The following is a 52,814-nucleotide window of genomic DNA, read 5'->3' as shown; positions in this document are numbered from 1 at the left end:
GTCGCCGCCCAGCTCGGCGACCGCGACTCCCTGCTGTACTTCATCCGTGCTCTGACCTCGTGCTACCGCATCTCCCCGGAACTCGGATGGGGAACGTTCGAGGTGATCGACCAGCCCGCCGAATCGCTTCTCGTGCACTCGCTCACCGCGGACGTCGGCCGCATGATCGCCCTCCACAACTTCGCCGAGGTGCCGGTGACCACCTCTTTCCGGCTGGCTGAAGAGCCGGAGGGGACCACGCTGGTCGACCTGCTCGAAGCGTCGCGCCTGGAACTCGACCCGAAGGGCGGGGTCGAGTTGGAGGTGCCGGCCTACGGCTACCGCTGGCTCAGGGTCTCGCGACCCGGCGACGGCCGAGTGACCTGAGTCTCGATCGCCCGCGGGCGGGTGGCGCGGTAGATCGCCGCGTCAACCCCCGGCGGCCCGATCGCGTTGCGCGTCGAGTACCGCGGCGGGAAGCTCGGCGGCGAGTTCCCGAGCGAGAAAACCGAGACCCATGCGCTCGGACAGACGGTCTCCCGCTCGGGCGTGAACCCAGGCTCCCCAGACGGCGGCGCGCTCCGGCGCGAGTCCTCGGGCTGCGAGGCCGGTGATCGCGCCGGCGGCCACGTCACCAGAACCCGCGGTTCCGAGTCCGGCTCCGCCGACATCGAGCGTCCACACCGCACCCGAGGGCGAGGCGACGACGGAGTAGCAGTGGATCACGGCGTCGAGTTCCCGTGCGAGCCCCGGCAGGTCGGCGCTGAGATCATCCACGGGCCTGCCGAGCAGCAGCGCAGCCTCATCGAGGTTGGCGTTGACGATCAGGGAGCCGGGCAGCTCGTCGCGCGGTAAGTCTCGGAGCACTCCCACGGCGAAGGCGTCGACCACGAGGCAGGCGACGTCGAGGCCCGCCAAGCGGCGGAGCCACTCGCGCGCATTCTCGGGGTCGTCGAGGCCGGGTCCGACGAGCACGGCATCCGAACTCTCGCAGGAGGCGGTCCAGGCGTCGGTCGCGGCTTCGCCGGCGCGCGGCGATTCATACAACCCGGCTTCGGGAAGGGCGATGCGCACGACATCGGCGACACCCGCATCAGTGGTCACCCCGACCTTCCCCGCGCCGACGCGCAGCGCCGCCTCGCCTGCCAGTACGACGGCCCCGGGTGACAGGCCGGAGCCGCCGATGATCATCGCCGTGCCCCGGGAGTTCTTGGAATCACCCGGCTCGGGGAGTCCCCACTCTCGCAGCAGCTGAGGGGTGACGGTCGTCGGCTCACTCGGGGCGGACATCGGGACTCCCGGGGTGCACGGTGATCTCGGCACCCAGCTGCTCGAGGTGGCGCACGTCCGAGAAGTCGAGGAGGTGCCACTGCTGACCGTCGAACCGCAGCCGCGTGACGGACGCGTTGAGGACCGTGTTCGTGGACGCGAACTGCATGAGACGCCTCTCATCCATCCCGGTCAGCACCGCCATCAGCAGCATGACGACGGCATCGTGCGCGACCACCAATCCCACACGAGCATCCGCATCGAGGGCATCGTGCAGGAACGATCGCAGACGCAGGGCCACATCCGCCCACGACTCACCACCGGGTGGCCGGTGGTAGTACTTGCCCAGGCGTGCCCGCCGGTCGGCCTCTTCGGGATGCCGCGCCGCGACGCCCCATCGTGTCAGCAGGTCGAGGATGCCGAGTTCCCGGTCGCGCAGTCGCTCGTCGGTGAGCACCCGCTCGATGACCGGGGAGTTCTCCATGCTGAGCGCGAATGTCTGCTGGGCGCGCACATACGGCGAGACCCAGGCGACCTGCGGTGCGACGGCACCTCCATGCAGCACGGCTGACAGCGCTCTCGCCTGTTCTGCGCCAGTCTCGGACAGCGGCACATCGGCGTCCCGTGTCGCGAGCGTGATCATCTCGGCGCCTTCTGCCTCCGCCGCGGTCGCGGCGACGTTGCCCACGCTCTCCCCGTGCCTGACGAGCCACAGCTCCTGCACGTCACAGCTCCCATTCGTCGAACGGGAGCTCCCACGGTCTCTGGTCCGGCTCCACGTGCTCGGCCTTCTCGACCGAGATCACCACCCGAGTGGTCGAGCGGATCAGCACGTTGACGCTCTGCCCCACCGCCGACAGGGTGACGAAAGTAGGCGACGAGGATGCGGCCGCTTCGATCTCGGACATGATCTGGTCCACCGGCTGATCGTCCTGCAGCGCGAACCCTCTGCCGTCGATCTCAATGTGAGTCCCCACGGTTCTCCCCTTCCGGTCGTGGGCGACGTTAGGCGAGACGGCCGAGTGCGCAGAGGGCCTTGCGCCGGAGGCCCGCAATGGTTAGCGGTCGCCGCACTCTCTACGATGGGGTGATGCAGGTTGTGGACACTCTCGCTCTGGTCGGTGAGGTGCTTTCCTGGGTGGGGCTCGGCGTCGGTCTTCCTCTGCTCCTGCTGGGTCTCCTCATCCGCACGGTCGAGGGGGCGTGGCTGCCCATCGAGATCGCGGTCATCGAGCGCGACGGTTCGCTGATCGGACGCTGGTTCGCGGGTGGCGACTTCCACGAGAGACCGCTGAAAGGCCACGAGACAGCCACTGCCGAGGACGGCTGGGCCGACGGAGTGGTCAGCGCGAACAACCCCGCCCATGCACGGGTGGGCGAACCGCCTCACACGCGGCGCGTCATCATGACTCTCGGGATCGTGTTCGCCGGCGTCGGGTTCGTGGGCCTCGTGGTGTCGCTGCTTCCGCTGCTGCTGTCTTAGCTCGATAGTGTGACGCTCATGCAGGACTCCGCCGACATCCCCGCATCCACACCGATGGACGACTGGTTCGACGCATTGAGTCGTCCGACGGGCTCTCCCGGAGGAGGTGCCGCGTCTGGTGTGATGCTGGCGATCGCCGCCTCGCTGATGAGCATGGTCGGCGGGTACTCCGATGGCGACGCGCGAGCGTCGGAGTGCGTCGACCGGCTCGCGCGCACGCGGGCGGAGGCGCTCCAGGCCGTCGAGGCGGATGGCATCGTGTCAGCGAGTTTCGGTGCGGCCCTGGCGCTGGCGACCGACGACCCCTCCCGCGATGAGCGCGTGCGTGACGCCGCCGTCGAGGCGGCCCGGTCGGCGGCGCGGGTCGGGCTGATCGGTGTGGGGATGCTGCAGGAGGTGCGCGTGCTCGTCGAGGCGGGCAACCCCCACATCGTGGTCGATCTCGCGGTGGCGACGGAGGCGCTGCTCGCCGGACTGTCAGGGGCGTCTCTGAACGTGCGCGCGAACCTGCAGATCGCACGTCGTCACGGATCGCCGACAGCGGAGGTCGCTGACCTCGAAGCCGTGATCGACCGCGTGACGGTCGCCAGGCGAGAGGTCGGTCAGATCATCGACGAGCTCTCCTCGCGGATCGACTGACGTCGCGTCAGTCAATCCGGGAGAGCTTCTCCAGCCCTACGCCCGAAACCGGGCGGCTCCGGCCTGTGCGGAGGCAGGCAGATTGTCCTTCGCAAGAGATCGGGCGTCGGTGAGGGCGCTCATCCAGGTCTGGGTCGACGCCACAGCGGCGAAGTTCGAGTGCAGCACGGCCATCAAGGTCTCATGCACGGTTCGTGCGTCGACCTCGCCCGCGCCGTTCGAGATGCTGATGGCGCCGGTGGCGTCCGAGAGGACCTCGACGGCGATGCCGTGCGTCTCAGCCTCAGCTGCAGACGCGATGACGCAGTTGTTGGTCATGTAGCCGACGAGCGTGACGGTGTCGACGCCACGAGTGTGCAGGTGCTCTGCCAGGCCGGTGTCGGCGAAGACCGATCCGAAGCGCTTCGTCACCGAAGTCCAATCGCTCGAGCGGCGGGACTCGATATCCGGATGCAACGCGAATCCGCTGGTGGTGGGATTGAAGATGGGCGCCTGATCTCCCGCCGTGTGCTGCACGACGATGACGGGAATCCCTGCTGAAGTCGCCGCATCGACCGCCGCGGTGATCTGCCCCAACGACGTGCGGACCGGCGGATGCTGGACCTTCAACGGTCCGTCGAAGTACTCCTGCTGGACGTCGATGAGTACCAGGGCGCGATTCGGAGAGGTCAAGGGTGCTCCTTCTGTGGGGGGTGAGGGTCGTGTCCTCAGTCTCGGGGTCTCCCGCCACTCTCACCATTGGCACGAGTGCATCTATACGATGGATTCAGGCCAACGAGGGGAGCGTCGTGAAGATAGCGATCTATGCGTTCGATGGCGTAACCCTGTTCCACCTGTCCGTGCCGCAGATGGTCTTCGATGAGGTGGCTCGACAGAATCTGGGCGACTGGAAGGCAGTTCTCTTCTCCGACCGTGCCGGCGCGGTGCAGACCGCCGAGGGCTACGAGATCGGTGGCGTGAGCGGACTCTCTGCCAGTGCGGATGCCGATCTCATCGTCCTGCCGTCTTGGACAGAGGGCGGCAGGGAGCTCGGTCCCGGTCTGCGCCAGGCGCTCGGGCGTGCCCACGCCCGAGGTGCGGTCATCGCCGGTCTCTGTCTGGGGGCCATCGCGGTGGCAGATCTCGGGTTGCTCCGGGGCCGAAGCGCCGCGACGCACTGGAACGCGGTCGAGGCGCTGGAGCGCAGGCATCCCGATGTCGTTGTCGATTCGACGGTGCTCTACATCGATCATGGCGATGTGCTGACCTCCGCGGGCACGGCGTCCGGACTCGACGCGTGCCTTCATGTCGTGCGATCGCGGCTGGGCGCGGAGGCCGCCAACCAGGTCGCGCGCAGCCTGGTCGTCGCACCGCACCGCGAGGGTGGACAAGCGCAGTACATTCAGCGCCCTGTTCCCCGCCAAGCCGCGCATGACGGGGTGGGAGCGGCAGCGGACTGGGCGCTGCAGAACCTGGGGGAGGACCTCGGTGTCGATCGGCTCGCGCGGGCAGCGCACATGAGTCGTCGTTCCTTCGTGCGTTCGTTTCGCGATTCGATGGGATCGACCCCCGCAGCATGGGTCAGATCCCGCCGCCTCGACGAGGCTCGTCGTCTGCTCGAGACGACGAGCCTTTCAGTCGATCAGGTCGCTGCGGCATGCGGCTTCGGCACTCCCGTCACGCTCCGCCAGAATTTCCGCGCTGCGTTCGGAAGCACTCCCTCGAGTTATCGACGGAGATTCGATGCCCGACCCTGAGCACGCTCAGGCGGGCTGGCCCCAGAATGCGTCCTCGCTCGCGGCATCCTCCGAGAAGAGGTGCACCTCGACGATCTTCCCGTCACGAACCGTGAGGAGGTCGACGCCGTCCATGTCCATCGAGCGGTCGGAGCGGCGGCCGGAGAACCGGACGGGGAGGGCGACCATGTCGCCGTTCGACATGGCGGGCCCTGTGACGGCGAGCACGAAGGTGCCCTCGGACCTCTCCATCATTCCGCCGAGCAGCGCGCCGACGCTGTCGATTCCGGAATGGAGTCCTGAGAACCGGTGCGACCCCGGCTGGTGCCAGACCACGTCGGGATCGAACTGCGCCATGACGGTGGGGATGTCGCCGCGCTCCAGCGCGTCGAAGTACGTTGCGGCAACGGTGGCGGGGCTGAGTTCGGTCATGATCTCTCCTGTGATTCGATGATGTGCCCCCATGGTTACATTCGGTAACCTGTTACCTCAACGTAACCAAAGAAGAGGTGCTGATGAGCGATCCGGTGTGGAACGTCATGCTTCCCACGTGTCCGTCCCGCACCTCGCTGGCACGTGTGGCGAACAAGTGGACTGCGATGATCGTCATCACCCTCAGCGACGGACCGGCGCGTTTCGGAGCGATCAGGGAGCGGGTCGGGGGCATCAGTGGAAAGGTGCTCTCGGAGACGCTTCGCGACCTGGAGCGCGACGGGCTGGTCACGCGCACCGCCTATGACGAGATGCCCCCCAGGGTCGAGTACGACCTCACACTGCTGGGGCGCACGCTTCGTGAGCCGTTAACCGCCCTCGGCCGCTGGGCGGAGGGTCATATCGAAGAGGTCCTCGTGGCGCGCGAGGAATACGACCGTCGATAGCCGTCGCCGTGGGGTTCGACCGCCCCGCCTTCGATGAAGCTGTCTATCCAGCCTCGCATCGGCCACTCGCCCCAGCGCTCGGCGAACAGGGCGCCGTTGCGCAGGATGTCGTCGAGGTGGCGCCACGGCGGAGAACCGGCCGGATGCCACTGGTGGTAGGCATGCGCGCCGCCGACCCATTGCACTCGCATGCCGAGCGACCGAGCCCGTCGGCCGAGGTCCGTGTCTTCGGCGCCGTACCCCTCGTACGCCTCGTCGAAGCCTTCGAGACGTGTCCACGCCTCCGCGGTCACCGCGAACGACAGCGACCAGAACAGGTCGAACTCGTCGTCCGTCGCCGCCACGATGCTCCCTTCGGCGGGCAGGGGGCGAGCCGGATGCGGTCGGGTCAGGGCGCTGAGTTCGAGCATCGTGGAGGGGCGCTGCACGCTGTGCAGGTAGGTCACCGGTCCGCAGAGCAGGTCGTGCGGGTGCGCCCGCGCGGCGCTGACGTATCTCTCGAGCAGGTCCGGCCCTGGCAGGCAGTCCACATCGAGGAACACCAGCAGGTCGGCACCGTGAGCGAGCGCGAGAGCGGCCGCGGCGTTGCGCGCCGCACCCACGCGCATGCCGTCGCGGCCGGGCGGCACATGGACGAAGAGGGGTGACGACCCTGCGGGGGGTGCGTCGATGTCGAGGCACGCCTCGACGCGCACGACGTCGATCCCCGGCGTGCGCACCTCGTCGAGGAATCGGCGCTGGCGCTGCAGATGGTCGAGACGGTTCACCGATGCCGGAGTGATGACGGCGACGCGGATGGTCATCGGGCCAGCTCCTCGATCGCGGCCGCTGCGCGGGCGGCGGCGCCAGACACCTGCCACGCATCCCAGCGAGGTTCGGCGTCGGCCGCGCGTCGGATGCCGTCGAACACGTCGGCAGGCGACGGGTCGGCCGAGACGATCTGGGCCAGGCCGCGCGCGCTGAGCGTCCGGGCCATGTCCTTCTGTTCGTCGAAGGGTCGCTCCTGGGCGATGACGACCGCTCGCGCATCTGCTGCCGCGAGGTCGGCGATGCTGTTCTGACCCGCGGCGCTCACGACGACGGTGGCGCGGCACAGCTGCGGCCACACGTCGTCGACGCGATCGTCTTCGCTCGTTCCCGCGTTCTCGACTGCCCAGCCGGCTTCGGTGAGCAGCTCGATCGTCTGCGCGAGTGTCAGCGGGTCGAGAGCGTGGCCGAGGAACAGCACGCGACGCACGTCGTCGTCTGCGGTGGGGTGGGCTCTGTCGTCATAGCGCGAGATCGCGCCCACCGCTCGCACGCGATCCTCGCGACCGACGAGGGCTTTCGCGGGGATCGTGCCCGGAGCCCAGGGAGCCAGGATGCGGTCCGCGAGGTCGTATCCGAGACGGTGCGGCGCGTCGGTGCGATCGCCGGGCTGTGCGACGGCGATCGTCGGCACCCCCAGCAGACGAACGAGGGTGGTGACCTCGACGCTGACGTCGACGACGAACACGGAGGTCGGGTGGATGGCCACCCAGTCGGCGATGGCGGCGAGACGAGCCTGGTGCCCGGGGTGCCCCAGCGGCGCCCAGTGCAGGGTGCCTCGGGCGGTGACATCGCCGAGCTCCCGCGCCTCGCGGCGCACTCCGTCGGCACCGGTGACCGCGTCGGAGTCGGAGGGCAGCTGCACCCAGATCGTCCTCGGGGCCAACGACTCGGGTTCGGGAAGGCTCGAGAACACGGTCACGTCGTCTGCGAGGTGCGGGCGGATCGCCTGCATCCGGGTCACGTGGCCCCACCCGTGATGATGCACGTACCAGCCGATCATGCCCCGACCGCCTCTACGAGATCGTGGGCCGGCACCGCACTCTGAGCGGCGACCGAGAGAACCCGCTCGATCTCGCGATGCCTGTGGTCGAGCGAGTGGCGGGCGGAGGCGGCGTCGCGCACGACCTGACGAGACAATCCGAGCCGCGACTGCTCGACGAGCGCCGTCGCGGCGTGGGCGAGGGCGTCGGTGTCGGCGGAGGGCACGATGGCGGTGCCGGGGATGCCGGCCAGCACCTCGCTGGTCCCACCGGAGTCGAATGCGGCGACGGGCGTGCCGGTCATGAGCGCTTCGGCCATCACCAGCCCGAAGGGCTCTGACCATACCGGGGTCACGAGAGCGACCGATGCAGCCCCGACGAGGGCCGAGAGCTCGGGCTGTCGCAGTGCGCCGACATAGTCGATGCCGCCCCCGAGGAGCGGTCGGACCTCCCGGTCGAAGTACGCGGCGTCGCCCACGCGCCCCGCGAGCTTCAGGCGCGCGCCCGCGCGTCGGGCGGCGATGATGGCGAGGTGTGGCGCCTTCTCGGGCACGATCCGTCCGAACCACACCCAGTCGCCTCGACCCATCCCCAGGCTCCACTGCGCCGCATCGACGCCGTTGGTGAAGACGAACGCCTCCACGCCCTCAGCCGACCACGCGCGCGCGGTGTACTGGCTGACCGCGAGGAACCTGTGCGGCGACGAGACGGTGAGCGCGTTCGAGGCGATCACCATGTCGGCGAGGGGCGGTGTGTGCAGTGTCGTGACGACCGGCACGCCGATGTCACGGCTCCAGAGGATCGGATCCCCGTGGAGGCTGTGGTTGTCGACGACATCGACGCTCGTCGCGGGGGAGTCGAGCCGATCCCGCACCCGCGCGAAGGCGTCGGTCATGAGACGGCGGTGCCCCTCGGGGAAGTCGGTGTCGGACGCATCCCGTGTCTGATGCCACCGAGGGCTCGGCAGATGCAGGGCGGTATCGTCACCGAGGAAGTCCGACCCTTCCGCGGCGCAGAGCTGCACGTCGTGACCGCGGCTGCGCAGCCAGCGCACGCGGTTCCACACCACGGCCTCGAGGCCGCCGGCGTGCGGCTGGCGAAGGGCGTGACGCTCGGGGGCGACGACCAGCACCCGCAACCGCTCGCGGACGATCACGCGCGTGCCCCCGTCGAGATCTCGGCGCATGCGGTGGCGTAGAGCGCGGCGTGCGCGTCGCGCACGGCCTCCCGTTCGACCACTCTCTCGGATCGTCGTCGATCGACCACCGCCGCTCGGGGCGATGAGGCGCGTGCGTCGGAGGCTCGCGCCACCGCCTCTACCAGCGTCTGCGGGTCGTCGAGATCGATGAGGAAGAAATCGTCCGGATGCTGCGACCCGATGTGCCCGATGTTCGTCCCGGCCACGGGGACCCCCAGGTCGTAGCAGAGCTCGACCCACCCCGAGTGCGTGCCGTGCAGGTAGGGCAGCACGAAGAGGTCGAGTCCGCCGATCCAGGCATCGATGCCCGCGTCGCTCAGCCGCGGAGTGCGGCGCACGCGCACCGCAGAGTGCTCGTCAGCGGCCGCGGTCACGAGGCCGGCGGCCGCGTCATCCCGGACGCGCTCATGCATCAGCACCTCGAACTCGACGGTTCGTCCGGTCTGCGCGAGCAGCGCGGCAGCGTCGACGGCCGCGCGGACCACGCGCTCTGCCGCGATGTTGGGACGCAGGTCTCGCAGGTGGATTCCGATCCTCAGGGTCTCGTCGACCGCGCGCTCTGCCACCGCGGCGCTGTCGAGCAGCGTGGGGTGAGCCAGCACCCGACTGCTGCGGTGCCAGCGCCGTTCGATCTCCTCCGCGGCCGTGGAGGTGAGCGTGATGAGGTGATCGGCCGACGGGATGATCACGTCGAGCAGGTCGCGATACGGCCGCTGATCGACCAGCTGCGGGTTCTCCAGGTCGTGCACGGTGTAGACGACCGGGCGGCCGAGCCGATGCGCGGTCTCGAGAGCCCCGCGCAGTTCGTCTGGGGAGAACGACTCGAGGCCGAAGTGCACGTGCAGCACGTCGAAGTCCGCGCCGTGTGATTCGAGCCACTGCGAGGTGAGCGCCACCGGCGGCCACCACACGTCGGCGGGCGCGCCCGGAACCGCGGGGTCGGGCAGCACACGCACACGGTGAGTGTCGGTGATGGCACGCACATAGGGGTGGGCGGCCGGAATCGAGGCGACGCGAATGAGGGCGGGTTCGGTGACGATGTGGTTCTCCGTTGGCGGGCTGAGCACCCGACGTGCGTGTATCGCGATGACGGAGGACCGTGGAGCAATGGGGACGCAAGACTGATGAGATCGAGGGGGTACGTTCGAATCATGAGCCATGATCCCGAACTACGCACGGCCGTTGCGCCGGCTGGCTCCCTGGTGCTAGCGCGTCGCCAACACTACTCGGAGTTCTACGGGCTGGCCCCGCTTCCCGAGAGATTCGGCGTCGTGCTCGGCAATTGCCAGGCCGAATCGCTGCGCATGGTGATCGATGCTCCTGAGCATCGCTTCGTGCGCGTTCCCGCCGTGCACGAGATGACCGCCGCCGATGCCGCGCGGCTGCACGAGATCGTGCGCACGGCCGACACCGTCGTGAGCCAGCCCATCCGCGACGACTATCGCGATCTGCCGTTGGGCACGCGCCAGATCGCCGCGGCGACGGACGCCCGGGTGCTGACCGTGCCCCCGGTGCGCTTCGCAGGCCTGCACCCCTTCCAGGCCGCGATCCGCGTGCCCGGAGTCGAGGGCGACCCGCCTGTCGTGGCCTATCACGACATCCGCACGCTCGCCGCCGCCGCCAGCATCCCGGTCGTCGCCGCGCTGGCACCCGACCAGGTGCGCGGCGTGGGGCGGTCCTCGATCGACACGCTGCGCGTACGCGAGCAGACAGCGGATGTGCCGGTCTCCGACCTGTTCGACTCGGTCACGGCCGATCACGCGCGCACCGTCAATCACCCGGGTGACGCGGTGTGGATGCCGCTGGGGGCTCGGCTGCTCGAGTCGCTCGGCCACTCGGGCGGGCCGACCGACCCCGGCCGGCCGCTCCTGAATTCGGTGCGGGCGCCGCTGCACCCCGAGGTCATCGAGGCCTGGGCGCTGCCCGACGAACCGCGCGCGCACTGGATCGTCGACGGCGCACCGATCGACGACGCCGAGGTGCGGGCCGCCCACCTCGAGTGGTACGCCGCCCATCCCGAGTTCGTCGACGCCGCCCTGACTCGTCTCTCTGCACTGCTCGACGTGTGGCGGGCTCGGTGAACGCCGCCCCGCTGCTGCTCGTGCACCCGGGCAGCCACGGCGTCGCGATGTACGGGCGGGAGATGGCCTCGGCCGTGCGGGCGCTCGACCCGTCGATCCTGACGATCGACGCAGCGGATCTGGATGCGGCATCGACCGATGACGCGCTGCACGTGCACTTCACCGATCGGCTGTGGGGTGATTCTCCCGAGCAGGCGTCGCTGGCGTTCGGCGCGCTCGCCGCTCGTCGCGCGGTCAGCGTCACGCTGCACGATGTGCCCCAGGCGTCGGACGGCGAGAGGAATCTGCCCCGCCGGCGAGCGGCGTACGCGGCGGTGGCCGCGGCGGCGCGAGGGGTGGCGGTCAACAGCGAGCACGAGCACGCGCTGCTGCGCGAGGAGCGAGTGTGGACCGGCCCCGCGGTGAGCATCCCGCTTCCGGTCGCGCTCGATGCCGACGTGCAGCGGATGCCGTCTGACGGATCCGTCGGTGTGCTCGGCTACTTCTACCCGGGCAAGGGGCATGATGAGGCGGCCCGCGCGGCGGCGCGTGCGGGCATCGGCAGGATGACGGTCCTCGGACGCGCCTCGGAGGGCCACACGGCCGAACTCGACGACTTCGTCCGCCGAGCCGGTGCCCTCGGGGTCGAGGTCGAGGTGACGGGCTGGCTCGACGACGCGGAGATCGCGAGACGGGGCCGCGCCGTGGCGGTGCCGGTCATCGCACATCGACATGTGTCGGCATCCGGCTCCCTGGCGTCCTGGATCGGCTGGGGCCGGCGGCCCGTCGCGGTGCGCAACCGCTACATGGACGAGATGGCGACGCTGCGCCCCGGAACGCTGCAGACGGTCGACGAAGCCGATCTCGCGGTCGCGGTGCGGCGGGCCTTCGAGCACCGGGAATCGACCTGGCACGGCCTGACGGCGCTGCCGATGTCGTGGCCGGAGGCCGCAGAGGCATACGTGCGCTGGTGGCGAGGGCTGGCGCGGTGACTCAGCGTCCGTGGGTCGTCGGAAACAGGTGGGACGCGCTCGACGGCGTGAACCCCGAGACCCTGCCGACGGTGTCGGTGATCGTCGCCCACTACGAGCAGCCGGCTGAGCTCGCCCGGACGCTGTTCGCCCTGTCGATGCAGGATTATCCTCCCGAGCTTCTCGAGATCGTCGTCACCGACGACGGCTCCGCCGGCGACGTCCGCGTGCCGGACGGGGTGATCCTCGTGCGGCAGGAGGACCGGGGCTTCCGCCTGGCGGCCGCACGCAATCTCGGTGTGCGGGCGAGCAGCGGCGAGGTGCTCTGCTTCCTCGATGCCGACACGGTCCCTGAGCCCGGGTACGTGCGTGCTCTCACCCGTCTGCCGGCGTTGCTTCCCGAGGCTGTCACCGTAGGGCGTCGTCGGCACGCGGATTTCTCGGGCATCGCCGGTGAGGTGCCCGTGCTCGAGGCGGTGACCGGTCGCGACCTCCCCGAGCCGGCGTGGCTCGCGCAGGAGTACGCCCGGAGCCGTGATCTGCTCGACGCCGACGATCGGTCGTACCGGTTCGTCATCGGCGCGGTGATCGCGTGCTCGCGGCGCATGTTCGACGAGACCGGCGGTTTCGACGAGTCCTTCTCGACATACGGCGGGGAGGACTGGGAGTGGGCGCATCGGATGTGGCAGGCGGGCGCGGTGCTGGCTCACGTGCCGGCAGCCGTCGCGTGGCACGACGGACCCGAGTGGGCTGAGCGCAGCGGTTCGGGGCTCGAACGTGCGAACGCGCAGTCCATGAGACTCGTCTCGTCGATCTCGGTGAGCGGTTCAGCCCCGCGAGGTCTGCTGTCGGACGTGCCCGACCTCGTGATCAGACTGCGCGGAACGCACACCGCGGAAGCGCTGTTCATCGCGGTGGATTCGATGCTCGCCGCGTTCCCCCTGGCGCGGGTAGTGGTCGATTCGGCGATCACTCCGTTCGGGGGAGATCCGCGCGTCGTGGTCGGCGGCGACGGGGTCGACGCGCGGGTGGTCTGGGAACTCGATCGACCCGTCGTGATCCTCGACGCCGCCTGGATCGCAGAGCGCGTCGCGGGTCTCGGCGTCGGCGCCGTCGGCGCCGTCGATCTCCTCGATGCCGAGGGCTCGTCGCTGGGAGTGCTGCGCTCGCGGCGAGCGATGCGCCGAGCCGTGCGGTGGGGCACGACGGAGACCTTCGAGTCCCGCCGGGCCGCCGCGGACGGCGTCTTCCTGCTGCGCACGGATCCGCGGGTGGAGGCGTGGGTCGGCGGATGGGGCACGCGCGATCAGTTCTGCTGAGCGTACAGTTCTCGTATGGGGAAACTTGAGTACAACAGCTCCCGGCCCGCGATCGAGATCGAGGACGCGACCTTGGCGCACGTCAAGATCGTGATCGGCACGAAGCTGCGCCGCAACGAGAGCTTCATGATGACCTGGCTGTCGAAGCCCGAGGGCGCAGCGGGTCGTCTGACCATCTGGGTGCACCCCGCCATTCCGCTCGTGTTCGAGTTCGATCTTCCGACCGTGCAGGCGATCGACCCCGCGCGGGTCGCTCACATGATGGATCAGCTGAACTCGCGGGGCGAACTCGTGCTCGACCAGCTCTGAGCCGTCACGGCCCGTCAGCGCGGATCAGAGCAGGTCGTAGTGCCCGCCGAAGGGGAAGTCGACGTCTCCTGTATCGCGGGCGTCGAAGAGCACCGTCGACTTGTTGACGGACACCTGTGAGCGGGGAGTGATCAGAAGACTCACCTCGCGGTTGCCGACGACGACGAACTCGACGAACGTGCCGGCCGTGGTGACCGCCTCTTCGATGCGCCGTTTGAGCTCGCCGAGGTCCTGGTCCTGAGCGAGTCGGTAGGTGATCCCGTCGGCCAGGATCTCCGTCTGCACCATCGTCTGCTGTTCTGCCATGCACTCCACATTACGAGGCATGCGGCCTGTTTCGGCAAATCGCTATCAGGCGCACCGGGTCGGGGCAAGGGGCGGGGTGAACCGCGGGAACTGCTCTAGAACGGAACCATGCAGACGATCATCTACGGCGGCGACGCCTATCTGACGGGGAATGAGATCGCGGATGCGCTGCTGGCATACGGACGTGCGCTGGGCCAAGAGGAACGCGCCGAGCTCGTCGAGATCCCGGTGCGCGAGCCCGACGGCGGAGTGGTCATGGCGAAGTTCCTGATCGGTCCTGCCAGCCAGATCGTGGCCAAGGAAGTGCCCGGCAAGGGGCCCGAACTCGAAGACCCCGAGCTGGTCGAACGCCTGCGCACACTCACCCGCGGAGTCGAATCGCCCACGGCCGCTCCGGTGGACATGTCCGACGACGACGCCTACGACCTCGGCTAGAGCCACGGCTGTCGCGGTGGGAGCGCTGCTCGGAACCCGAGCGGTCACTGATGTTCGGGGAGGATCGGGCTGGACCACCCGGGATCGCGGCCCATCTGCGCAGCACGCGAGACCGACGTCGTGCCGAAACGGTCGCGCAGCGTGTCGAGCACCGCGTCGAGCCGCTCTTCGTCGCCCCAGTCGATCGGCAGCTCGGGCTGCACCCGGTCGGCCTGATCGAGGTGAGACAGCGACAGCCCGATCAGGGTGATGCCGCGGTCGGCGATCTCGGGACGCGCTGCGGCGAGCAGCGTTCGGGCGACAGTGAGCAGAATCGCCGTGCGGTCGGTGGCCGAGCCGAGCGTGCGCGATCGGGTCGCCTTCGCGAAATCACCGAAGCGCAGCCGCAGCACCACCGACCGGCAGACGCGGTCGCCGTCGCGCAGCCGCCGCGCGAGCCGGTCGACGATCTGCGTCAGGATCAGGTCGAGTTCCTCAGCTGAGCGCGGGTTGCTGCCCAATGCGCGCTGCGATCCGATCGATCCGCGGCGGCGGGTCGTGTCGACCGGGCGCGGATCCCGCAGCCGGGCGAGGGCGTGCAGATGCGCGCCGACTGCCCTGCCCAGCATCCGCTCAGCGGTGGCGGCCTCGAGTTCAGCCAGCTGGCCGACGGTACGGATGCCGTAGCGCTGCAGCTTCTCGGCGGTGACCGCGCCCACGCCCCACAGCCGCTCGACCGGCAGCGGAAGCAGGAACTCCTCTTCGCGTTCGGGTTCGACCACGAGCAGTCCGTCGGGCTTGCTGACGGCGCTCGCGACCTTGGCGAGGAACTTCGTGCGCGCGACGCCGACCGAGATCGCCAGTCCGACCTCGGTGCGCACTCGCTCGCGCAGCCGCATCGCGACCTCTTCGGGGGTGCCGACGATGCGGCGCAGTCCGCCGACCTCGAGGAACGCCTCGTCGATCGAGAGTCCTTCGACGAGCGGCGTCGTGTCGCGGAAGATCGCGAAGACGTCTCTGCTCGCGGCCGAGTAGGCGTCCATGCGCGGCGGCACGACGACGGCATCCGGGCAGAGTCGCAGTGCCTGTCGTCCGCCCATCGCGGTGCGCACTCCTCGGGCCTTGGCCTCGTAGCTCGCCGCCAGCACGACGCCGCCGCCCACGATGACCGGCCTGCCGCGCAGCGCCGGCGCGTCACGCTGTTCGACCGAGGCGTAGAACGCGTCGAGGTCGGCGTGCAGCACGGTGGCTTCGCCCCGCATCCCGTCCTCCCGTCGACGTGCAGATCGTCGCACGGGCCGCGGACATCGGCGCGGGTCGGGGCGCGACCTCTCGGCAGGGCCTAGGTCCCGAGGCCCACGCGATCGACCTTGCGGTGGTACCGCATACCGGTGATGCCGCCGAGCACAGCACCCACGAGGGTCACGACGGCGGCGCCGACTGCCGTGAGGATGCCGGTGATGGTCGCCGTCTCGGCGGTGACCGGAATGCGGGGGAAGCCCTGCAGGTTGCCGAGGATGTCCCACTGCGAGCCGGCGATCGCGGCGAAGACGGCAATGACGATCGCGATCGCGATCGCCCAGATCCAGACCGCGACGCCCTGTTTGGCTCCACTGAAACGAGCCATGCGGCCGGCGACGTATCCGCCGGCGAAGTAGGCGACGAGCAGCACCGCGCCGATGACGATCGCGGCGATGATGGCACCGCCGCCTACCGCGGCCTCCGCCGCCTCATCGGCAGTGACATCGCCGCCGAGGCCGAGGGCTGCGCCGATCGCCGAGACGAGAGCGGTCAGCAGCACCGTGGCTCCCATCGCGGTCAGCCAGCCGAAGAACGCGGATCCGAACTTGAAGCCGCCGAACTCGGCCTTCTCGCGATCATGGACCTCGCTGCGGTTGATGACATCGCGATCGGCGGGTGCGACGCGATCGACGGGCACGACGTCGCGATCCGCGGGCACGACGACGTGCTCGGAGCCCGGGGCGGTGACCGGGGTGCCGACCTCGCGGGGCGGACGGGAATCTGGCGTGCTGTCGGATGCGCTCATGCTGCGACAGTAGGGATCCGTCGCCCGTCGAAGAAGGCGCTTGTTCGCAGGGCGACATGCGCGTATAAGGGCGCGACTTACGGCGTAAGCCCACGCGGTTTACACCGTAAGTCTGATGTGCGCAAGGGACGTGGTGAGATGCGATGAGGAGGTTTAGAAAGGGCCGACCGATCGCATCCGATCGGACCGCGAAAGGAGCCACCATGTCGGACAACCTTGAGACGACGAGCCCCCGAGGCTCGGGCGTGCAACCCACGAATCCGTCAGGCAAGGTCGATGCTGCCAAGCACGAGGCCGCTGACCTGAAGGACACCGCTTCGACCCAGGCGCAGGACGTCCTCGGCACGGCCAAGGACGGAGCAGCCAGCGTCATCGGCGAGGCGAAGACCCAAGCCAAAGACCTCTACGCGCAGACCCAGCGCGAGCTGACGGAACAGGCGAACACCCAGCAGCAGCGTCTGGCCGGCGGTCTCCGCTCGGTCAGTGACGAGCTCGGGTCGATGGCCTCGAACTCGACCGGCGGCGGAATCGCCGGCGATCTGGTGCAGCAGGTCTCGGGTCGCCTGTCGGCCTTCTCGACGTGGCTCGGCGACCGCGACCCGAGCTCGGTCCTCACCGAGGTCAAGGGCTACGCCCGCCGCAAGCCGGGAACCTTCATCCTGGCTGCAGCGATCGTCGGCGTCGTCGCGGGTCGGTTGACTCGAGCACTCGCCGCGAACGTCTCGGACGACAAGGGCGCCTCCCCGGCATCCACGTCGGTGCCTGCGCCCGCACCGGTGCAGATGCACCCGGATCCGTCCGTCCCTGTCCCGGTCGCGACGACCGCTGAAGCGCCTGGCGCGACCCCGCTCTACGCGCAGACCGCGTCAGAACGACCGGACATCCTCGGGGAGGCCGGTCATGACCGACCCCACGCCCTCTGAAGCCAAAGCCGCGTCGACCTCGCTCGGCGATCTGCTCGGAGAGGTGACCCGTGACATCTCGACGCTCATGCGCCAGGAGGTCACGCTCGCCAAGGCCGAGCTGAAGGACTCCGCTGCCAAGTCCGCCAAGGGAGCAGGGCTCATGGGTGCTGCCGGCTACGGCGCGCTGATGGCCGTGTTCTTCCTGTCCGTCGCCCTGTGGTGGGCGCTGGGCACGCTCATCGGCGGTGGTTGGTCAGGCGTAGTGGTCGCAGTGATCTGGGCGATCATCGCCGCGATCCTGTTCTTCGTTGGCCGCGGCCAGTTCTCGCAGGTCGAGGGTGCCCCCCAGACGGTGGACACCCTGAAAGAGATACCCGAAACGTTGAGAAGGAATGAGGAGAACCGATGAGTGATTCACCCGATGCTATCCGCGCCGACATCGAGCGCACCCGTGAAGACCTGGGCCTGGACGTCGACGCCCTCGCCGACAAGGTCTCGCCGTCGAAGATGGTCGACCGCCAGATGGACCGTGTTCGCGGCGTCTTCGGATCCGTCCGCGAGCGCGTGATGGGTGCCGCAGACGACGCCGGCTCTTCGCTCACCGGTGCGGGGTCGCACATGGGAGATGTGAAGGACCGCGCGGTCGCCAAGGCCGAGGGCAACCCGATGGCGGTCGGCCTGATCGCCTTCGGGGCCGGCCTGCTGCTCGCCTCACTGTTCCCCGCGTCGTCGAAGGAGAAGGACCTCGCCGCCGACGTCAAGGATCGGACGCAGCCCCTGGTCGACGAAGTCACGGATGCCGCGAAGGAGGTCGGCGAGCACCTCAAGGAGCCCGTCAAGACGTCGGTCGCCTCGGTGCAGGAGTCGGCGCAGGATTCGGTCGCCGCCGTCAAGGATGAGGCTCAGACCGCCGCACACGAAGTGAAGGACCAGGCGCAGCACTCCCGCGAGAACCTCGCGAACAGCTGACCCGCACGGACCAGGCGGACCCGCCTCGCGGCGGGTCCGCCGTCACGATGGAGGATCCTCGATGAACAGCACCACGCGCCGTCACGACCGCACTGCCCCGGACCCTGAGGTGGCGGACAAGCCCGACTCTCCCGACGATCTGCACAAGCGCTCATGGAAGTACGTCCTGCAGAAGACGATCCGCGAGTTCTCCTCCGATCAGTGCACCGACATCGCCGCGGCACTGACGTACTTCGCGGTGCTCTCGATCTTCCCCGGCCTCATCGCGGTCTTCTCGCTGCTCGGGGTGTTCGGGCAGGGACAGGCCGCCAGCGACGCAGTGCTCGAGATCGTCGAACAGGTCGCTCCGGGTGACACGGCAGACGCGATCCGCGGACCCGTCGAGCAGATCGCGGGTTCCGCGGCCGCCGGATTCGCTCTGGTGACCGGCATCCTGTTGGCGATCTGGTCTGCCTCCGGGTATATCGGGGCGTTCAGCCGGGCCATGAACCGCATCTATGAGATCGAAGAGGGTCGGCCCTTCTGGAAGCTCAAGCCGACCCAGCTGCTCGTCACGATCATCACGATCGTGCTTCTCGTGGTCGCTGCGGTGATTCTCGTCGTCTCAGGCCCCGTCACCGATGCGGTGGGAGACGCGCTGGGCCTCGGCGACGTGCCGAAGACGATCTGGTCCATCGTCAAGTGGCCGGTGCTCGCCCTTCTCGTCGTGCTGATCGTCGCGATCCTCTACTACGCCACCCCGAACGCCAAGCAGCCGAAGTTCCGCTGGATCAGCATCGGTGCTCTCCTGGCGATCATCGTCCTGGGCCTGGCCACCCTCGGCTTCGGGTTCTATGTGGCGAACTTCTCCAACTACGACCGCACCTACGGCTCTCTCGCCGGGATCATCGTCTTCCTGCTCTGGCTGTGGATCGCCAACCTCGCTCTGCTGTTCGGTGCGGAGTTCGACGCCGAGCTCGAGCGCGGGCGCCAACTGCAGGCCGGGATCGCGGCCGAAGAGGACATCCAGCTCCCTCCCCGCGATACGCGCAAAAGCGACAAAGCAGCCGAGAAGGAGCAGAAGGACATCGACGAGGGGCGGAGGATCCGCACGGAAGCCGGCGCGGACGACTGATCCGAGCGCGCTACTGCGTGAGCCGGAGATTCAGGCGATCGAGGAGGGCTTCGAGCGAGATGTCGAATTCCTCGTCGCTCCGCTCCTCACTCAGCAGCGGACGGAGACGCACGACCTCGGGCGCATTGGCCAGATCCTTCTGCCCGTCGTGCTCGGGGATGTCCGCTCCGCCCTCGTCCAGCGGCTCGGATGCGGGCCCGGTGTCTGCTCCGCGCACGGCGGACTCCAGAAGCAGGTGGCCCAGGAGCAGACTGGTGAACGAGCGATACGCGTCGACGGCCTGCTCGTCCGTGAACCCGTAGCCGATCAGCGCGCTCAGGAAGGTGTCGACCACCTCGACGCTCCGCAGGGGTGGTCGCAGCCACGGTGCCGCGGGGTGGCGCGTGGCTACGAGCGGGAACGCTCTCGGGTGGGCGATCGCGATGCTGCGGACCTCATGCGCGACGGCCTGAAGAAAACCCTGCCAGTGCTCGGTGAGGGTCGGATCGAGGTTCGCGTTCAGGTTGCCCATGAGCCGGGCGACGACGCCCTCGAGCAGATCTTCGCGCCCGTTGACGTACCGGTAGAGCGACATCGCCTCGACACCGAGCTGCTGCGCCAGCGATCGCATCGACAGGGCCTGTGGGCCGATGGTGTCGATCTGCGCCAGAGCGGTGCCGATGATCAGCTCTCGGCTCAGACCCGGAGGTGCGGGGCGAGCCGGCTTCGGCTGCGAACGTTTCGGCATGCCCCCACGGTACTCGGCTCAGGCGGCGACGAGGCGAGAAGAGAAGGTGCGGATGCGGTGGACGAGCGCGTCGAACGTGGCGTCGAAGGCGGCGGCTGTGCCGATCCTGGCGGGGTCGCGGACCGACCAGTGCAGGTCGTCGCTGTCGCGGAGTCGTTCGTGGGCGTCGTCGCACACTGTGATCACCAGGTCGCCGTCGGTGCGCACGTCGTCGAGGTGGCGGGGATGATGATCGCTGTCGATGGCGAGCCCGTGTCGGGCGGCCGCCGCGGTGGCCTCAGGGTTCACCGCCTCGGCTGGTCTGGTGCCTGCCGAGGCGACGGCCACCGGGCTCACGTCGCGCCAGATGACCTCGGCGAGCTGCGATCGCGCGGAGTTCGCCGTGCAGACGAACAGCACCCGCCGCGGGGGAGTGAAGCTGGGCGGCGCGAGCGTGTCGAAGACCTCGGGGCGCAGGCCGATGTAGCTGCGTCTGCGGTCGAACTCGGAGCGGGCGCGGGTGATGATCTGCGCCGACTCGAGCACGCCGAGATGGTGGGCGATCAGGTTCGAGCGCAGATCGAGCGTCGTCCCGATCTCGGAGGAGGAGAGGTCGCCCAGGGTGAGCAGGTCGACGATGCGCAGGCGCGTCTGATCGGCGAGTGCGGCGAAGATGCCGGCGCGGCGTTCGAGATCGGTCATCGTCTCCATCCATATCACGCGGCGGAGGGTGTGTCCATGGCCATTGACTCAATCTGCATTGACCCTATTCTGGTCGTCGCGAGTCCGCGAACGCGGGCTCGGAGAGGAATGGACATATGGGTATCGGAAGCGGCATCGCGCTCTTCGTCATCGGAGCGATCCTCGTCTTCGCACTCAACATCGACACCGGCGGCTACGTCGATCTCGACCTGATCGGCTACATCCTCATGGGCGCAGGAGTCGTCGTGTTCCTGATCAGCCTCATCCTCGTGATGCGCAGTCGGCGCACCGAGACCGTCGACCGCACCGCCGTCGACCCCGCGACCGGCGAGCGTGTCACCCGCCGCAGCATCCGCGACAACGAGCCCCTCGCCTGATCCCGGCATGACCGAGGCGCAGCGCGGCACCGGCGCGATCGTCGTCGGTGCCGCAGCGACCCTCGCGTTCGTCGTGCTTCGGGCCGCAGTGGCCCTCGGCGGTCATCAGCCGCTCGCCATCGACATCTGGTGGCACGACCTCATGGTGGCGTTGAGCAGCGACGCCTGGCTCGTCGTCGCCTGGGTGCCTGCCGTCATCGGCGGCACGATCGGCATGATCGTGGTCGGCGCGCTGCTGATCGCCGCCTTCCTCTGGCGCGGTCGGCGGTGGGATGCGGCGACGCTGGCGATCGCGATGGTCACCGTGGTCGCGATCGGCGCGACCATGGCTGCGGTGATCGGCCGCACGCGTCCGATCGACTCGCTGGCAGAGAGCGTGGCGACCTCGTTCCCGTCCGGGCACACCGCGGTCGCCACGACGGTCGTGGTGATCCTCGGACTCGTGCTGCGTCGCGGATGGGTCTGGGTCGTCGGTGTCGCGTGGGTCGCGCTCATGATGTGGAGCCGCACCTACCTCCACGCCCATTGGCTCAGCGATGTGGTCGCGGGAATGCTCGAGGGCGTCGCCGTCGCCACGTTCGTCTGGGCCTGTGTCTCGGCGATGCGCGCGCGCCGCCTCGCTCGGGACCGCAGCATGTCAGACACCTCCGAAGAACCGATCGAAAGCACAGTGAACCCATGAACACTCGCGACTCGGCCGCCTCCACCGCGAGGGCCGCTCAGGACTCGACCGCCTTCCGCGTCCTCGCCCGCGTCGGCTATGTCGTGCTCGGCATCCTGCACATCCTCATCGGCGGGATCGCGATCTCGATCGCCACGGGCGGCGGCGGCGAGAACGCCGACCAGGGCGGCGCCATGCAGCAGATCCAGGAGTCGCCCGCGGGCGTGTTCCTGCTCTGGCTGATCGTGCTCGGGCTGCTCGCACTCGCGATCTGGCAGATCGCCGAGGCCGTCGTCGAGCGTGATCCCGATGCGAAGAAGATGTGGGCGCACCGGGCGAAGTTCGTGGGCACTGCCGTCGCCTACCTGGCGATCGGCGCGACGGCTCTGGTCTATGCGCTCGGCGGCCAGTCGCAGTCGTCCGAGTCGTCGCAGTCGTTCAGCGCGAAGCTGCTGGCGGTGCCCGCGGGCGTCGTGCTGCTCGTGCTGGTGGGACTCGGGGTGGTCGCGGTCGGAATCGCGTTCATCGTTCGTGGGATCACTCGCGCGTTCATGGAGCACCTCTCCGTCCCATCGGCGAAGGCCCGCTCGGGGATCGCCGCGTTCGGAGTGGCGGGCTACGTCGCCAAGGGCATCGCGGTCGGTGTGGCCGGCGTGCTCTTCGTCATCGCGGCGCTCACCCACGACCCCGAGACCGCCGGTGGCCTCGACTCGGCGCTGCGCGCTCTGGCAGGGCTCCCCTTCGGCGCAGTCATCCTGTGGGTCGTCGGCGCCGGCCTCGCCCTCTACGGCCTGTTCTGCTTCGCCCGCGCGCGCTACGCCCGGATGTGAGTCGACGGCCGCCCGTCGTACTCCGCGTCGGTGATGTGCTCTTTCCAGATGGTCGTCGTCGCGGGGTCGTCGCCGCTCTCCAGCATCGCGATGTGCTCCATGAACGTGCCCTCCGCCGACGCGTGCCAGTGATCCTGGCCCGGTGGGGTGTAGAGCGTCTGCCCCGGGTGCACTTCGATGATCTCGCCGTCGCGGGTGCCGAAGCGGGCGATGCCCTGGGTCACACGCAGGTACTGTCCTCGCGCGTGCGAGTGCCAGGCCGTGCGGGCACCCGGTGCGAACTTCACGATCGCGACCGACATGCGCTGGTCGCTCTCATGCGGCACGGCGATCATGTCGACCCAGACGTCACCGGCGAACTGCTCCGGCGGGTTCTTGGCGGTCGGCTGGACGGGTTCGAGGTTCATTGCTCCACTCCTTCTCTGTGCGGCGGGCGATGTCTGCGACGGGAGGGCCGTGGTCGACGACCCTCCCGCACGCAGGACGGGTTCAGTCGGTGGTGAGCAGCACCTTGGTGGCGCGACGCTCGTCCATGGCCTCGTATCCCTCGGCCGCCTGCTCGATGGGCAGCGTCAGGTCGAAGACGATGCCCGGATCGATCTGGTCGGTCATGATGAGGTCGATCAGCTCGGGGAGGAAGCGGCGCACGGGCGCAGGGCCGCCCAGCAGGCTGACGGTCGAGAAGAACAGGTCGAGTCCGTCGAGCTCGACGCCGTGGCTGACGCCGACGTAGCCGACGTGACCGCCCGGACGCGTGGCGTGGATCGCCTGCATCATCGACTCCTGCGTGCCGACGGCCTCGACCGTGGAGTGCGCGCCGTAGCCGCCGGTGAGCTCCTTGATCTTCGCGACGCCGGCATCGCCGCGCTCCTCGACGATGTCGGTCGCCCCGAACTTCGTCGCGAGAGCCTGGCGATCGGCGTGACGTGACATCGCGATGATGCGCTCGGCACCGAGCTGCTTGGCGGCGAGGATGGCGAGCAGTCCGACGGCCCCGTCTCCGACGACCGCCACGGTCTTGCCCGGCCCCGCCTCGGCGGCGACGGCGGCGAACCAGCCCGTGCCGAGCACATCGGATGCCGCCAGCAGGCTGCGGGTCTGCGCCGGGGTCGGATCGCCCTCGACCGTGACGAGCGTGCCGTCGGCGAGGGGGATGCGCGCGTAGTCGGACTGCGTGCCGACGCCACCCATCATGACCTGGTGGATGCACCGCGACTGGAAGCCGGCCTGGCAGATCTCGCACGTGTTGTCGGAGGCGACGAACGACCCCACGACGAAGTCGCCGACCTTGATGTCGTGGACCTCGTCGCCGATCTGCTCGACGATCCCGATGTACTCGTGGCCCATCGGCGTGGGGCTGTTCACCGGCTCGATGCCGCGGTACGGCCAGAGGTCCGATCCGCAGATGCAGGCGGCAGTGACCCGGATGATCGCGTCCGTGGGCTCGACGATGGTGGGCCTGGCGATCTGGTCGACGCGGACGTCTCCGGGGGCGTGCATGATGACGGCGCGCATGGTGTCTGTGCTCATGGTGTCCAGCCTGCACCTCTCGCAGCGCGAGAGGGAGTCCCTGTTGAGGGGTGTACTGCGAGTGCCTCCCTCAACGCGTCGGTGCGGGGTAGCGTCCTGAGCATGGACAACAGATCCGAGGTCCGCGAGTTCCTCATGACCCGCCGTGCGCGCGTCGCGCCGGAGTCGGTCGGCATCGCCCCCGGCACGAACCGACGCGTCGAGGGATTGCGACGCAGCGAGGCGGCGGCTCTCGCCGGCGTCAGCGTGGAGTACTACGCCAAGCTCGAGCGGGGTGCGATCGCGGGAGCCTCGGCGGCCGTGCTCGACTCCCTGGCGTCGGCTCTTCAGCTCGATGAGGCCGAACGGGCGCACCTTCTCGACCTCGCCCGTGCGGCCGACGGCATCCCTTCGAGTGGCCGGTCTCGGCGGCGCACGTCGAAGCCCGGTGCCACCCGCCCCAGCCTGGAGTGGGCGCTGGCGTCGATCACCGACGCGATCGCGTTCGTCCGCGACCCCCGTCAGAACCTGGTCGCCACGAACGACCTCGCCCGCGCGTTCTACTCGCCGGTGATCGGCGACGGCGGGCGCACCCCGAATCTCGCCCGCTTCCAGTTCCTCGACCCGGCGGCGCGGGAGTTCTATCCGGATTGGGATCTCTTCGCCGAGATGTGCGTCGCGATCATGCGCGCCGAAGCCGGGCGCGATCCGCACGACAAGGGCCTGCAGGATCTCGTGGGCGAGCTGTCGACCCGCAGCGAGACGTTCCGGCGGCTGTGGGCGGCGCACGATGTGCGTATCCACGGCGCCGGCACGAAGCGGTTCCACCATCCGCTCGTCGGAGAACTGACGCTCGCGTACGAAGAGCTCGCCATCACGGCCGAACCGGGCAACGTGCTGCTGGTCTATTCGGCCGAACCGGGCTCGCCCTCGGCCGAGCGCCTCGCGCTGCTCGCCTCATGGTCGACGCGGCAGCGCAGCGCCGAGCCCGCGAGCGACGCGACCCGAGGCTGACGTCCCCTCCCGTCCCAGATGGTTGCTTCCGGTCTACAGTTGCACTTTCGCAACCAATAGGCGTATAGTTGACTCTTATCAACTTTCTACACAGGAGCTCTCCACTGTGACCAACATCTCTCACACCTCTTCAGCCGAGGCGCCACGCTCGCCTCGCGAGGTCTTCACCGCGATCTCCGGCCTCGTCGTCGGCATGTTCGTCGCCGTGCTCTCGGGCACCGTGGTGTCGACCTCGATGCCCGTCATCATCGCCGACCTCGGCGGCACCCAGTCGCAGTACACCTGGGTCATCACGGCCAGCCTTCTGGCGACCGCCGTCTCGACGCCCATCTGGGGCAAGCTCGCCGACCTCGTCGATCGCAAGATCCTCGTGCAGCTGTCTCTCATCATCTTCACCGTCGGCACCGTGATCGCAGGCTTCTCGACCGACACGAACATGCTCATCGCCGTGCGCGTGATCCAGGGCATCGGCGTGGGCGGACTGATGTCGCTCGTCATGATCGCGGTCGCCCTCATCATCTCGCCGCGCGAGCGCGGCAAGTACATGGGTGTGGTCGGCGGCATCATGGCCCTCGGCACGATCGGCGGCCCGCTGCTCGGCGGGCTCCTCACCGACGTGTGGGGCTGGCGCTCCAACTTCTTCGTCGGCGTGCCCTTCGCGATCCTGGCCCTCGTGCTGCTGCAGTTCACGCTGCACCTGCCCAAGCCGCAGCGCGACCGCAAGGTCTCGATCGACTACTTCGGCATCGTCCTGCTCGCCGTCGGCGTCTCGACCCTGCTCATCTGGGTCTCGATGGGGGGCAGCGAGTTCGATTGGGATTCGTCGACCAGCATCATCCTCGCCGTCATCGCCGGTGTCGCGATCGCCGGCTTCATCGCCGTCGAGTTCTTCGTCAAGGAACCGATCGTTCCGATGTCGCTGTTCCGCAACCGCACCTTCACGCTGTCGGTCATCGCCTCCATCGCCATCGGCGTCTCGATGTTCGCGACCTCGGTGTTCCTCGCCCAGTACTTCCAGCTCGCGCGCGGTGCCACACCCACCGAGTCCGGACTCATGACGATCCCGATGATCATCGGCCAGATGGGTGCGTCGATCATCATCGGCCAGCTCGTCAGCCGGTTCGGCAAGTGGAAGGGCTGGATGCTCACGGGCTCCGTGCTGACCACGGTCGGCGTCAGCCTGATGTCGACGCTGCGCTACGACACGCCGTTCCCGCTGGTCGCGGTCTACATGTTCGTGCTCGGCGCAGGCCTCGGCATGGTCATGCAGAACCTCACCCTCATCGTGCAGAACGACACCGCTCCGCAGCAGCTGGGTGCAGCCTCGTCGAACGTCAACTTCTTCCGCACGATCGCGGGCACCATCGGCGTGACCGTCATGGGCGCGACCCTCTCGACGAGCGTCGCGAACTACATCACCGATGCGCTCGACGGCTTCGCGCCGACGACGCCCGAGGAGGTCGACGCGCTGAAGCACCTCGCCTCGGGTGACGTGCCGAAGGTCACGCAGCTCCCCGACACGATCCGCACGATCGTCGAGGGCGCCTACGGCCACGGCATCGCCGACGCGTTCATCATCGCCATCCCGCTCGCGGTGATCGCCATCCTCGCGATCGCGTTCATCAAGAACAAGCCGCTGTCGACGAAGAACGCCGCCGAGCAGCTGCGCGAGCAGGCGGAGGAGTCCGTTCTCGAGGTCTCCGAAGCCGAGGTCGGCGCCACGATGTCGACCGGAGCGATCCGACTCTCGGGCGTCGACTCCGCCTCGCCGTCCACCGGATCGGTGACCGTGCTCGAGCGAGACGACCAGGAGCCGAGGCGCTGACATGGCCACCCCCGTGGCGGTCGAGTCCGCCGACGTCGACACCGCGCTCGGCGACCTGCAGACGCATCTGAACCTCATCTTCGCGAGGACCAGGACGCTCTGGAAGGAGTCGGCGGCGCGCATCGACCCCGAGCTGCAGGTGGGCGGGTACAAGCTGCTGACCTTCATCGAACGGGCTGAGTCGGCGAACGCGCACGAGCTGGCCGAACGCTTCGAGATGGACAAGTCGGTCATCAGCCGCCAGGTGCGGATGCTCGAGGAGCTCGGACTGATCGAGTCCCGGCCCGACCAGCGAGACGGCCGTCTGCGCGTGCTGACGCCGACACCGGCCGCCTGCGCCGCGCTCGTCGAGCTGCGGCGAGACCACGCCTCGCGGCTGCGGACCGTCGTGGCCGAGCTCACACCGGACGAGATCCAGGCGGCATCCAAGGTCTTCCGTCTGCTGGCCGAGGTCTGATCCGGGTCCGAGAATGCGCATCGATCGAAGCCCCGCCGTCTCTGAGACGGCGGGGCTTCGCCGTAAGCTGGCGACCATGAGTGCCTCGCCCGACGAACCCGCCCGAGAGGGCGCGCCCGCCGCTGATCCCGCAGGTGCCGAGCCCCTCGATCCGGCCGAGCTCGACCACGCGATCTCGAGGGTCGAGCACGAACTGGGGCGACTCTTCGCCCGCATCCGAGTGAGCTGGCGCGAGGCGGCGACGACCGTGCACCCCGACCTTCAACCCCTCGGATACCAGGTGCTGACCTCGATCGCCACGGGCAAGGCGACTTCTGCCGGTGCCATCATCGAGCGCCTGCAGACCGACAAGTCGGCCGTGAGCCGGCACGTGCGACAGCTCGAGCAGCTCGGTCTGGTCGAGAGCGTTCCGGATCCTGACGATCGCCGGGCGCGGGTGCTCGTCGCGACCGAGCTCGCGCAGGAACGGGTCGCCCTGGCTCGCTCGCGCTATGAGGAACGGCTCGGGGAGCGGCTGCGCCGCTGGTCGGCCGAGGACCTCGATCACTTCGCCGAGCTGCTCGCCGCGTTCGGCGACTGACCGACGTCGAGGGCGCTCTCGCCGCGGAAGGGCTGGACTCGGCGACCACACCCGGACGAGACTGATTCCACCACTACGGGAATGAGGAACAGTCATGGCATACAGGGTCGGATACTTCGTCGGAAGCCTCTCGTCCACCTCGATCAACCGCATCCTCGCGACGGCGCTGATCAAGCTCGCTCCGTCTGATCTCGAGTTCTTCGAGATCCCGATCCGAGACCTCCCTCTCTACAGTCAGGACTACGACTCCGACTACCCCGCGGTGGCGGTGGATCTCAAGGAGTCGATCGCCTCGGCGGATGCCGTGCTCTTCGTCACCCCGGAGTACAACCGCTCGATCCCCGGCGGCCTCAAGAACGCGATCGACTGGGCCTCTCGGCCATGGGGCCAGAACTCTTTCGACCACATCCCCGCCGCGGTGATCGGAGCATCGGTCGGTGCGATCGGCACGGCGGTCGCCCAGCAGAGCCTGCGTGGCGTCCTCAGCTTCTGCAACGCCCGCCAGATGACCGCCCCCGAGGCCTACATCCAGTTCTCGCCCGACACCTTCTCGGATGACGGCACGGTCACGAACGAGGGCACGGCGAAGTTCCTTCGCGACTACCTGGTCGAGTTCCGCGACCACATCGAGCGCGTACTCACCGTGCTGCCGCGCGACACGGATTCGTGAATCGGCCGCGTCGCAGGTCGTCGCGGCCGCTGCGCCACCGTATCCGCGTAGCCTGAAGGACATGACGCTCACGAAAGCCCGCACCGCCGTCGAGGTCGTCGACTGGAGGCGTCGGGTCTTCGCCCTCTACGACGCGGTGCGACGCGCGGACTCCGCCGAAGAGGCGCACGAGCTGTGGCGCATCGAGCGCGACGACCTGATGCTGCATCACGCGGCGACCCCGCTGCTGGCTGACGACCGCCCGCTCTTCGAGGGGCTGCCGGTCGCCTCCTACGACCCGCAGTGGCGATTCGAGCTGCCCATCCTGCCCGCGGAGCCGGGAGGCTTCGACTTCGCGACCGGCACCGACGGCGTCGTGCCGTTCGAGCGAATCGGCAGGGTGGAGGTCCCCGACACCGGGTCCCTCGACGTGTGGCGGCTGACGACCTACGGCGGCGGGATCTTCGTCCCGGTGCGCGACGCGCTCGCCGGTCGCCCCGGCGGCACGTACGGGGGAGGCCGCTACCTGATCGACACGATCAAGGGTGCGGACCTCGGATCGGATGCCGAGCGCGGCACCATCGTGCTCGACTTCAACTTCGCCTACAACCCGTCCTGCGCGTACGACCCCGCATGGGCGTGCCCGCTCGCCCAGCCCGGCAACGTGCTGCCGGTGGCGGTTCCCGTGGGCGAGATGTACGGCGGCGCAGCAGGCTGAGCATCCGGCTTGCATATCGCGGCGGGGGAATACCGCACCCCTCGCGCGCCTTACCCCTGAGCGTGACTCTCTTCGAACCGGCCGTCTTCGGCGCCCTCCAGTTGTCCAACCGCGTCGTCATGGCGCCTCTCACCCGCACGCGTGCAGATGATGACGGCGTGCCGACCGAGACGATGGTCGAGTACTACCGCCAGCGGGCGGGTCAGGGCCTCATCATCTCGGAGGGGACGTGGCCGGCGGCCGAGGGCAAGTCGTACTCCGGACAGCCCGGCATCGTCACGACCGAGCAGATCGCCGGCTGGCGGCCCGTCGCCGACGCCGTGCACGAAGCGGGCGGCGCCATCGTCATGCAGCTGATGCACGGCGGGCGCGTCTCGCATCCTGCGATCTCGGGTGAGCCGCGCGTCGTCGCCCCGAGCGCACTCGCCGCTCCCGGCCAGACCCACACTCCTGAGGGCAAGGTCGACATGCCTGTCGCCCACGCCCTGACCCTCGACGAGATCCCGATGGTCGTCGAGCAGTTCGCGCAGGCCGCGCGCAACGCGATCGCCGCGGGCTTCGACGGCGTCGAGGTGCACGGAGCCAACGGCTACCTCGTGCAGGAGTTCCTCTCCCCGGTGTCGAACATCCGCGACGACCGGTACGGCGGTTCGCCCGAGAATCGCGCCCGCTTCGCGATCGAGGTCACCACTGCGGTCGTCGAGGCCGTCGGCGCCGACCGCACCGGAATCCGTCTGTCGCCGCAGCACAACATCCAGGGCGTCCTCGAAGAGGACGACGACGATGCACTCGCCACCTACCTCGCCGTCGCCGAAGGGCTCGCGCCCCTCGGTCTCGCCTTCGTCGACATCCTCAACGCCGCTCCGACGAGCGAACTCGTGCAGCGCATCCGCCGCACCTTCGGCGCGCCCCTCATCATCAACTCCGGTTTCGCTTCGGTGACGACCCGTGACGAGGCCGAGACCCTCGTCGCCGAAGAGTGGGCGGATGCCGTGGCGGTCGGCCGCCCCGCCATCGCCAACCCCGACCTGGTCGAGCGGTGGCGTCAGGACACCGAGCTCAACGAGCCGCGCCCCGCGCTGTTCTACGGCCGCACCGCCGAGGGATACACCGACTATCCGTCGCTGGAGTCCGTGCGCACCGACGCCTGAGTTCGGGTGCTTCTCGGGCGCATGATGTGCCCCTGTCGGGGTGGGATCACGGAGCGTACAGTGACCGCATGATCACCGACGATCCCACCCTGACCAATCCCGACCATTACCGGACGCTCTGGGAGAACGACTTCGTCCGCGTGCTCGAGTACACCGACGAGCCGGGCGACCGGACCACGCCCCATGATCACCCCAACAGCGTCATGGTCACTCTGAGCGACTTCTCGCGTCGGCTCTCAGCCGGAGACCGTGTGTTCGACACATCGCTGTCCGCGGGGCAGGCCGTGTGGCTTCCTGCGCAGAGGCATTTCGGGGAGAACACCGGAAGCACGCCGACTCACACGATCCTCGTCGAGTTGAAGGGCGATGCCGCCGGGGAGATGAATCCGGCCGCGCTCGGACCGCGCACCTGAGGGGCCGACCCGTCGGTCAGCGACTCAGCGCCGAACGACCCGCGCCCGCGTCTTCGCGACGCTGCTGAGGGTCGCGCGCACCGGCGTGCCCAGATACAGGCCCAGCGATGCTCCCGAGGCCAGCGCGATGCCGATGACGACGGCGTCGACGAGGGACCCTCCGATGCCCACGACGCCTGATGCCGACCCGGCCGAGTGGATCATCTCGAGGAGCCCCTGGAACACCGCGACACCGGGCACGAGCGGCACGATGGCCGCCGTCGTGACGGCGACGGACGGCACGTGCAGCTTCACCGCGATCAGCATCCCGATGAAGCTCGCGAGCAGTGCGCCGATCGCGCTCGCCGCGGCCGGATGCAGGTTCAGCCCGACCATGGTGGAGTATCCGGCGATGGTCACGGCGCTGAGCAGCGCGCTCACGAGGATGATGCGGACGCCGGCGCCGTTGAAGACGGCGACGGCGATGGCGATGATGATCGCCCCGAGGAACTGGTTCAGCAGCGGACCGAACGGGGCGGGGTCGTCGGGCAGGCCCATCGTGAATCCGAGCACGCTGCCGACCTCGAGGCCGACGAGGATGCCGATCACGACGCCCAGCGTCTGCATCGTCAGGTCGAGGATGCGCCCGCCCGCGGTGAGCGCGAAGCCGTCGATCGCGTCCTGCGCGGCGCCGACGACGGTGAGCCCGGCGAGCATGAGCACGATGCCCGAGGCCACGATGATCGACGGGCGGATGCCGACGAACGGCTCGATCCCCGCGGAGCCCAGCGCCGAGACGGCGACAGCGACCACCGTGGTGACGAAGCCTCCGGCGATCTGGCTGAAGAACAGCGGGACCCTGGCGCGGGCGAGACCCGCTTGGGTCAGCGCCGCGCACAGCGCCGCGACGAAGGTGAGTCCGACGATGAGCGCCGAGGCTCCGAGCATGATGCTGACGCCGACCGCCAGCAGCGCCCTGGCGACGATGACGACCGGCTGCTGGTAGCGGAACGGCACGCGGCGCAGCACGCGGAAGGCGGTGCGGGCCGATTCGAGGTCGAGGCCGTCGTCGATGTCGGCGACCAGGGCCTGCACGCGCTGCAGCTTGGCGTGGTCGGGCGCCGCCACCCGCACGACCCGCACGAGCGTCTCCGGCCAGACCTCACCGCTCAGGTGGAATGAGACGGTGATCGAGTTGTAGGTCACATCGACCTGCACATCTCGCATGCCGTACGCAGCGCAGACCCGGGTGATGGCCAGCGTCACCTCGTGAGCGGAGGCGCCGACACCGAACATCGATTCGCCGATGCGGGTCGCGAGATCGAGGACCCGCGGAACAGTGCGTTCGTCGATGACGGGCATCGCCTCGGTGTGGGCGACGGTGGAGGGATCGGTGTGCAGGATGCGCTGCACGGAGGCGAGCAGTCGCCGCGGGGGGTTCGGGGACACCTCCCCATTCTCCCCTTCGTCAGGCGTGCGCGGGAACGTCGAGACGCTCAGCCGGCGGTGCGGCGCCCTCTGCGGGCTCGGGCACGAGGTAGAGGCCGCTCGGCGCACTGGCCGTGAACGCGAGCGCTTCGATCCAGGCACGGTTGATCGAGGGCTGACGGCTGCCGCTGTATTTGAAGACGAGCGAGCTTCCGGCATGCACCCAGACGGTCGTGCGGCCGCCGCCGACGCTCATGTCCTCGCGCCAGGTGAAGCTGAAGGGCTCCCCTCGACGCAGCTTGGCCGTGATGACGAGCTGCAGGTGGGTGAGCGCGCGGTCTTCGATATCGGCCTTGACGCTGCCCTCATAGATGAGCTTTCCCACGAAGACCTCCTCAGTTGGCCACGAACCCGTGTGATCGGGCGCGATCGGATGATCGACGGTGGTGCCACAAGCATCCCATATATCGTGGGCCGGCGGCCGCGCATCCGCGCATCCGCCGGCCCACAGGCGGTCTCTCAGGACATACGCCCGAAGGTGGCGTCGATGTCGGCCATCTCCATCGCGGCGGTCGCCTCGATCAGTGCGCGCAGCTCCTTGTCGGCACCCGGAGAGAACTCCTCGAGCCGCTCGGGAGAGATCGTCATCGGCACGCCGACGGGCGCCTGCTCGCTGGCGTCCAGGGTGGTGCCGTCGTTCGACGGCGAGGCGCCCTGGAAGATCTTGCCCGCTTCGGACTGGGCGGTCAGATCGAACGAGTAGTTCTTGCTCTGCAGACCGAGGTCGAGAAGCTTCTTGACCTCGGGGAACTGCTCGGCGTTGGTCTTGGGGATCGGCAGCGACGTGCGCCAGTTGACGCCGAGGGTCTCGAGCGCCTTCGCATAGGCGTTCTCATGCGCCTGATCGCGGACGATCAGGTACGAGATCGTGCTGCGGGCGGTCTTGTTGTCGGTCATCTCGTACAGTCGGCACTTCTGCAGGCGGCCCGTCGACTCGAGCATGAGGTTGTAGAGCAGGTCGAGCACGAGGTTGCCCGAGTTGTAGACGTAGCTTCCCGACCACGGGTTGCCGACGGCATCGACAGGGAGAGCGCCCTGAGCCCCGACCAGGTAGTGGTGGATGTTGCTCGTGTCGAGCGCGATGTTCAGGGGCGTCGCGCCGCCCGCCCCGGGCTTGTCGACGGGATCGGTCGGCTTTCCCTGATACTGCGGCGATCCGTCGAGCAGGCGCGAGATCGTCGTGCCGATGAGCTCGACGTGGCTGATCTCCTCGGTGCCGATCCCCTGGATGAGGTCCTTGTACGGCTTGCCGTCGGGTCCCCTGAAGTTGATGCTCTGGAACAGGTACTGCATCATCGTGCGCATCTCGCCGAACTGTCCGCCGAGGCCTTCCTGCAGCGCGTTCGCCGCCGCGGGATCCGGCTCGTCCTGAGCGATCTCGTTGATGAACTCCTGAACGTGGAAATACATGTCGGCCTCCGTCGGTCGGTGCTGGGGTGTGGGGCCACTGTGCGCCTCCGCAGCGGATCGACCCCCTCCCTCGACGTGGCGGCCCGATGGACGTACCATGCGTCGCCGCGGAGGTGGACGGGATCCATGCCGCCCGGGTTCCCGCTCGGCGTGCCGTCCGCCTGACGCGCCCGTCTGTCAACCCTCTGTCGGATCGCCTCTCACGGGTGGAGGGTGGCCGTTCGACACGCAACGAGGAGGATGACGATGAAGGCACTCACCTGGCAGGGCACGCGCAACGTGACGGTCGAGGAGGTGCCCGACCCGGTCATCGAGCACGCGACGGATGCGATCGTCCGGATCACCTCCTCGGCGATCTGCGGCTCCGACCTGCACCTGTACGAACTGCTCGGCCCCTTCCTCGACAAGGGCGACATCCTCGGCCACGAACCGATGGGCGTCGTCGTCGAGGTGGGCGATGCGGTGCGAGATCTGGCGGTCGGCGATCGGGTCGTCGTGCCGTTCAACATCTCGTGCGGCCATTGCTTCTTCTGTCTGCGGGGCCTGCAGTCCCAGTGCGAGACGACGCAGGTGAAGGAGTACGGCAGCGGCGCCTCGCTGTTCGGCTACACGAAGCTCTACGGGCAGGTCCCCGGCGGTCAGGCCGAGTACCTCCGGGTTCCGCTGGCGGACTACAACCACATCAACGTCGCCTCCGATCTCCCCGACGAGCGCTATCTCTTCTTGAGCGACATCCTGCCGACCGCCTGGCAGGGCGTCGAGTATGCGAACGTGCCAGACGGCGGAACGCTCGCCGTGATGGGACTGGGGCCGGTCGGCCAGTTCGTCGCCCGCGTGGGCGCCCACCGCGGTTACCGGGTGCTCGCGGTGGACCCTGTCGCCGAGCGACGCGAGATGGCAGCCCGACACGGTGCGGAGGTCTTCGACCTGACCGACGATGTCGTCGCGGAGCTGCGCGACCTCACGGACGGACGAGGGGCGGATGCCGTCGTCGACGCGGTCGGCATGGAGGCGCACGGCAACCCCGGGATCAAGCTGGTGCAGCGCGCTGTCGGCCTGCTGCCCGACCCCGCTGCCAGGCAGGTCTTCGACAAGGCGGGCATCGACCGCCTCGCCGCGCTGTACGCCTCGATCGACGTCGTGCGCCGTGGCGGCACGGTGTCGCTCAGCGGCGTCTATGCGGGCGACGCCGACATCCTGCCCATGAAGACGCTGTTCGACAAGCAGGTCAGCATCCGCATGGGCCAGTGCAACGTCAAGCGCTGGATCGACGACCTGATGCCTCTGGTCGAGGACCTCAGCGACCCGCTGGGCGTGATGGATCTCACGACCCATACCGCACCGCTCGAAGACGCCCCGGGGCTCTACGAGACCTTCCAGCGCAAGGAGGACGGCTGCATCAAGGTCGTGCTGCAACCTTCCGCGGTGTGAGGGGAAAGGCGTGTGAGCGTCAGCGCGTCGCGTCGAACTGTGCGGCGGGCGCGCTCGGCTGAACTCGACCGCGGATGAAGAACAGCAGGACGATGCCCACGATGATCACGGCGGGGTTGCCGAGACCCGCAAGAGCGCCGAGTCCGCCTTCGACCGGGTACGCGGTGTACAGGAAGATGCTCGGGTCGGTGCTGGCGTGCAGCAGGATCGGGGCGATGATCGTGCCGGTCACCCGCATCGCGAGGTACATGCAGACGCCGAACCCGAACGTGTAGACCAGCTGGATGGCCGTGGCCAACAGCGACTGCCCGGTGAGCAGGTTGCCCGCATGCAGGAGGGCGAACAGCGCGGAGGAGATCGCGGCGACGGCGATCTCGCGCTGCCCCGCCTTGCGGAGCAGGTTGACCACGAGACCTCGGGTCAGCACCTCCTCGGCGAATCCGATGAACACGCCGGCGAGCAGCCATGTCGCCACGACCTCGAACCCGGCAGCGCCGTAGTCGACCGAGAGGAAGTGGAGCACGTTGAACAGAAGCACGACGACGATGGCGATCCACATCCAGCCACGACCACGGATCGGCTGAGGGGCGAAGACCTCTTTCAGCCAGCCGAGGGATGCCGCGAACGCGACCAGCAGCAGGCTTCCGACCAGGATCGGGATGACGTAGAACACGAGGATCCCGGCGGCGCTCTGCGGGTCTTCGATCTGCGAGGCGATCGGGGCCAACAGCAGCGACAGGCCGTTGTACAGGACGAAGTACACGACGACGAGGACGAGTGCACGCCACCAGCCGCCCTGTTCCCAGAACCGTCGCCAGCCGGACTGCGTCACATCGGTCATCGCGCTTCCCTCCGCATCCGCGAGGGTCGCGGCTCATAACCAATATATGGGTGGGCCTACGTCAGGTGAGCGCGCCCCTCGGCGAGGTATCCCAACCGGTGCAGTGTCTCTGAGTTGCGCCAGCGCAGCAGGGGAGTGGTCAGCACGCTGGGCACGAGGGTGGCCGGCCCGCGGACCGGTTCTTCGTCGATGCGCACCATCGTGCCCCCGTCATACGAGCGGACCCGCAGGGTGACGCGGGCTTCGCCGATCGGCCAGCCCTTCGCACGCATGACCATGCGATGCGGCGGATCCCATTCCTCGACCACGGTCGTGTCGTCGAGCAGCGCGGGCCAGACGCCCACCGAGTGGTGCAGTTCGGCCCCCGGCTGCGGCCAGGACTCGTCGACGTCGCGCATGCGCGAGGCGCCGACGACCCACGCCGGGTAGAGCCAGCCGTCGGCCAGTACCCGGAACACGTCGTCGGGGTGGCAGTTCATCGTGCGGACATTCTTCGCCATGGCGGCTCCTTCTTCTCGCGCGTCTCTGCATGATCGTTCCATCGTCGCCGTCTCCCCAGGGGGTTGACGGGGCGGGAAGCCGAGGTGCTAGCACACGCCTGGCATCCGCGCCTCCCCCTGGAGCGGAACGCTCGTCTCTGCGAACGTCGAGTCATGGCACTCATCGACCTCCCCGTTCGCGCCGCCCGCCGACTCGGCGCTCTGGCGCACGACGACGCACCCGCTCTGCTCACCCGCGGCTACGGCTTCGGCCCCCGGATCTGGCGCAGAGTGCGACCTGGCGCGCGGTCGGCCCCGATGCGTCTGCTGGGCGATGACACCGTGTTCGTGCGCGGAGTCGAGGGTGTCGAGCTCTTCTACGACGAGACCCGCATCGCGCGCTCCGGGGCCATGCCGGCCATCGTGCAGGAGAGCCTGTTCGGCCACGGCTCCGTGCACAGCCTCGACGGCGCGGCGCACAGGCATCGCAAGGCCACCTTCGTGGAGGTCGCGTATGAAGACGAGCAGGTCGAGCGACTGACGCCCTGGCTCGAGCGCGAGTGGCAGAGCGAGCGTCAGGCGTGGCTCGACGGTGGCACCCGCAGCGCCTACGACGCGGCGGTCGGCGCGCTGGGGCGGGCGATCATGGGCTGGGCCGGTGTGCCAGGCACGCCCGCGGCCAAGACGCGGTGGGCGGCGAGACTGGCACAGATCGTCGACGGATTCGGGTCGCCCTACTCGCCGGAGTACCTCGCCGCCCTGGCGAATCGGTGGTGGTCCGACCGCCATTCGGCCCGCCTCATCGAGGCCGTGCGCCACGGCGCACTCAGCGCCGAACCGGGCACGGCGCTCGAGCAGTGGGCGCATCACCGTGACCAGGACGGCGAGCTGCTGCCCGCCCGCGTCGCGGGGGTCGAGCTGCAGAACAGCATCCGCCCGATGATCGCTGTGGCGCGCTTCGTCGCGTTCGCCGCAAAAGAGCTGCAGGAGCGCCCGGACTGGCGCGAGCGCATCGCCGCCGAGGCTGCCGAGCGGGGTTCTCTCGTCGGCGGCCCGCTGTCGATCATGTTCGCGCAGGAGATCAGGCGCACGTCCCCGTTCGTGCCGATGCTCCCCGGCTGGGCCATCGCAGACATCGAGATCGACGGACAGCGGGTGGATGCCGGAGGACGCGTCGTGCTCGACATCCTCGGCACCGACACCGACGACCGTTTCTGGGCCCGGCCGCAGAAGTTCGACCCGGAGCGCTTCCGCGACGTCGACGACTACGAGGCGCTCGCCGCATTCATTCCGCACGGCGGGGCGGACGTCGCGACCGGTCATCGATGCCCCGGCGAGAAGCTCGCCATCGCCGGCCTCGCCGCGGCCATCGCGGTGCTCAGCGATCCCGGTCTGCGGATCCTCGACGACGGCCTCGATGTCAACCGGCGTCGGCTGCCCACCAAGCCCCGCTCGGGCGGCAAGGTGCGGTCGGCGACAGCACCCGAGTCGAGTGGGTGCCCCTTCCATCGATAGAGGTCGTCACTCCCGTCCGGAGGTGTCGGCCCCGTCCGGGATGCGGTCGCAGGGGACGATCACGATCTCCTGCACCTTCCAGTCGAGGTCGGTGATGCGCTCCGACAGATCGGTCGTCTGCCGCAGCGACACCTTCCCCTTATGGGGCACGACGAAGGCCTCGATGTGGAAGACCTGGCCCTGATCCCGCATCCGGACCCCCGCCTCCTTCACCCACGGACGCGAGCGCATGGTCGAGAGCACATCCCCGGCGAGCGGATGCGGGTGCTTGCTGTCATAGGTCCTGGCGCGCTGGTCCATCAGGTCGATCACCGCGGTCTTGGTGTTGCGCCATCCGTCCCAGATGATGCCGAGCGAGATCACCAGAGCGGCTGCACCGTCGAGCCACCACACGCCCACGCCGACGCCGAGCACTCCGACGATCGAGGCGACCGTCGTCTGCCAGTCGGCTTTCGCCATGTCGGCGTCGGCGTAGAGCAGCTTGTTGTGCAGCACCGGCGCCAGCTTCGATTTGGCAGGTCCGTAGAAGAACACCGGCCCGACGATGACGACGGCCATGACGGCGACCATGAGCCAGCCGAGCCAGATCGTCTGCCCGAAGAGCTGCACGGTGCCGATGGTCGGATGCTCACCGGCGATCAGCCCGGTGACGGCTTCGATCGCCAGGTTGAGCCCGACGGCCAGGAGCGCGACCCCTGCCACGAGGTGTCCGATGCCCATCACCCGATGCAGCCCGTAGGGGTGCTTCACGGTCGGACGCCGACGCACGAACAACAGGGCGAGGAGGAACGCGAACTGAGGGATCAGCGACAGCATGTCCTCGATCCACGCCGTGCGCATCGCCTGCGAGTTGCCGACGACGAGCGCGATCACGGCGATCGTGACCGACGTGTAGGCGATCGTGAACCACTCCCACCGGATGGCTCGACGAAGAGCATCACGCTGCTCGTCGGGGAGTTCCGTCCGTCCGATCCTCGTCGGTGTCGTCACGACCCCACCTCCTCGTCGAGGTACCGCTCGAGTTCGCTCAGGAACTCGTTCTCGCCCAGGGGAACGAGCATCACGATCTCGCGGCCGTCCGCCCCGTCGATCCCGGGGTAGCCGCGGGTGACTCCCGCCTTGTCGACCCACGGGGTGTCTGCCGTGAAACCTCCGATCACGAGGTCGAGGTCACCGCGCTCGAGCATCCCGACCAGTGTCTCCTCCGAGCCCTGGGTCCAGTCGATGCTCGCGTCGATGCTGTCGGCGAAGCCGCTCGCGAGGTCGGGGAGACTGCCGGTCGGGGTCTCGCGGTCGGTGTCTGCGAGGCCGGGGTCGGCCGACACACCGACCCGCAGCTCGGATCCGGTCACGGATTCCAGAGTGCCGTCGGGGTCGGCGGGGATCGTCAGGCCGCAGCCCGACAGGCCGATCGCGAGCAGGAGCGCGGCCCCCGATGCGATGGCCCGACGAAGTGCCGGTGTCGATGCGTTCACGACGACATGATGCACTTCGCGCCGACGGCGCAGAATGCGGTTGACGCTCGCGTCAGCGGAGAGTATGCGGCTGTCGGGCGGTTCGTCGCCCGCCGCCGACCGGTACGGTAGGGCACATGTCACAGGCCCTCCGGACCTTCGGGCGCATCCTCGCGCGGCACTGGCCCGCGCTCATGGCCTGGTATCTCGGGGGTGAGGCTCTGCATCGCGTGCTCATCGAGTTCGCCGGGTTCGTCGGCGGTCACACCACGCTCGGCGGCCTGCTGCTGCTGCCGCTGGCGGTCGCCGCTCGTCTCGTCTCGTACGTCGCGATGTATCTCACGGTGCGGTCATCGCTGCCGCACAGCCGGAGGGAGGATGCGGGTGGCATCCGCGAATTCGGCTCAGCCACGCTCGCGGCGATCCTGCCGTTCTTCGCGTTCTACACCGCATGGGGCCTGCTCGACGCCGATCAGATCGAGTTCTTCCAGATCGCGCTCGCCGTCGCGCTGTCTAAATCCGGGAACGATGCCACCCAGATCGGTGACCGCGGCGGACTGATCTCGATCGGTGTGCTGCCCGTGACGGTGCTCGTGATCGCCTTGGTCGCTCGAGTGCTCCTGACCCGGTTCGCCCACCGACTGCCGCGCTGGACCATCATCCTCGCCACCTATGCCGAGGTGCTGTGGACATTCATGCTCTTCACGCTCGTCGCACGGTGGTGGACGAGCGTCCTCGACTGGTTCGCCGAGCGACAGGCGGTCGACTGGCTACGAGGGTTCGGCGACTGGTTCGCCGTGAACCTCCAGCCCGTCGCCGCGGTTTGGGAGGGCGGGACCTGGGTGTTCGGCATCCTGGTCGCCGCGCTCATCGTCCCCGCTGCCTGGCTCACGGTGGCCGGCGTGATCTTCGGCACGACCTTCGACTCGACTCCGGCGTTCTCGCGGTTCGGCGGGGGAGCGGCCCGCGGCGCCGCGATGAGCGTCGCGCGCACTCTCGTGATGCGACTCGAGGGCCTCTGGGCGGCCGTCACGGTGATCTGGCGGGGCGGGCCGCTGCTCTTCGGCGTCTACGCCGTCGCTTATGCGGCGTGGGGATTCGCCGAGCAGGCGGGAACCCGCGGGGTGCTGCTGCTCGTCGGCGGCCATGAATCGTCGTTCTGGGCCGGGGTCTTCCCGCTCATCACCGTCGCGATCGCGGCAGTGGCCGAGCCGCTGAGGGTGGCGATCGTCGCGACGGCGTACGACGGCGTCATCGGTCGCCCCCGCTCGGGCCTCGACACCCGCCCGTCAGGGGTCGATGCGGAAGCGGGCGAGGTCTTTGTCGCTCCCCTCGATGTCGAGGAGGAAGGGGCCGTCGGCGTCTTCGGGAAGCAGGAAAGTCAGCAGGATGCGGTACGACGCCGGCTCGGGAAGGCATGAGTTCTCGCCCTCGTCGGAGGGTACGACGAGGCCTTTGCGAGAGCTGAGCCAGGTCCGAGCCGAATCGATCTCGGTGAGTGTGGTCCGCCCGCAGAGTGAGGCATCTGACCCGCCGCTCGACGCCAGCCGGATGCTGAGGGTCTGGGATCCCTCCGGGGTCTCGAACTCGCCCCACTCGGTGGGGCCGAGCGTGAGCGTCTGCCCCGCGAGGTCGACGGTCGAGTCGGCCTCGATCACGCGATCGGTAGGCCGGACGCTGGGCAGGATGTCGAGCCACACAGTGGCACCGAGCATGGCCACGGCGGCGACCGCGAGCGCGATCAGCGCCCGGCGCTGCCTCCGCCACCAGCTCACTGAGTGCTCAGCTCAGGGTCGTCGAGCTCGACGCTCGGAGTGCGGGGCAGACCATGGAGCTCGAGCGGGATGGCGATCAGGTCGTCTAGCTCGGCAGTGACATACGAGGAGGTGAGACGCAGCTCGGCCCGTCCGGATGTGACATCGGGCGGCAGCTCGAAGGCCAGGGTGCCGACCGTGTCGACGCCTAGCCGCAGCGGACTCGACCTCAACGTCGCCTTCGGTCGCTCACTCGTCTGGAACACGCGGTCGCCGACGGCCAGCGTCGCCAGATTGATGGCCGCGTCGACCTCCGTGTGCGCGGCCGACGCGATGACCGTCACGACGAGCCAGTTGCCCTCGGCGCTCCAGTCAGCACCCGGCACCGCGACCTCATCAGTGAACGTCGCATCGGTCGCCGCCGCGATCAGAGTGCGTGACTCGACGGCATCGCCGAAGGATCCGTGCACCTCGGTCGGCCCGATCACGTCTTCGTCGGTGGGGGTGATGGCGGTCACGGCACCGGCGGCTAGCACCAGCACGGCACCGAGCAGCCAGGGCGTCGCGCGTCTCATGGTGCCTCCTGCGCGGTGACGGTGATGCGTGCGCTGAGCGAGGCAGGGTTCCAGGTGATGACGCGCGATGAGATGACCACCCTTCCGCGACTCACCTCCACCTCGTGGACGTCGAGCGACACCGCACCGTCGGGGAACGCATCCTCGGGAACCGTCCAGGCGAAGGTGACCTGGCTGGGGACTCCCGGTTGCAAGATCACGACACCAGACGAGCCGTCGGCGCGCCACACGTCGACCGAGTCGGTCGCGGTGACGCCCTTCAGCTCGAGGAGGGGAGTGTCGGTGTTGACGAGTCCGGCGCTGACCCGGTCCGCGCCGGTGGTGCCCACCGGGATCGGCACATCCGAGAGGTTCTCCATCCGGGTGCTCATCACGAGGAACTTCTCGCCGGGATCCGCCTCGAGATACTCCGATTCGATCTCGGTGGTGAACTCGGCGTCGAGCACGGTGATGGCATACATCGAGGTGCGCGCCTCGTCGTCCGCACCGAGCAGGGTCGGAGACTCCTCTGCCCGGCTGAGCCCGCCCGCCGCAGCGACGATGATCACCAGGGCGACCAGCGCGGCAGCCGCAAGCCAGATCCAGCGGGGGAGCTTGGCGACGGCGTGCGCCCAGCGCGAGACGGCTGCGCGAACGACGGTTCGGGCACGCACTGCGGCAGGCAGGGCGGATGGCGCACCGGAGGGTGCGCCGTCGTGATCCCCCGTCTCGCTCACGAGGTCAGCCTACCCAGGGGGTCGCCCGGAGGGGATCAGGAGCATGTCTCGAACACGTACTCCTGGTGCCCCGGCGTGACCAGGTCGCGATCCCGCAGCACCATCGATGCGGGCGCCTCGTCGTCGGCGCACATCTCGGCGAACGGCCGGGGCAGCCCGTCGGCATACTCGATGTCGATCACGGCGTCGCCATAGACGTCGGTGAAGGCTCCGCACTCCTCGTAGACGGAGCACTCCTCGACGACGGCGAAATCGAACCCGGCGCGCTCGCGCAGCAGGGGTGCAACCTCGGCGGCGTTCTTCTGCCCGGCGGCGAGCCCGGAGTCGTGCGCGACGTCGACGAGCAGCGTCGCAAGGGCGAGATTGTCGTCGAGTGCGAGCGCACCGTCGGAGCGGGTGTACGAGTCGAGGTTGTCGAATTCCACCGCATCGAATCCCGATTCGGCGCACCCCTCGATCCACGGACCGACGATCTCGGTGATGCGCTCGCGGCGGCCGTCGGTCGAGGTGTCGAGCAGCGCCTCATCCGGCCAGTCGGGGTCGAACACAGGCTCGCCGCCGCTCTGCAGCACGAGATCGTCGGGCCAGGTGCCGAGCTCGCCCGGCTGGGTCTGGAATCCGTTCACGTAGCAGATCGAGTACAGCCCCTCGGCGGGGTCGTCGGAGCGGTCGCGACCGACGATGCCGACTCCGTCGGTGGGGTCGTACGCCCCGCCGAGCTGGTAATCGGGTGTTGCTCCCGCTGGTGGAGGCGTGAAGGGCGCAGGCGGGTCGGAGATGGTCGTGACGCAACCCGAGAGGGCGAGGACCAGCGCGGCGATGGCGGTCACCGCGACCGTCGCGCGCCTCAGCTGCCGGCTCCGTACAGTGCGGCGATCTCTTTCGAACCCATCCCTTGATCGTATGTGCCGTGCTGGGGCCAGCCGGACGGGGAGTCCTCCCACTCCTCCTGCCGACCGTAGGGGAGGAGATCGACGAGACCCTGCAGCTGGCTCATGCGCTCGGTGCCGCGTCCGTTCGTGTGCCAGGTGCGGTACACGGTGTCGCCGTCGCGGAGGAACACGTTCACGCCGAAGCCCTCGTTCGGACCGGCGTCCATGTCGGTGCCGAACGTGCTGTCGGAGCTCGAGTACCAGGTCATGCGATTGCCCACCCGCTCGCGGTAGGCCAGCGCCTCGTCGATCGGGCCGTTCGTGACGATCACGAAGCGCGCGTCGTAGTACCGCTCGAGAAAGTCGAGCCGCGTGAACTGCGAGGTGAAGCCGGTGCACCCTGGGCACTGCCAGTCGTTGCCGTCGGTCCACATGTGGTTGTAGACGATGAGCTGGGGGTGCTCGCCGAAGATCTCGGCAAGCCGCACCGGCCCGTCGGCGCCGACGAGCGTGTACTCGGGCAGTTCGACCATCGGCAGTCGCCTTCGCTGCGCCGCGATCGCATCGAGCTCTCGCGTCGCCGCCTTCTCCCGCACGCGCAGCGCATCGAGCTCGCGACGCCACGTGTCGGCGTCGACGACGGGCGGAAGGGGCGTCTGGGTCGTGCTCACGGTGGACCTCCGGGTGCTCGGGACGACGGTGCACCCAGTGTGCGCCCGCCCACCGACATCGTCAACCGATCGGCGAAGGGGTGCCGTCGACCGCCGGCGTCTCGACCTCATCGGCGGGATTGCGCCGGATGCCGATCCACGACACGACGCCACCGAGCACGAGCAGCACGGCCGTGAACCAGGCCGCGTTGTGGAAGCCGGCGAGATCGAGCGTGCCGCCGATGATGGTCGACAGCATCGCGACGACGAGCAGTCCGGCGACGCGCGAGACGGCGTTGTTGACGGCCGAGGCGATGCCCGAGCGCGACTCGTCGATGGCGCCGAGGATCGCCGAGGTGAGCGGCGCCACGGTGAGCGAGAGGCCGAGGCCGAGCACGATCATCGCCGGCAGCACCTGCCACCAGTAGTCGAAGTCCTCGCCGACGAGCAGCAGCATGAGGGCGCCGACGGCCATGATGAGCGGGCCCACGGTCATGAAGATGCGGGGACCGAACCGTCCGGCCCATGAGCCTGCCCGCGAGCTGACCAGGATCATCAGGATCGTCATCGGCAGGCTCGCGAGGCCGGCCGCCGTGGCGGTGAGACCGGCGCCCTGCTGCAGGTAGACGCCCACGACGAAGCCGTTCAGCGACAGGGCGGCGTAGACGAAGAGGGTGGCGAGGTTGCCCCACGCGAAGTCGCGCACGCGGAACAGCGAGAGCGGCATGAGTGGCGACTCAGAGCGCTGCTGGCGCACGAGGAACCAGGCGAAGAGGGCGGCTCCGATCACGCCGGGCAGCCAGATGGCGGGGGACTGCCACCCGAGGTTCGGCTGCTCGATCAGCGCGAACACGACCGCGCCGAGACCGATCGCGCACAGGGCGCCGCTGAGCCAGTCGACGCGCACCCCGCTCGGGTGCTCCTGCAGCTTCAGGCGCGAGAGCAGCACGAGGGTGACGGCGATCGGCACGACGTTGATGAGGAAGACGAATCGCCACGACAGGAAGTCGACGAAGAGTCCGCCGAGCAGCGGGCCGACCAGCTGCGCGGCGGTGGTGAACGCCGTCCACACGCCGATCGCCCGTGACTGCACGTCGGCGCGCATGGTCGCCGTGATCAGCGCGAGCGAGCTCGGCACCAGCAGAGCACCGGCCGCTCCCTGCGCCGCTCGCGCGATGATCAGGATGAGGGGATCGGGTGCCGCGGCGACCGCGACCGATGCGACTCCGAAGGCGATGAGGCCGATGCGCATCACGAGCACCCGGCCGTAGGCGTCCGACAGCGACCCCGCGAGCAGGATGAGCGCGCTGAGGGTGATGAGGTACGCGTCGACCACCCACTGCTGAGTGGTGATGCCGCCGCCGAGTTCCTCACTGATCGCAGGAAGGGCGACGGTCACGACGGTGCCGTCGAGGAAGGTCACGAACGACGCCAGGACGGCGACGGAGATCACGAGCCGCTGCAGCGGCGCGAAGCGAGAGGATGCCACAGGCCGACACTACTGCCGCCCGGGGACGTGCGGGCGATCAGGTGATCGTCGTGCTCGCGCGATACAGCTCGCGCAGACCCGCCGTGCCGCGCTCGGCATACGCCCTGCGCTGTCGCTCGGCCCCTGTGCCGTCGGCGCGGAGGCGGGCGATTCCCTCCGTGACGAAGTCCTCGTCGCCGAGCTGGCCGAGTGTCGGACGCAGCCGTTCGAGGAGTCCCTCGGCGATCGTCCATGCCGACTCGACCGCTCCGGTCACCGGGTCGACCAGCCGTGCATCCGTCCCATACCTCGCGGCGGTCCAGAGGGACGCATCGATCGCATCGGCACCGACGCCGTGGCAGTCGTCGAGGGCGTCGCTCACGAGCAGGGCACGGGTGAGGGCCACCGCGAGCAGCGTGTCGTCGACGGTCAGCTGCGCGTCGAAGACGCGAACCTCGACGGTGGGGAACCTCTCAGAGAGACGAACGGTCCACGACAGCGAGCTGGCCTCGGCGATCGCGCCCATCGAGACGAGCTGCTCGACGTGCGAGCGATAGTCGGTGAGATCGCGGAAGAGCGGGGGGCTCCATGAGGCGGGCAGGCGACGGATCAGGATGCTGCGCCAGCTCGCGAACCCCGAGTCCCGCCCATGGGCGAACGGGGCGTTGCCGGTGATGGCGAGCAGCGGAGGCAACCACGCGCGCACCCGGTTGACGACGCGGACGCGCTCTTCCTCCTCCGGCACCTCGACGTGGATGTGCAGTCCGTTGACCTCGTGCTCGCGGGTGATCTCGACCAGTTGGGCCGACACCGCGTCGTAGTGCGCCGAAGATGAGACCACGAGGCGGTTGGGTGAGATGAACGGGGTCCCCGTCGCGGCGACGATCGAACCCTGATCCGCGGCGACGTCGCCCAGCAGCCCTCTCGTATGACGTAGCTGCGACTCGGCATCCGCTCGCGTGAGGCACGGCTCGGTGGCCGACTCGAGCTGGCAGGTCAGATACTCCGGGGTGACCCCGGCGCCGGCCTCGCTCAGGATCCGCTCTCGCGTCTCGGTGCTCATGGCCGAGGGGACGAGTGTCTGCTCGTCGAGGAGGACGAACTCCTCCTCGACGCCGAACCGGGCCATCTACGCGGAGCCCTAATGCTCGCGCAGTGCCGAGATGAGCTCGGCCTTGCGCTTGCGGCTGTAACCGGTGAGGCCGATCTCCTTCGCGCGCGTGCGCAGCTCTTCGACGGTCCAGTCCTCGTAGTCGCCGTGTTCGCCGCCCCGTCGCCCGACCGTGCTGCGTCCGTCGCGCGCGGCGGCATTCGAGATGCGGGCGGCCTTCTCCTTCGAGGCACCGTCGTCGCGGAGCTCTTCGTAGAGCTCCGGATCCTTCAGTGAGTTGTTCCTGCGTCCTGGCATGTCGTCTGCTCCTCTCGCACGGCGGGAAGGCCCGAGTCAAGGCCCTCGGGGCATGAGAATTAGCGGTCTAGGTTGGGTGACCGTAGATGGGCGCCTCCCCCGCGCCCCGAGAAGGGAAGACCGATGAACATCCTGCTGATCATCATCATCGTCGTCGCCATCATTCTGGCGATCACCGGCGGGCTCGTGCAGTCCCTGCAGTTCCTCCTGTGGGTCGGCCTGGTGCTGCTGGCCATCGCGGTCATCGCCTGGTTGATCCGAGCGATCTCCGGCAACCGCACCCGCTGATCCGCGCAGTGAGGCCCGCCCAGGCGGGCCTCACTCCGTTCGCGATCAGTCCCTGGAGCTGTCGCGCAGGTTGTCGCCGACGTTCTTGGCGGCGTCCTTCACGTTCTCGCCGGCCTGCTTGGCGGAGGCCTTCGCCTGGTCGCCGCGGCCCTCGGCTTCGAGCTTCTCGTTGTCGGTCGCCTTTCCGACGCCCTCCTTGATCTTTCCGCCGGCCTTCTCCGCTGCGTTCTTGATGTCGTCTGCTCCACTCATGGGGCTCTTCCTTTCATCAGTCGATCAATGTCCCTCCACCGTCGCACGGGCGGAGAATCCTGCACACGGGATTGACAACGACGAACACTCGTGACAGCGTCCGCGAGGCATCGACGTGGATGCCGCACACGACTAACCTGGCCCCAGGCGGGTGGTCCTGCCCGCTCTCACCTCGGCTGCGGTCGACGAAGGAAGCGGTAGAACATGGACTCGATGATGATGGGCGCCATGCGCTCGAACATGATGTCGATGCCCGACATGGCGATGATGGACATGTCCGTCATGCAGGCCTGTATGGATGCGTGTTCGGCCTGCGAGCAGGCGTGCACGGTGTGCTCGACGCAGATGATGGACTGCTCGCCCGCCTGCATGAACTGCGCCGACATGTGCAACACCATGATGCGGTCGATGATGCGGATGCAGGGCATGACCCCCGCGTCGATGATGGCGATGCTCGACGCCTGCATCGCGATGTGCCAGACCTGCATGGACGAGTGCATGCAGCACGCCGACAGCAGCGAGGTCTGCAAGATGTGCGCTCAGGCCTGCAAGGACTGCATGGACGCGTGCATGGCCGTCAAGGACATGATGATGGCGACCGCCTGAGCGCTCACCGTCAGGGGCGCTCAGGCGAGCGCGACGTTGAACTGCGTGCGGCCGACGGCCAGCACGCCGTAACGCACGTGCAGGGCGACCGGCGTGCCCTCCGGGGCCTCGAGTGCTGCACCCGAGGCGTTCCACAGCGTGTGCGCGGCGCCGTCGAGGGCGCGCACAGTGAGTTCGCCCGTGGTCGAGTCGGCGTGCGCGACGATCGCGTCGGCCCATTCGCTCGGCGTGGCCGAGGCGATGCGCGCCTGGATGAGGTGCAGCGCGTGGCCGGCTGCGAACGAGGAGCAGGCGAAGCCGTGCCGGCACATGCACGCAGAACGCTCACGCACCGAGAGGGGCGAAAGGTGGTTCAGCGGCGTGGACACGGTGGTCTCCTTCATGAGCGGACGTTCCGGCAAGAGTAGGTCGGCCTCGCGAGAGACGGAACCCGCGCCGACACGGTGTGAAACAAACGGGCGTAGACTCGCCGGGTGCTGTTGTCGAAGAGTGCTCTCCGGATTCCGGATAGAGCGCAGATGGGAGCCGTGGGCGCGCTCAGCGCCACGGACAGAGGCTGACGATCGGCCGGAGGCGGAACATCCCGTCCCCGGAACCGCGTCGTACCCGGCATCCGTCGTGATGCCGCCCTCCATTCCTCTTCCGCCGCCCTCTGCGGCCCACACGAAAGCACCGACCCATGCGTCCCATCGACGAGCGCACCCTGCGCGCCTCCTTCATCAACGCCTCCCGCAAGGAGGGCTCTGACATCTCTCTGCCGGCGGGCTTCGCCGACCTCGATTTCGAGAAGCTCGACTACTTCGGCTGGGTCGACCCCAAGCTCCCTCGGCGCTCGTACGTCGTCGCGTGGGTCGATGACGTGATCACCGGGGTGATCCTGCAGCGCGCCGAGCAGCGCGTGATCTCGCGCGCCCAGTGCTCGTGGTGCGAGGACGTCACCCTGCGCAACGACGTGCAGCTGTATGTCGCCCGCAAAGCGGGCGCTGCCGGTCGCAAGGGTGACACCATCGGCACCCTCGTGTGCACGGAGTTCGGCTGCTCGACGAACGTCCGGGTGCTGCCGCCCCTGGCCTACGACGGGTACGACCGCGAGCTCGCGCGCGAGCTGCGCATCCTCAAGCTGCAGGATCACGTCGCCGCGTTCATCACCTCCGTGAAGGGTTGACGCCCAGGGGCGGGTGACTGCAGGGCGCTCCGTGCAGGCACCCGCCCCTGAGCATCGCCTGATGTCGCATGCCGTCCGTACGATGAGCGGGTGAAGCTCCTTCTCCTCTCGCTCAATCCCGGCGCGCTGCGCTCGTTCCTCGACCCGGCGTCGTCGGCTGCGGCGCTCCGGATCGCCTTTATCTGCGATGCCCAGGTCGCATATGCGGACGCGCCCTTCGTTCAAGCCGAACGCCGCGCCATCGAGGTCCTCGGTCACGAGCTCGTCGACATCACGGCCCGGCACACGACGCCATCCGACTTCGAATCGATGCTCGACGGCGTCGACGCGGTCTACGTGGCGGGCGGAAGCACCTTCGCCCTGCTCGAATCGCTCAGAGTCACGGGCAACGACGAGGTGCTCGTCAGCCGCGTGCGCGACGGGCTGCCGTACATCGGCCTGAGCGCAGGCGCGATCATCGCAGGCCCCGACATCGCACCGGCCTCTCTCATGGATGATCCTGCGGACGGTCCGTCCCTGACCGAGTTCACGGGCCTGGGCCTGATGGACCGCACGGTGATTCCGCACGCCGACGGGATGCTGGCGCCCTACCCGCCCGCGCTCATCGCCGAGACGGTCGCCAAGTACGGCTCGACCCACCAGCTGCTGCTGCTCCGGGACGATCAGGCGCTGCTGATCGAGGGTGATCGCGAAATGATGATCGACTCAGCACCGGCGGCGGGCGAGTCGGCAGAGAGCTGACCCTTCACACGATCTCGAGCCGCGCCACGGTCTCCTCGTCGTCGCAGGCGCTTCCGACCCACAGGCGAATCGCGCCCGGTTCGACCCGCTTCACGCCGTCGAGCCCCGTGAAGGCGAGCCGGTCGATCGGCACGTCGAACTCGACGAGAGCCTCGGCACCGGCCGCGAGGGCGACCCGTCGGAAGTCCAGCAGCTGCGCGAGCGGGCGGGTCACGCTCGCGACCTCGTCGTGCGCATACAGCTGCACGACGTCCGTCGCAGCGACGTCACCGGTGTTGCGCACGCGCACCGTCGCCCGGAAGGTCTCGCCGGGTGCGACCGACGCGGGGGCGACGAGCTCGTCATGGGCGAAGGTCGTGTAGCTCAGGCCGAAGCCGAAGGGCCGCACCGGGGTGGAGTCGGCGCTGGTGACATCGGTGCGTCCGCCGAGCACAGGGTGCAGGTACGAATACGGCTGCGCTCCGGCCGACCGCGGCAGCGACACCGGCAGTCGCCCGGACGGCGCGACGCGACCGCTGAGCAGCCGGGCGAGTGCGGGGCCGCCCTCCTCGCCGGGGAAGAACGTCTGCAGCACCGCCGCGGGGATCCCCGCAGACATCGCGTTCGTGGAAGCCGAGGCATCGACCGCTCCGAGCCCGGTCATGGTCCCGGCGGCGCCCGCGCGAGCCGGCAGCGCCCAGTCGAGCACGTAGGGCCGGCCGGTCATCGCGATCAGGATCACCGGAGTGCCGGTGGCGACGACGGCCTCCACCAGCTCACGCTGCACGCCGGGGAGTTCGAGGTCGTCGACGTCGTTGCCCTCGCCGACCGTGCCTCGTCCGAAGAGTCCGGCGCGGTCACCCACGACGATGATCGCTACATCGGCGGCTGAGGCGGCCTCGACGGCGAAGGGGATGCCCGAGCGGTCGGAGCCCTCGACCTCGCATCCGATGGTCGAGGTGATCTCGGCCGCCGGGAACTCGTCTCGCAGCGAATCGGCGACTGTCGGCAGGTCGATGCCCGCCGGAGTCCCGGGGTGATGGGCGAGCACGTGGTTGACGAACGAGTAGCAGCCCATCAGTGCTTCGGCGCTGTCGGCATTGGGGCCGATCACCGCGATCCGCGAGGTCGTCGTCGGCGTGAGGGGGAGCGCACCGTCATTGCTGAGCAGCACGATCGACTCCTCGGCGAGGCGCCGAGCGAGCGTTCGATGCGCGGCCGGGTCGAGGTCGATCGCGGTCGGAGGGGTGTCGAAGTCGGCATCCAGAAGTCCGAGTTCCTCCTTCTGCGCGAGCACGCGGCCCACGGCCCTGTCGAGGATCTCCGAAGAGAGTCGGCCGTCGCGCACCTGCTCGGCGAGCGTGACGAAGGCGTCGGGCGACGGCAGCTCCACGTCGATTCCCGCGGTGAGCGCGAGCCTGGCCGCATCGGCAGAATCGACAGCCGCCCGGTGCATGCTGTGCAGGAAGTCGACCGCGAAGTAGTCAGACACGACCACTCCGTCGAAGCCCCAGCGATCGCGCAGGATGCCGGTGAGATAGCGCGCGTCTGCGGTGACTGGCACGCCGTCGATGTCGACGTAGGAGTTCATCACACTGCGGGCGCCACCCTCGTGGATCGCCATCTCGAACGGCGGGAGCAGCACGTCCTCGATCTCGCGCAGGCCGGCGCTCACGGGAGCGTGATTGCGTCCGGCCTTCGAGGCGGAGTATCCGATGAAGTGCTTCAGCGTCGCGTGCACTCCCTCGGACTGCAGGCCGCGGACATACGCCGTGCCCACCCGGCCGACGACGAGCGGATCCTCGGCGATGCACTCGTCGACCCGGCCCCAGCGGGGGTCGCGGATGACGTCGAGCACCGGAGCGAGGCCCTGATGGATCCCGAGCGAACGCATCGATGAGCCGACCGCCCGGCCGACCTCCTCGACGAGCTCGGGGTCGAAGGACGCGCCCCACGCGAGCGGTGTCGGGAAGGTCGCCGCCTTCCACGCGGCGAGCCCGGTCAGGCACTCCTCGTGAACGATGGCCGGGATGCCGAGTCTGGTCTCCTTCTGCAGTCGGCGCTGCTCGGCCCACAGCCACGCCGCCCGTTCAACCGGGTCGACGGGGCGGGTTCCGTACACGCGGGTGAGGTGGCCGATCCCGTGCGCAGACGCATCCTCGTAGCGCGTCGAGCTCTTCTTCTCGCCCGACATCGGGGCGACCACTTCGACGCCCTGGTCGACCCAGAAGCCGACGAGCTGCGCCTGCTTCTCGTCGAGCGTCATGCGAGCCAGGAGGGCCTCGACGCGGGGCGAATGGGCGGCTGAGCCGGGGGACTGCGACATCGTGTTCTCTTTCTCGTTCTCGTCGGCGTGGGGTGTCGCGACGGCGACCGCATCAGCCCTTGACAGCACCGGTCAGCCCTCCCACGATGCGCCGCTCGAACAGGCTGAAGAAGATCAGCGCCGGGATCATCGACAGCGAGGTGAAGGCCAGCACTTTCGCGGTGTCGACCGAGTACTGCGAGGCGAAGGACTGCACCCCGAGTGGCAGCGTGAACGCGGAGGCGTCGTTGAGGATGAACAGCGGCAGCAGGTATCCGTTCCAGCTGCCGATGAACGCCAGGATGCCGGTCGTGATCACTCCCGGCAGGGAGAGCGGCAGCACCATCCGCCAGAAGAATCCGATGCGACTGCATCCGTCGATGAATGCGGCCTCTTCGATCTCGTCGGGAATCGCCCGGAGGAACGGCACGAGGATGATGATGGTCGTCGGCAGGGCGAAGGCGATCTGCGGCAGGATCAC

At 68.8% G+C, this 52,814-nt stretch carries 66 protein-coding genes (2 of these 66 running past the window's edge); 32 read left to right on the top strand and 34 right to left on the bottom strand.

Annotation, left to right across the window (positions count from 1 at the left end; translation table 11 throughout):
• A protein-coding gene (locus tag ACIP5T_RS18130; RefSeq protein ID WP_400866623.1) for an alpha-amylase family protein crosses the window boundary here: on the top strand, positions 1-366 show its 3' end. 1,299 nt of this gene lie to the left of the window's left edge; the window shows 366 of its 1,665 coding nt (coding positions 1,300-1,665); the start codon falls outside the window, past its left edge; its stop codon occupies positions 364-366.
• A 42-nt stretch (positions 367-408) separates the two neighbouring features.
• Here ACIP5T_RS18130 and ACIP5T_RS18125 read toward each other — a convergent pair whose 3' ends face one another.
• From ACIP5T_RS18125 to ACIP5T_RS18115, 3 genes are read right to left on the bottom strand one after another with little or no spacing between them, the layout of a single operon-like run.
• Positions 409-1,269, bottom strand: a complete 861-nt coding sequence (locus ACIP5T_RS18125) for an NAD(P)H-hydrate dehydratase (protein WP_400866620.1) — start codon at positions 1,267-1,269, stop codon at positions 409-411.
• Positions 1,253-1,972 (bottom strand): histidine phosphatase family protein, encoded by a 720-nt coding sequence (locus ACIP5T_RS18120; RefSeq protein ID WP_400866617.1) that lies wholly within the window; start codon positions 1,970-1,972, stop codon positions 1,253-1,255. Before ACIP5T_RS18120 ends, ACIP5T_RS18125 begins: the two co-directional genes overlap by 17 nt.
• A 1-nt stretch (position 1,973) precedes the next feature.
• On the bottom strand, positions 1,974-2,225 hold the full coding sequence (locus tag ACIP5T_RS18115) for a hypothetical protein (RefSeq protein WP_400866614.1): 252 nt from the start codon (positions 2,223-2,225) through the stop codon (positions 1,974-1,976).
• A gap of 113 nt (positions 2,226-2,338) precedes the next feature.
• On the opposite strand from ACIP5T_RS18115, the gene ACIP5T_RS18110 reads away from it, so the two are divergent.
• Both ACIP5T_RS18110 and ACIP5T_RS18105 read left to right on the top strand, forming a co-directional pair.
• Complete coding sequence (locus ACIP5T_RS18110) at positions 2,339-2,731, top strand: hypothetical protein (RefSeq protein WP_400866611.1); 393 nt, start codon at positions 2,339-2,341, stop codon at positions 2,729-2,731.
• Positions 2,732-2,749: 18 nt separating this feature from the next.
• Positions 2,750-3,370, top strand: coding sequence for a cyclodeaminase/cyclohydrolase family protein (locus ACIP5T_RS18105; RefSeq protein ID WP_400866608.1), 621 nt, complete (start codon positions 2,750-2,752; stop codon positions 3,368-3,370).
• Positions 3,371-3,406: 36 nt separating this feature from the next.
• On the opposite strand, the gene ACIP5T_RS18100 is transcribed toward ACIP5T_RS18105, so the two are convergent.
• The gene (locus ACIP5T_RS18100; RefSeq protein ID WP_400866605.1) at positions 3,407-4,042 is read right to left on the bottom strand and encodes an isochorismatase family protein; all 636 of its coding nucleotides are present in this window, start codon (positions 4,040-4,042) and stop codon (positions 3,407-3,409) included.
• A 116-nt stretch (positions 4,043-4,158) separates the two neighbouring features.
• Between ACIP5T_RS18100 and ACIP5T_RS18095 the strand changes: the two genes are divergently transcribed.
• Complete coding sequence (locus ACIP5T_RS18095) at positions 4,159-5,106, top strand: GlxA family transcriptional regulator (protein ID WP_400866602.1); 948 nt, start codon at positions 4,159-4,161, stop codon at positions 5,104-5,106.
• A gap of 6 nt (positions 5,107-5,112) precedes the next feature.
• On the opposite strand, the gene ACIP5T_RS18090 is transcribed toward ACIP5T_RS18095, so the two are convergent.
• Positions 5,113-5,517: a nuclear transport factor 2 family protein gene (locus ACIP5T_RS18090; protein ID WP_400866599.1), complete on the bottom strand. Its 405-nt coding sequence runs from the start codon at positions 5,515-5,517 to the stop codon at positions 5,113-5,115.
• Between the two features lie 83 nt (positions 5,518-5,600).
• Here ACIP5T_RS18090 and ACIP5T_RS18085 point away from each other — a divergent pair, with 83 nt between their 5' ends.
• Positions 5,601-5,963, top strand: a complete 363-nt coding sequence (locus tag ACIP5T_RS18085) for a winged helix-turn-helix transcriptional regulator (protein ID WP_400866596.1) — start codon at positions 5,601-5,603, stop codon at positions 5,961-5,963.
• Here ACIP5T_RS18085 and ACIP5T_RS18080 read toward each other — a convergent pair.
• The 4 genes from ACIP5T_RS18080 to ACIP5T_RS18065 are packed head-to-tail and all read right to left on the bottom strand — an operon-like array spanning position 5,915 to position 10,018.
• Entirely contained in the window at positions 5,915-6,766 is an 852-nt protein-coding gene (locus tag ACIP5T_RS18080; RefSeq protein ID WP_400866594.1) for a glycosyltransferase, read from the bottom strand. The genes ACIP5T_RS18085 and ACIP5T_RS18080 overlap by 49 nt on opposite strands.
• Positions 6,763-7,773, bottom strand: a complete 1,011-nt coding sequence (locus ACIP5T_RS18075) for a hypothetical protein (RefSeq protein ID WP_400866591.1) — start codon at positions 7,771-7,773, stop codon at positions 6,763-6,765. Before ACIP5T_RS18075 ends, ACIP5T_RS18080 begins: the two co-directional genes overlap by 4 nt.
• On the bottom strand, positions 7,770-8,939 hold the full coding sequence (locus tag ACIP5T_RS18070; protein WP_400866588.1) for a glycosyltransferase: 1,170 nt from the start codon (positions 8,937-8,939) through the stop codon (positions 7,770-7,772). The genes ACIP5T_RS18075 and ACIP5T_RS18070 overlap by 4 nt, the downstream gene beginning before the upstream one ends.
• Positions 8,906-10,018 (bottom strand): glycosyltransferase family 4 protein, encoded by a 1,113-nt coding sequence (locus tag ACIP5T_RS18065; protein WP_400866585.1) that lies wholly within the window; start codon positions 10,016-10,018, stop codon positions 8,906-8,908. The genes ACIP5T_RS18070 and ACIP5T_RS18065 overlap by 34 nt, the downstream gene beginning before the upstream one ends.
• A gap of 84 nt (positions 10,019-10,102) precedes the next feature.
• Here ACIP5T_RS18065 and ACIP5T_RS18060 point away from each other — a divergent pair, with 84 nt between their 5' ends.
• From ACIP5T_RS18060 to ACIP5T_RS18045, 4 genes are read left to right on the top strand one after another with little or no spacing between them, the layout of a single operon-like run.
• The gene (locus tag ACIP5T_RS18060) at positions 10,103-11,032 is read left to right on the top strand and encodes a WcbI family polysaccharide biosynthesis putative acetyltransferase (RefSeq protein WP_400866582.1); all 930 of its coding nucleotides are present in this window, start codon (positions 10,103-10,105) and stop codon (positions 11,030-11,032) included.
• Positions 11,029-12,003, top strand: coding sequence for a hypothetical protein (locus ACIP5T_RS18055; protein WP_400866579.1), 975 nt, complete (start codon positions 11,029-11,031; stop codon positions 12,001-12,003). The genes ACIP5T_RS18060 and ACIP5T_RS18055 overlap by 4 nt, the downstream gene beginning before the upstream one ends.
• Positions 12,000-13,301, top strand: coding sequence for a glycosyltransferase family 2 protein (locus ACIP5T_RS18050; protein ID WP_400866576.1), 1,302 nt, complete (start codon positions 12,000-12,002; stop codon positions 13,299-13,301). Before ACIP5T_RS18055 ends, ACIP5T_RS18050 begins: the two co-directional genes overlap by 4 nt.
• Positions 13,302-13,316: 15 nt before the next feature.
• Positions 13,317-13,610 carry a hypothetical protein gene (locus ACIP5T_RS18045; RefSeq protein WP_400866573.1) on the top strand — a complete coding sequence of 98 codons (294 nt, stop codon included), beginning with the start codon at positions 13,317-13,319 and terminating at the stop codon, positions 13,608-13,610.
• A gap of 24 nt (positions 13,611-13,634) precedes the next feature.
• Here the strand turns inward: ACIP5T_RS18045 and ACIP5T_RS18040 are convergent, their stop codons facing one another.
• Positions 13,635-13,916 (bottom strand): hypothetical protein, encoded by a 282-nt coding sequence (locus tag ACIP5T_RS18040; protein WP_400866570.1) that lies wholly within the window; start codon positions 13,914-13,916, stop codon positions 13,635-13,637.
• A gap of 108 nt (positions 13,917-14,024) precedes the next feature.
• On the opposite strand from ACIP5T_RS18040, the gene ACIP5T_RS18035 reads away from it, so the two are divergent.
• Entirely contained in the window at positions 14,025-14,351 is a 327-nt protein-coding gene (locus ACIP5T_RS18035; protein ID WP_400866567.1) for a hypothetical protein, read from the top strand.
• Between the two features lie 44 nt (positions 14,352-14,395).
• On the opposite strand, the gene dinB is transcribed toward ACIP5T_RS18035, so the two are convergent.
• The gene (gene dinB / locus ACIP5T_RS18030) at positions 14,396-15,592 is read right to left on the bottom strand and encodes a DNA polymerase IV (RefSeq protein WP_400866564.1); all 1,197 of its coding nucleotides are present in this window, start codon (positions 15,590-15,592) and stop codon (positions 14,396-14,398) included.
• Between the two features lie 80 nt (positions 15,593-15,672).
• Positions 15,673-16,377, bottom strand: a complete 705-nt coding sequence (locus tag ACIP5T_RS18025; protein ID WP_400866561.1) for a hypothetical protein — start codon at positions 16,375-16,377, stop codon at positions 15,673-15,675.
• A gap of 203 nt (positions 16,378-16,580) precedes the next feature.
• On the opposite strand from ACIP5T_RS18025, the gene ACIP5T_RS18020 reads away from it, so the two are divergent.
• The 4 genes from ACIP5T_RS18020 (at position 16,581) to ACIP5T_RS18005 (ending at position 19,365) form a co-directional block, all read left to right on the top strand.
• Positions 16,581-17,300 carry a hypothetical protein gene (locus ACIP5T_RS18020; protein WP_400866558.1) on the top strand — a complete coding sequence of 240 codons (720 nt, stop codon included), beginning with the start codon at positions 16,581-16,583 and terminating at the stop codon, positions 17,298-17,300.
• A complete protein-coding gene (locus tag ACIP5T_RS18015; RefSeq protein WP_400866555.1) occupies positions 17,278-17,691 on the top strand; it encodes a phage holin family protein in 414 nt (137 codons plus the stop codon). The genes ACIP5T_RS18020 and ACIP5T_RS18015 overlap by 23 nt, the downstream gene beginning before the upstream one ends.
• Positions 17,688-18,251, top strand: coding sequence for a DUF3618 domain-containing protein (locus ACIP5T_RS18010; protein ID WP_400866552.1), 564 nt, complete (start codon positions 17,688-17,690; stop codon positions 18,249-18,251). Before ACIP5T_RS18015 ends, ACIP5T_RS18010 begins: the two co-directional genes overlap by 4 nt.
• Positions 18,252-18,312: 61 nt before the next feature.
• The gene (locus ACIP5T_RS18005; RefSeq protein ID WP_400866549.1) at positions 18,313-19,365 is read left to right on the top strand and encodes a YihY/virulence factor BrkB family protein; all 1,053 of its coding nucleotides are present in this window, start codon (positions 18,313-18,315) and stop codon (positions 19,363-19,365) included.
• A gap of 10 nt (positions 19,366-19,375) precedes the next feature.
• Here ACIP5T_RS18005 and ACIP5T_RS18000 read toward each other — a convergent pair whose 3' ends face one another.
• Both ACIP5T_RS18000 and ACIP5T_RS17995 read right to left on the bottom strand, forming a co-directional pair.
• The gene (locus ACIP5T_RS18000) at positions 19,376-20,092 is read right to left on the bottom strand and encodes a TetR/AcrR family transcriptional regulator (protein WP_400866546.1); all 717 of its coding nucleotides are present in this window, start codon (positions 20,090-20,092) and stop codon (positions 19,376-19,378) included.
• An 18-nt stretch (positions 20,093-20,110) separates the two neighbouring features.
• On the bottom strand, positions 20,111-20,773 hold the full coding sequence (locus ACIP5T_RS17995; RefSeq protein ID WP_400866543.1) for an ArsR family transcriptional regulator: 663 nt from the start codon (positions 20,771-20,773) through the stop codon (positions 20,111-20,113).
• 116 nt (positions 20,774-20,889) lie between these two features.
• Here ACIP5T_RS17995 and ACIP5T_RS17990 point away from each other — a divergent pair, with 116 nt between their 5' ends.
• From ACIP5T_RS17990 to ACIP5T_RS17980, 3 genes are read left to right on the top strand one after another with little or no spacing between them, the layout of a single operon-like run.
• On the top strand, positions 20,890-21,150 hold the full coding sequence (locus tag ACIP5T_RS17990; protein ID WP_042540012.1) for a DUF6458 family protein: 261 nt from the start codon (positions 20,890-20,892) through the stop codon (positions 21,148-21,150).
• Between the two features lie 7 nt (positions 21,151-21,157).
• Entirely contained in the window at positions 21,158-21,832 is a 675-nt protein-coding gene (locus tag ACIP5T_RS17985; RefSeq protein WP_400866539.1) for a phosphatase PAP2 family protein, read from the top strand.
• The gene (locus ACIP5T_RS17980) at positions 21,829-22,641 is read left to right on the top strand and encodes a DUF1206 domain-containing protein (protein ID WP_400866536.1); all 813 of its coding nucleotides are present in this window, start codon (positions 21,829-21,831) and stop codon (positions 22,639-22,641) included. Before ACIP5T_RS17985 ends, ACIP5T_RS17980 begins: the two co-directional genes overlap by 4 nt.
• On the opposite strand, the gene ACIP5T_RS17975 is transcribed toward ACIP5T_RS17980, so the two are convergent.
• Both ACIP5T_RS17975 and ACIP5T_RS17970 read right to left on the bottom strand, forming a co-directional pair.
• Positions 22,626-23,048, bottom strand: coding sequence for a cupin domain-containing protein (locus tag ACIP5T_RS17975; RefSeq protein WP_400866533.1), 423 nt, complete (start codon positions 23,046-23,048; stop codon positions 22,626-22,628). The two genes, ACIP5T_RS17980 and ACIP5T_RS17975, sit on opposite strands and share 16 nt — an antisense overlap.
• Positions 23,049-23,130: 82 nt before the next feature.
• On the bottom strand, positions 23,131-24,156 hold the full coding sequence (locus tag ACIP5T_RS17970) for a zinc-dependent alcohol dehydrogenase family protein (protein ID WP_400867013.1): 1,026 nt from the start codon (positions 24,154-24,156) through the stop codon (positions 23,131-23,133).
• Positions 24,157-24,273: 117 nt separating this feature from the next.
• Here ACIP5T_RS17970 and ACIP5T_RS17965 point away from each other — a divergent pair, with 117 nt between their 5' ends.
• From ACIP5T_RS17965 to ACIP5T_RS17930, 8 genes are all read left to right on the top strand, one after another.
• Positions 24,274-25,164 carry a helix-turn-helix transcriptional regulator gene (locus tag ACIP5T_RS17965; protein WP_400866530.1) on the top strand — a complete coding sequence of 297 codons (891 nt, stop codon included), beginning with the start codon at positions 24,274-24,276 and terminating at the stop codon, positions 25,162-25,164.
• Positions 25,165-25,270: 106 nt separating this feature from the next.
• A complete protein-coding gene (locus tag ACIP5T_RS17960) occupies positions 25,271-26,989 on the top strand; it encodes a DHA2 family efflux MFS transporter permease subunit (RefSeq protein WP_400866527.1) in 1,719 nt (572 codons plus the stop codon).
• A gap of 1 nt (position 26,990) precedes the next feature.
• The gene (locus ACIP5T_RS17955) at positions 26,991-27,446 is read left to right on the top strand and encodes a MarR family winged helix-turn-helix transcriptional regulator (protein WP_400866524.1); all 456 of its coding nucleotides are present in this window, start codon (positions 26,991-26,993) and stop codon (positions 27,444-27,446) included.
• A 76-nt stretch (positions 27,447-27,522) separates the two neighbouring features.
• Positions 27,523-28,026 carry a MarR family winged helix-turn-helix transcriptional regulator gene (locus ACIP5T_RS17950; RefSeq protein ID WP_400866521.1) on the top strand — a complete coding sequence of 168 codons (504 nt, stop codon included), beginning with the start codon at positions 27,523-27,525 and terminating at the stop codon, positions 28,024-28,026.
• Positions 28,027-28,120: 94 nt separating this feature from the next.
• Complete coding sequence (locus ACIP5T_RS17945) at positions 28,121-28,696, top strand: NADPH-dependent FMN reductase (protein WP_400866518.1); 576 nt, start codon at positions 28,121-28,123, stop codon at positions 28,694-28,696.
• Positions 28,697-28,757: 61 nt separating this feature from the next.
• Positions 28,758-29,393, top strand: coding sequence for a DUF1684 domain-containing protein (locus tag ACIP5T_RS17940; protein ID WP_400866515.1), 636 nt, complete (start codon positions 28,758-28,760; stop codon positions 29,391-29,393).
• Positions 29,394-29,455: 62 nt separating this feature from the next.
• On the top strand, positions 29,456-30,544 hold the full coding sequence (locus ACIP5T_RS17935; RefSeq protein WP_400866512.1) for an alkene reductase: 1,089 nt from the start codon (positions 29,456-29,458) through the stop codon (positions 30,542-30,544).
• A gap of 68 nt (positions 30,545-30,612) precedes the next feature.
• Positions 30,613-30,957, top strand: coding sequence for a cupin domain-containing protein (locus tag ACIP5T_RS17930; RefSeq protein ID WP_400866509.1), 345 nt, complete (start codon positions 30,613-30,615; stop codon positions 30,955-30,957).
• 24 nt (positions 30,958-30,981) lie between these two features.
• Here ACIP5T_RS17930 and ACIP5T_RS17925 read toward each other — a convergent pair whose 3' ends face one another.
• The 3 genes from ACIP5T_RS17925 to ACIP5T_RS17915 all read right to left on the bottom strand — a co-directional run bounded on the left by ACIP5T_RS17925 (position 30,982) and on the right by ACIP5T_RS17915 (position 33,834).
• On the bottom strand, positions 30,982-32,385 hold the full coding sequence (locus ACIP5T_RS17925; protein ID WP_400866506.1) for a threonine/serine exporter ThrE family protein: 1,404 nt from the start codon (positions 32,383-32,385) through the stop codon (positions 30,982-30,984).
• Between the two features lie 19 nt (positions 32,386-32,404).
• Complete coding sequence (locus ACIP5T_RS17920; RefSeq protein WP_400866503.1) at positions 32,405-32,749, bottom strand: ATP-dependent DNA ligase; 345 nt, start codon at positions 32,747-32,749, stop codon at positions 32,405-32,407.
• Between the two features lie 134 nt (positions 32,750-32,883).
• On the bottom strand, positions 32,884-33,834 hold the full coding sequence (locus tag ACIP5T_RS17915) for a manganese catalase family protein (RefSeq protein ID WP_042540031.1): 951 nt from the start codon (positions 33,832-33,834) through the stop codon (positions 32,884-32,886).
• 246 nt (positions 33,835-34,080) lie between these two features.
• On the opposite strand from ACIP5T_RS17915, the gene ACIP5T_RS17910 reads away from it, so the two are divergent.
• Complete coding sequence (locus ACIP5T_RS17910) at positions 34,081-35,265, top strand: zinc-dependent alcohol dehydrogenase (RefSeq protein WP_400866499.1); 1,185 nt, start codon at positions 34,081-34,083, stop codon at positions 35,263-35,265.
• Positions 35,266-35,284: 19 nt separating this feature from the next.
• Here ACIP5T_RS17910 and ACIP5T_RS17905 read toward each other — a convergent pair whose 3' ends face one another.
• Positions 35,285-36,106, bottom strand: coding sequence for a lysostaphin resistance A-like protein (locus ACIP5T_RS17905; RefSeq protein WP_400866496.1), 822 nt, complete (start codon positions 36,104-36,106; stop codon positions 35,285-35,287).
• A gap of 56 nt (positions 36,107-36,162) precedes the next feature.
• Positions 36,163-36,606 (bottom strand): SRPBCC family protein, encoded by a 444-nt coding sequence (locus ACIP5T_RS17900; protein WP_400866493.1) that lies wholly within the window; start codon positions 36,604-36,606, stop codon positions 36,163-36,165.
• A 153-nt stretch (positions 36,607-36,759) separates the two neighbouring features.
• On the opposite strand from ACIP5T_RS17900, the gene ACIP5T_RS17895 reads away from it, so the two are divergent.
• Positions 36,760-38,100: a cytochrome P450 gene (locus ACIP5T_RS17895; protein WP_400866490.1), complete on the top strand. Its 1,341-nt coding sequence runs from the start codon at positions 36,760-36,762 to the stop codon at positions 38,098-38,100.
• 6 nt (positions 38,101-38,106) lie between these two features.
• On the opposite strand, the gene ACIP5T_RS17890 is transcribed toward ACIP5T_RS17895, so the two are convergent.
• The gene (locus ACIP5T_RS17890) at positions 38,107-39,090 is read right to left on the bottom strand and encodes a cation transporter (protein WP_400866487.1); all 984 of its coding nucleotides are present in this window, start codon (positions 39,088-39,090) and stop codon (positions 38,107-38,109) included.
• Positions 39,087-39,575, bottom strand: coding sequence for a hypothetical protein (locus ACIP5T_RS17885; RefSeq protein ID WP_400866484.1), 489 nt, complete (start codon positions 39,573-39,575; stop codon positions 39,087-39,089). The genes ACIP5T_RS17890 and ACIP5T_RS17885 overlap by 4 nt, the downstream gene beginning before the upstream one ends.
• 116 nt (positions 39,576-39,691) lie before the next feature.
• Between ACIP5T_RS17885 and ACIP5T_RS17880 the strand changes: the two genes are divergently transcribed.
• Entirely contained in the window at positions 39,692-40,975 is a 1,284-nt protein-coding gene (locus ACIP5T_RS17880) for a hypothetical protein (RefSeq protein ID WP_400866481.1), read from the top strand.
• A 350-nt stretch (positions 40,976-41,325) separates the two neighbouring features.
• Here the strand turns inward: ACIP5T_RS17880 and ACIP5T_RS17875 are convergent, their stop codons facing one another.
• The 7 genes from ACIP5T_RS17875 to ACIP5T_RS17845 all read right to left on the bottom strand — a co-directional run bounded on the left by ACIP5T_RS17875 (position 41,326) and on the right by ACIP5T_RS17845 (position 46,997).
• On the bottom strand, positions 41,326-41,883 hold the full coding sequence (locus ACIP5T_RS17875; protein WP_400866478.1) for a hypothetical protein: 558 nt from the start codon (positions 41,881-41,883) through the stop codon (positions 41,326-41,328).
• The gene (locus ACIP5T_RS17870) at positions 41,880-42,599 is read right to left on the bottom strand and encodes a hypothetical protein (RefSeq protein WP_400866475.1); all 720 of its coding nucleotides are present in this window, start codon (positions 42,597-42,599) and stop codon (positions 41,880-41,882) included. The genes ACIP5T_RS17875 and ACIP5T_RS17870 overlap by 4 nt, the downstream gene beginning before the upstream one ends.
• A 35-nt stretch (positions 42,600-42,634) precedes the next feature.
• The gene (locus tag ACIP5T_RS17865; protein WP_400866472.1) at positions 42,635-43,429 is read right to left on the bottom strand and encodes an endo alpha-1,4 polygalactosaminidase; all 795 of its coding nucleotides are present in this window, start codon (positions 43,427-43,429) and stop codon (positions 42,635-42,637) included.
• 17 nt (positions 43,430-43,446) lie between these two features.
• Positions 43,447-44,142 carry a DUF899 domain-containing protein gene (locus tag ACIP5T_RS17860; RefSeq protein WP_400866469.1) on the bottom strand — a complete coding sequence of 232 codons (696 nt, stop codon included), beginning with the start codon at positions 44,140-44,142 and terminating at the stop codon, positions 43,447-43,449.
• A gap of 61 nt (positions 44,143-44,203) precedes the next feature.
• Positions 44,204-45,610 carry an MFS transporter gene (locus ACIP5T_RS17855; protein WP_400866466.1) on the bottom strand — a complete coding sequence of 469 codons (1,407 nt, stop codon included), beginning with the start codon at positions 45,608-45,610 and terminating at the stop codon, positions 44,204-44,206.
• 37 nt (positions 45,611-45,647) lie between these two features.
• Complete coding sequence (locus tag ACIP5T_RS17850) at positions 45,648-46,718, bottom strand: YbdK family carboxylate-amine ligase (protein WP_400866462.1); 1,071 nt, start codon at positions 46,716-46,718, stop codon at positions 45,648-45,650.
• Positions 46,719-46,730: 12 nt separating this feature from the next.
• Positions 46,731-46,997 carry a Rho termination factor N-terminal domain-containing protein gene (locus tag ACIP5T_RS17845; protein ID WP_400866459.1) on the bottom strand — a complete coding sequence of 89 codons (267 nt, stop codon included), beginning with the start codon at positions 46,995-46,997 and terminating at the stop codon, positions 46,731-46,733.
• A gap of 123 nt (positions 46,998-47,120) precedes the next feature.
• Between ACIP5T_RS17845 and ACIP5T_RS17840 the strand changes: the two genes are divergently transcribed.
• Entirely contained in the window at positions 47,121-47,285 is a 165-nt protein-coding gene (locus ACIP5T_RS17840) for a hypothetical protein (RefSeq protein WP_164481676.1), read from the top strand.
• A gap of 45 nt (positions 47,286-47,330) precedes the next feature.
• Here the strand turns inward: ACIP5T_RS17840 and ACIP5T_RS17835 are convergent, their stop codons facing one another.
• On the bottom strand, positions 47,331-47,537 hold the full coding sequence (locus ACIP5T_RS17835) for a CsbD family protein (RefSeq protein WP_079113471.1): 207 nt from the start codon (positions 47,535-47,537) through the stop codon (positions 47,331-47,333).
• 213 nt (positions 47,538-47,750) lie between these two features.
• Between ACIP5T_RS17835 and ACIP5T_RS17830 the strand changes: the two genes are divergently transcribed.
• Complete coding sequence (locus ACIP5T_RS17830; protein WP_400866456.1) at positions 47,751-48,143, top strand: hypothetical protein; 393 nt, start codon at positions 47,751-47,753, stop codon at positions 48,141-48,143.
• A gap of 20 nt (positions 48,144-48,163) precedes the next feature.
• On the opposite strand, the gene ACIP5T_RS17825 is transcribed toward ACIP5T_RS17830, so the two are convergent.
• Complete coding sequence (locus ACIP5T_RS17825; RefSeq protein WP_400866453.1) at positions 48,164-48,511, bottom strand: hypothetical protein; 348 nt, start codon at positions 48,509-48,511, stop codon at positions 48,164-48,166.
• Positions 48,512-48,822: 311 nt separating this feature from the next.
• Here ACIP5T_RS17825 and ACIP5T_RS17820 point away from each other — a divergent pair, with 311 nt between their 5' ends.
• Positions 48,823-49,308, top strand: a complete 486-nt coding sequence (locus ACIP5T_RS17820) for an FBP domain-containing protein (RefSeq protein WP_400866450.1) — start codon at positions 48,823-48,825, stop codon at positions 49,306-49,308.
• A gap of 90 nt (positions 49,309-49,398) precedes the next feature.
• Positions 49,399-50,049: a Type 1 glutamine amidotransferase-like domain-containing protein gene (locus ACIP5T_RS17815; RefSeq protein WP_400866447.1), complete on the top strand. Its 651-nt coding sequence runs from the start codon at positions 49,399-49,401 to the stop codon at positions 50,047-50,049.
• 4 nt (positions 50,050-50,053) lie between these two features.
• Here the strand turns inward: ACIP5T_RS17815 and ACIP5T_RS17810 are convergent, their stop codons facing one another.
• Together ACIP5T_RS17810 and ACIP5T_RS17805 are read right to left on the bottom strand one after the other, a co-directional pair.
• Positions 50,054-52,354 (bottom strand): glycoside hydrolase family 3 N-terminal domain-containing protein, encoded by a 2,301-nt coding sequence (locus ACIP5T_RS17810; RefSeq protein ID WP_400867010.1) that lies wholly within the window; start codon positions 52,352-52,354, stop codon positions 50,054-50,056.
• Positions 52,355-52,406: 52 nt separating this feature from the next.
• Positions 52,407-52,814 carry the 3' portion of a carbohydrate ABC transporter permease gene (locus ACIP5T_RS17805; protein WP_295103432.1) on the bottom strand. The gene runs 483 nt beyond the window's last position, so only the last 408 of its 891 coding nucleotides appear in the window; its start codon lies beyond the right edge, outside the window — the gene reads right to left on this strand; the stop codon is at positions 52,407-52,409.

It is taken from the genome of Microbacterium sp. NPDC088619 (assembly GCF_044752825.1).
Taxonomy (GTDB): Bacteria; Actinomycetota; Actinomycetes; order Actinomycetales; family Microbacteriaceae; genus Microbacterium.
The sequence above is the reverse complement of the archived record's forward strand: the minus strand, read 5'-3'. Positions and strand labels throughout refer to the sequence as shown.

Excerpts from the sequence above, each read along its gene's own strand:
- ACIP5T_RS18125 (WP_400866620.1), bottom strand. The coding sequence starts at position 1,269 with ATGTCCGCCCCGAGTGAGCCGACGACCGTCACCCCTCAGCTGCTGCGA.
- ACIP5T_RS18110 (WP_400866611.1), top strand. The coding sequence starts at position 2,339 with ATGCAGGTTGTGGACACTCTCGCTCTGGTCGGTGAGGTGCTTTCCTGG.
- ACIP5T_RS18105 (WP_400866608.1), top strand. The coding sequence starts at position 2,750 with ATGCAGGACTCCGCCGACATCCCCGCATCCACACCGATGGACGACTGG.
- ACIP5T_RS18090 (WP_400866599.1), bottom strand. The coding sequence starts at position 5,517 with ATGACCGAACTCAGCCCCGCCACCGTTGCCGCAACGTACTTCGACGCG.
- ACIP5T_RS18085 (WP_400866596.1), top strand. The coding sequence starts at position 5,601 with ATGAGCGATCCGGTGTGGAACGTCATGCTTCCCACGTGTCCGTCCCGC.
- ACIP5T_RS18080 (WP_400866594.1), bottom strand. The coding sequence starts at position 6,766 with ATGACCATCCGCGTCGCCGTCATCACTCCGGCATCGGTGAACCGTCTC.
- ACIP5T_RS18075 (WP_400866591.1), bottom strand. The coding sequence starts at position 7,773 with ATGATCGGCTGGTACGTGCATCATCACGGGTGGGGCCACGTGACCCGG.
- ACIP5T_RS18070 (WP_400866588.1), bottom strand. The coding sequence starts at position 8,939 with ATGCGCCGAGATCTCGACGGGGGCACGCGCGTGATCGTCCGCGAGCGG.
- ACIP5T_RS18060 (WP_400866582.1), top strand. The coding sequence starts at position 10,103 with ATGAGCCATGATCCCGAACTACGCACGGCCGTTGCGCCGGCTGGCTCC.
- ACIP5T_RS18045 (WP_400866573.1), top strand. The coding sequence starts at position 13,317 with ATGGGGAAACTTGAGTACAACAGCTCCCGGCCCGCGATCGAGATCGAG.
- ACIP5T_RS18040 (WP_400866570.1), bottom strand. The coding sequence starts at position 13,916 with ATGGCAGAACAGCAGACGATGGTGCAGACGGAGATCCTGGCCGACGGG.
- ACIP5T_RS18035 (WP_400866567.1), top strand. The coding sequence starts at position 14,025 with ATGCAGACGATCATCTACGGCGGCGACGCCTATCTGACGGGGAATGAG.
- dinB (WP_400866564.1), bottom strand. The coding sequence starts at position 15,592 with ATGCGGGGCGAAGCCACCGTGCTGCACGCCGACCTCGACGCGTTCTAC.
- ACIP5T_RS18025 (WP_400866561.1), bottom strand. The coding sequence starts at position 16,377 with ATGAGCGCATCCGACAGCACGCCAGATTCCCGTCCGCCCCGCGAGGTC.
- ACIP5T_RS18020 (WP_400866558.1), top strand. The coding sequence starts at position 16,581 with ATGTCGGACAACCTTGAGACGACGAGCCCCCGAGGCTCGGGCGTGCAA.
- ACIP5T_RS18015 (WP_400866555.1), top strand. The coding sequence starts at position 17,278 with ATGACCGACCCCACGCCCTCTGAAGCCAAAGCCGCGTCGACCTCGCTC.
- ACIP5T_RS18010 (WP_400866552.1), top strand. The coding sequence starts at position 17,688 with ATGAGTGATTCACCCGATGCTATCCGCGCCGACATCGAGCGCACCCGT.
- ACIP5T_RS18005 (WP_400866549.1), top strand. The coding sequence starts at position 18,313 with ATGAACAGCACCACGCGCCGTCACGACCGCACTGCCCCGGACCCTGAG.
- ACIP5T_RS18000 (WP_400866546.1), bottom strand. The coding sequence starts at position 20,092 with ATGCCGAAACGTTCGCAGCCGAAGCCGGCTCGCCCCGCACCTCCGGGT.
- ACIP5T_RS17995 (WP_400866543.1), bottom strand. The coding sequence starts at position 20,773 with ATGACCGATCTCGAACGCCGCGCCGGCATCTTCGCCGCACTCGCCGAT.
- ACIP5T_RS17990 (WP_042540012.1), top strand. The coding sequence starts at position 20,890 with ATGGGTATCGGAAGCGGCATCGCGCTCTTCGTCATCGGAGCGATCCTC.
- ACIP5T_RS17985 (WP_400866539.1), top strand. The coding sequence starts at position 21,158 with ATGACCGAGGCGCAGCGCGGCACCGGCGCGATCGTCGTCGGTGCCGCA.
- ACIP5T_RS17980 (WP_400866536.1), top strand. The coding sequence starts at position 21,829 with ATGAACACTCGCGACTCGGCCGCCTCCACCGCGAGGGCCGCTCAGGAC.
- ACIP5T_RS17975 (WP_400866533.1), bottom strand. The coding sequence starts at position 23,048 with ATGAACCTCGAACCCGTCCAGCCGACCGCCAAGAACCCGCCGGAGCAG.
- ACIP5T_RS17970 (WP_400867013.1), bottom strand. The coding sequence starts at position 24,156 with ATGCGCGCCGTCATCATGCACGCCCCCGGAGACGTCCGCGTCGACCAG.
- ACIP5T_RS17965 (WP_400866530.1), top strand. The coding sequence starts at position 24,274 with ATGGACAACAGATCCGAGGTCCGCGAGTTCCTCATGACCCGCCGTGCG.
- ACIP5T_RS17955 (WP_400866524.1), top strand. The coding sequence starts at position 26,991 with ATGGCCACCCCCGTGGCGGTCGAGTCCGCCGACGTCGACACCGCGCTC.
- ACIP5T_RS17950 (WP_400866521.1), top strand. The coding sequence starts at position 27,523 with ATGAGTGCCTCGCCCGACGAACCCGCCCGAGAGGGCGCGCCCGCCGCT.
- ACIP5T_RS17945 (WP_400866518.1), top strand. The coding sequence starts at position 28,121 with ATGGCATACAGGGTCGGATACTTCGTCGGAAGCCTCTCGTCCACCTCG.
- ACIP5T_RS17940 (WP_400866515.1), top strand. The coding sequence starts at position 28,758 with ATGACGCTCACGAAAGCCCGCACCGCCGTCGAGGTCGTCGACTGGAGG.
- ACIP5T_RS17930 (WP_400866509.1), top strand. The coding sequence starts at position 30,613 with ATGATCACCGACGATCCCACCCTGACCAATCCCGACCATTACCGGACG.
- ACIP5T_RS17915 (WP_042540031.1), bottom strand. The coding sequence starts at position 33,834 with ATGTATTTCCACGTTCAGGAGTTCATCAACGAGATCGCTCAGGACGAG.
- ACIP5T_RS17910 (WP_400866499.1), top strand. The coding sequence starts at position 34,081 with ATGAAGGCACTCACCTGGCAGGGCACGCGCAACGTGACGGTCGAGGAG.
- ACIP5T_RS17905 (WP_400866496.1), bottom strand. The coding sequence starts at position 36,106 with ATGACCGATGTGACGCAGTCCGGCTGGCGACGGTTCTGGGAACAGGGC.
- ACIP5T_RS17900 (WP_400866493.1), bottom strand. The coding sequence starts at position 36,606 with ATGGCGAAGAATGTCCGCACGATGAACTGCCACCCCGACGACGTGTTC.
- ACIP5T_RS17895 (WP_400866490.1), top strand. The coding sequence starts at position 36,760 with ATGGCACTCATCGACCTCCCCGTTCGCGCCGCCCGCCGACTCGGCGCT.
- ACIP5T_RS17880 (WP_400866481.1), top strand. The coding sequence starts at position 39,692 with ATGTCACAGGCCCTCCGGACCTTCGGGCGCATCCTCGCGCGGCACTGG.
- ACIP5T_RS17875 (WP_400866478.1), bottom strand. The coding sequence starts at position 41,883 with ATGAGACGCGCGACGCCCTGGCTGCTCGGTGCCGTGCTGGTGCTAGCC.
- ACIP5T_RS17850 (WP_400866462.1), bottom strand. The coding sequence starts at position 46,718 with ATGGCCCGGTTCGGCGTCGAGGAGGAGTTCGTCCTCCTCGACGAGCAG.
- ACIP5T_RS17845 (WP_400866459.1), bottom strand. The coding sequence starts at position 46,997 with ATGCCAGGACGCAGGAACAACTCACTGAAGGATCCGGAGCTCTACGAA.
- ACIP5T_RS17840 (WP_164481676.1), top strand. The coding sequence starts at position 47,121 with ATGAACATCCTGCTGATCATCATCATCGTCGTCGCCATCATTCTGGCG.
- ACIP5T_RS17835 (WP_079113471.1), bottom strand. The coding sequence starts at position 47,537 with ATGAGTGGAGCAGACGACATCAAGAACGCAGCGGAGAAGGCCGGCGGA.
- ACIP5T_RS17830 (WP_400866456.1), top strand. The coding sequence starts at position 47,751 with ATGATGATGGGCGCCATGCGCTCGAACATGATGTCGATGCCCGACATG.
- ACIP5T_RS17820 (WP_400866450.1), top strand. The coding sequence starts at position 48,823 with ATGCGTCCCATCGACGAGCGCACCCTGCGCGCCTCCTTCATCAACGCC.
- ACIP5T_RS17810 (WP_400867010.1), bottom strand. The coding sequence starts at position 52,354 with ATGTCGCAGTCCCCCGGCTCAGCCGCCCATTCGCCCCGCGTCGAGGCC.